General features: G+C 65.0%; 46 protein-coding genes, 1 tRNA gene and 1 riboswitch (2 of these 48 running past the window's edge). Of the genes, 14 read left to right on the top strand and 33 right to left on the bottom strand.

Features of this window, described 5'->3' with window-relative positions:
• On the bottom strand, positions 1-81 hold the 5' end (the start) of the coding sequence (locus ACTOWK_RS03905; RefSeq protein WP_441328872.1) for a TonB-dependent receptor. It extends 2,499 nt beyond the left edge of the window; 81 of the gene's 2,580 nt are visible here — the first part of the coding sequence; it begins with the start codon at positions 79-81; the stop codon falls past the left edge of the window.
• A 453-nt stretch (positions 82-534) separates the two neighbouring features.
• Positions 535-3,033 (bottom strand): hypothetical protein, encoded by a 2,499-nt coding sequence (locus ACTOWK_RS03900; RefSeq protein ID WP_441328871.1) that lies wholly within the window; start codon positions 3,031-3,033, stop codon positions 535-537.
• 45 nt (positions 3,034-3,078) lie between these two features.
• A riboswitch (cyclic di-GMP riboswitch) is annotated at positions 3,079-3,163 on the bottom strand.
• A gap of 333 nt (positions 3,164-3,496) precedes the next feature.
• Between ACTOWK_RS03900 and ACTOWK_RS03895 the strand changes: the two genes are divergently transcribed.
• The 3 genes from ACTOWK_RS03895 (at position 3,497) to ACTOWK_RS03885 (ending at position 7,025) form a co-directional block, all read left to right on the top strand.
• Positions 3,497-4,291, top strand: coding sequence for a thiazole synthase (locus ACTOWK_RS03895; protein ID WP_408952747.1), 795 nt, complete (start codon positions 3,497-3,499; stop codon positions 4,289-4,291).
• 1 nt (position 4,292) lies between these two features.
• Positions 4,293-5,033, top strand: coding sequence for a tRNA (guanosine(46)-N7)-methyltransferase TrmB (trmB, locus tag ACTOWK_RS03890; RefSeq protein WP_441328870.1), 741 nt, complete (start codon positions 4,293-4,295; stop codon positions 5,031-5,033).
• Between the two features lie 144 nt (positions 5,034-5,177).
• Positions 5,178-7,025, top strand: a complete 1,848-nt coding sequence (locus tag ACTOWK_RS03885) for an SLC13 family permease (RefSeq protein ID WP_441328869.1) — start codon at positions 5,178-5,180, stop codon at positions 7,023-7,025.
• Between the two features lie 267 nt (positions 7,026-7,292).
• Here the strand turns inward: ACTOWK_RS03885 and ACTOWK_RS03880 are convergent, their stop codons facing one another.
• Positions 7,293-7,661, bottom strand: a complete 369-nt coding sequence (locus ACTOWK_RS03880; RefSeq protein WP_441328868.1) for a Rieske (2Fe-2S) protein — start codon at positions 7,659-7,661, stop codon at positions 7,293-7,295.
• A gap of 68 nt (positions 7,662-7,729) precedes the next feature.
• Between ACTOWK_RS03880 and ACTOWK_RS03875 the strand changes: the two genes are divergently transcribed.
• The 4 genes from ACTOWK_RS03875 (at position 7,730) to ACTOWK_RS03860 (ending at position 10,862) form a co-directional block, all read left to right on the top strand.
• Positions 7,730-8,068 carry a hypothetical protein gene (locus ACTOWK_RS03875; RefSeq protein WP_441328867.1) on the top strand — a complete coding sequence of 113 codons (339 nt, stop codon included), beginning with the start codon at positions 7,730-7,732 and terminating at the stop codon, positions 8,066-8,068.
• A gap of 4 nt (positions 8,069-8,072) precedes the next feature.
• On the top strand, positions 8,073-8,801 hold the full coding sequence (locus ACTOWK_RS03870; RefSeq protein ID WP_441328866.1) for a fumarylacetoacetate hydrolase family protein: 729 nt from the start codon (positions 8,073-8,075) through the stop codon (positions 8,799-8,801).
• Positions 8,802-8,855: 54 nt separating this feature from the next.
• A complete protein-coding gene (mscL, locus tag ACTOWK_RS03865) occupies positions 8,856-9,263 on the top strand; it encodes a large-conductance mechanosensitive channel protein MscL (RefSeq protein ID WP_441328926.1) in 408 nt (135 codons plus the stop codon).
• Positions 9,264-9,449: 186 nt separating this feature from the next.
• Complete coding sequence (locus tag ACTOWK_RS03860) at positions 9,450-10,862, top strand: M28 family peptidase (RefSeq protein WP_441328865.1); 1,413 nt, start codon at positions 9,450-9,452, stop codon at positions 10,860-10,862.
• 278 nt (positions 10,863-11,140) lie between these two features.
• Here ACTOWK_RS03860 and ACTOWK_RS03855 read toward each other — a convergent pair whose 3' ends face one another.
• The 5 genes from ACTOWK_RS03855 to ACTOWK_RS03835 form a co-directional block, all read right to left on the bottom strand.
• Positions 11,141-11,929, bottom strand: coding sequence for a TrmH family RNA methyltransferase (locus ACTOWK_RS03855; protein WP_441328925.1), 789 nt, complete (start codon positions 11,927-11,929; stop codon positions 11,141-11,143).
• 301 nt (positions 11,930-12,230) lie between these two features.
• Entirely contained in the window at positions 12,231-12,797 is a 567-nt protein-coding gene (locus ACTOWK_RS03850) for a GNAT family N-acetyltransferase (protein ID WP_441328864.1), read from the bottom strand.
• Positions 12,798-12,976: 179 nt separating this feature from the next.
• Positions 12,977-16,102 carry an efflux RND transporter permease subunit gene (locus tag ACTOWK_RS03845; protein WP_441328863.1) on the bottom strand — a complete coding sequence of 1,042 codons (3,126 nt, stop codon included), beginning with the start codon at positions 16,100-16,102 and terminating at the stop codon, positions 12,977-12,979.
• Positions 16,099-16,338 carry a hypothetical protein gene (locus tag ACTOWK_RS03840; RefSeq protein ID WP_441328862.1) on the bottom strand — a complete coding sequence of 80 codons (240 nt, stop codon included), beginning with the start codon at positions 16,336-16,338 and terminating at the stop codon, positions 16,099-16,101. The genes ACTOWK_RS03845 and ACTOWK_RS03840 overlap by 4 nt, the downstream gene beginning before the upstream one ends.
• Entirely contained in the window at positions 16,331-17,437 is a 1,107-nt protein-coding gene (locus ACTOWK_RS03835; RefSeq protein WP_441328861.1) for an efflux RND transporter periplasmic adaptor subunit, read from the bottom strand. Before ACTOWK_RS03835 ends, ACTOWK_RS03840 begins: the two co-directional genes overlap by 8 nt.
• A 330-nt stretch (positions 17,438-17,767) precedes the next feature.
• On the opposite strand from ACTOWK_RS03835, the gene cysK reads away from it, so the two are divergent.
• Positions 17,768-18,724 (top strand): cysteine synthase A, encoded by a 957-nt coding sequence (gene cysK, locus ACTOWK_RS03830; protein ID WP_441328860.1) that lies wholly within the window; start codon positions 17,768-17,770, stop codon positions 18,722-18,724.
• Between the two features lie 30 nt (positions 18,725-18,754).
• Here cysK and ACTOWK_RS03825 read toward each other — a convergent pair whose 3' ends face one another.
• The 3 genes from ACTOWK_RS03825 to ACTOWK_RS03815 form a co-directional block, all read right to left on the bottom strand.
• The gene (locus tag ACTOWK_RS03825) at positions 18,755-19,402 is read right to left on the bottom strand and encodes a hypothetical protein (RefSeq protein WP_441328859.1); all 648 of its coding nucleotides are present in this window, start codon (positions 19,400-19,402) and stop codon (positions 18,755-18,757) included.
• A gap of 480 nt (positions 19,403-19,882) precedes the next feature.
• Positions 19,883-20,893: a class I fructose-bisphosphate aldolase gene (locus ACTOWK_RS03820; RefSeq protein ID WP_441328858.1), complete on the bottom strand. Its 1,011-nt coding sequence runs from the start codon at positions 20,891-20,893 to the stop codon at positions 19,883-19,885.
• Between the two features lie 244 nt (positions 20,894-21,137).
• Positions 21,138-22,988, bottom strand: coding sequence for a hypothetical protein (locus ACTOWK_RS03815; RefSeq protein WP_441328857.1), 1,851 nt, complete (start codon positions 22,986-22,988; stop codon positions 21,138-21,140).
• A gap of 204 nt (positions 22,989-23,192) precedes the next feature.
• On the opposite strand from ACTOWK_RS03815, the gene ACTOWK_RS03810 reads away from it, so the two are divergent.
• Entirely contained in the window at positions 23,193-24,533 is a 1,341-nt protein-coding gene (locus ACTOWK_RS03810) for a hypothetical protein (protein ID WP_441328856.1), read from the top strand.
• A gap of 160 nt (positions 24,534-24,693) precedes the next feature.
• Here the strand turns inward: ACTOWK_RS03810 and pyk are convergent, their stop codons facing one another.
• The 5 genes from pyk to ACTOWK_RS03785 form a co-directional block, all read right to left on the bottom strand.
• Entirely contained in the window at positions 24,694-26,160 is a 1,467-nt protein-coding gene (pyk, locus tag ACTOWK_RS03805) for a pyruvate kinase (protein WP_441328855.1), read from the bottom strand.
• 217 nt (positions 26,161-26,377) lie between these two features.
• Positions 26,378-27,430 (bottom strand): catalase family protein, encoded by a 1,053-nt coding sequence (locus ACTOWK_RS03800; RefSeq protein ID WP_441328854.1) that lies wholly within the window; start codon positions 27,428-27,430, stop codon positions 26,378-26,380.
• Positions 27,431-27,615: 185 nt separating this feature from the next.
• Complete coding sequence (locus tag ACTOWK_RS03795) at positions 27,616-29,406, bottom strand: protein-disulfide reductase DsbD family protein (RefSeq protein WP_441328853.1); 1,791 nt, start codon at positions 29,404-29,406, stop codon at positions 27,616-27,618.
• A 30-nt stretch (positions 29,407-29,436) separates the two neighbouring features.
• Complete coding sequence (locus tag ACTOWK_RS03790; protein WP_441328852.1) at positions 29,437-30,543, bottom strand: TlpA family protein disulfide reductase; 1,107 nt, start codon at positions 30,541-30,543, stop codon at positions 29,437-29,439.
• 448 nt (positions 30,544-30,991) lie between these two features.
• The gene (locus tag ACTOWK_RS03785) at positions 30,992-31,528 is read right to left on the bottom strand and encodes a hypothetical protein (protein ID WP_441328851.1); all 537 of its coding nucleotides are present in this window, start codon (positions 31,526-31,528) and stop codon (positions 30,992-30,994) included.
• A 630-nt stretch (positions 31,529-32,158) separates the two neighbouring features.
• On the opposite strand from ACTOWK_RS03785, the gene ACTOWK_RS03780 reads away from it, so the two are divergent.
• The 3 genes from ACTOWK_RS03780 to ACTOWK_RS03770 all read left to right on the top strand — a co-directional run bounded on the left by ACTOWK_RS03780 (position 32,159) and on the right by ACTOWK_RS03770 (position 38,020).
• A complete protein-coding gene (locus tag ACTOWK_RS03780; RefSeq protein ID WP_441328850.1) occupies positions 32,159-36,874 on the top strand; it encodes an RHS repeat-associated core domain-containing protein in 4,716 nt (1,571 codons plus the stop codon).
• 30 nt (positions 36,875-36,904) lie between these two features.
• Positions 36,905-37,459 carry a hypothetical protein gene (locus tag ACTOWK_RS03775; protein WP_441328849.1) on the top strand — a complete coding sequence of 185 codons (555 nt, stop codon included), beginning with the start codon at positions 36,905-36,907 and terminating at the stop codon, positions 37,457-37,459.
• A 69-nt stretch (positions 37,460-37,528) separates the two neighbouring features.
• Entirely contained in the window at positions 37,529-38,020 is a 492-nt protein-coding gene (locus ACTOWK_RS03770; protein ID WP_441328848.1) for a hypothetical protein, read from the top strand.
• Between the two features lie 156 nt (positions 38,021-38,176).
• On the opposite strand, the gene ACTOWK_RS03765 is transcribed toward ACTOWK_RS03770, so the two are convergent.
• A protein-coding gene (locus tag ACTOWK_RS03765; protein ID WP_441328847.1) for an IS3 family transposase occupies positions 38,177-39,285 on the bottom strand; the annotation gives its coding sequence in 2 pieces (ribosomal slippage) (positions 38,177-39,024 and positions 39,024-39,285; 1,110 coding nt in all).
• 356 nt (positions 39,286-39,641) lie between these two features.
• Positions 39,642-40,991 (bottom strand): Fic family protein, encoded by a 1,350-nt coding sequence (locus ACTOWK_RS03760; RefSeq protein ID WP_441328846.1) that lies wholly within the window; start codon positions 40,989-40,991, stop codon positions 39,642-39,644.
• 1,662 nt (positions 40,992-42,653) lie between these two features.
• Here ACTOWK_RS03760 and ACTOWK_RS03755 point away from each other — a divergent pair.
• The gene (locus ACTOWK_RS03755) at positions 42,654-43,484 is read left to right on the top strand and encodes a hypothetical protein (RefSeq protein ID WP_441328845.1); all 831 of its coding nucleotides are present in this window, start codon (positions 42,654-42,656) and stop codon (positions 43,482-43,484) included.
• 34 nt (positions 43,485-43,518) lie between these two features.
• Positions 43,519-44,499 carry a hypothetical protein gene (locus ACTOWK_RS03750; RefSeq protein WP_441328844.1) on the top strand — a complete coding sequence of 327 codons (981 nt, stop codon included), beginning with the start codon at positions 43,519-43,521 and terminating at the stop codon, positions 44,497-44,499.
• A 353-nt stretch (positions 44,500-44,852) separates the two neighbouring features.
• Here ACTOWK_RS03750 and ACTOWK_RS03745 read toward each other — a convergent pair.
• From ACTOWK_RS03745 to ruvA, 15 genes are all read right to left on the bottom strand, one after another.
• A tRNA-Lys gene (locus tag ACTOWK_RS03745) sits at positions 44,853-44,928 on the bottom strand.
• A 91-nt stretch (positions 44,929-45,019) separates the two neighbouring features.
• Positions 45,020-45,718: a 7-cyano-7-deazaguanine synthase QueC gene (gene queC, locus ACTOWK_RS03740; protein WP_441328843.1), complete on the bottom strand. Its 699-nt coding sequence runs from the start codon at positions 45,716-45,718 to the stop codon at positions 45,020-45,022.
• A gap of 351 nt (positions 45,719-46,069) precedes the next feature.
• Entirely contained in the window at positions 46,070-46,747 is a 678-nt protein-coding gene (gene queE / locus ACTOWK_RS03735) for a 7-carboxy-7-deazaguanine synthase QueE (RefSeq protein WP_441328842.1), read from the bottom strand.
• Between the two features lie 10 nt (positions 46,748-46,757).
• Complete coding sequence (gene ybgF / locus ACTOWK_RS03730) at positions 46,758-47,555, bottom strand: tol-pal system protein YbgF (protein ID WP_441328841.1); 798 nt, start codon at positions 47,553-47,555, stop codon at positions 46,758-46,760.
• Positions 47,556-47,631: 76 nt separating this feature from the next.
• Positions 47,632-48,153 carry a peptidoglycan-associated lipoprotein Pal gene (pal, locus tag ACTOWK_RS03725; protein ID WP_441328840.1) on the bottom strand — a complete coding sequence of 174 codons (522 nt, stop codon included), beginning with the start codon at positions 48,151-48,153 and terminating at the stop codon, positions 47,632-47,634.
• 83 nt (positions 48,154-48,236) lie between these two features.
• A complete protein-coding gene (gene tolB / locus ACTOWK_RS03720) occupies positions 48,237-49,556 on the bottom strand; it encodes a Tol-Pal system beta propeller repeat protein TolB (protein WP_441328839.1) in 1,320 nt (439 codons plus the stop codon).
• Between the two features lie 228 nt (positions 49,557-49,784).
• Positions 49,785-50,219, bottom strand: coding sequence for a hypothetical protein (locus ACTOWK_RS03715; RefSeq protein WP_441328838.1), 435 nt, complete (start codon positions 50,217-50,219; stop codon positions 49,785-49,787).
• On the bottom strand, positions 50,220-51,170 hold the full coding sequence (locus ACTOWK_RS03710) for a cell envelope integrity protein TolA (RefSeq protein ID WP_441328837.1): 951 nt from the start codon (positions 51,168-51,170) through the stop codon (positions 50,220-50,222).
• Complete coding sequence (tolR, locus tag ACTOWK_RS03705) at positions 51,167-51,616, bottom strand: protein TolR (protein WP_031373500.1); 450 nt, start codon at positions 51,614-51,616, stop codon at positions 51,167-51,169. Before tolR ends, ACTOWK_RS03710 begins: the two co-directional genes overlap by 4 nt.
• Positions 51,617-51,729: 113 nt before the next feature.
• Positions 51,730-52,509, bottom strand: a complete 780-nt coding sequence (tolQ, locus tag ACTOWK_RS03700; RefSeq protein ID WP_031373499.1) for a protein TolQ — start codon at positions 52,507-52,509, stop codon at positions 51,730-51,732.
• 116 nt (positions 52,510-52,625) lie between these two features.
• Complete coding sequence (gene ybgC / locus ACTOWK_RS03695; RefSeq protein ID WP_441328836.1) at positions 52,626-53,063, bottom strand: tol-pal system-associated acyl-CoA thioesterase; 438 nt, start codon at positions 53,061-53,063, stop codon at positions 52,626-52,628.
• Positions 53,060-54,097 carry a Holliday junction branch migration DNA helicase RuvB gene (ruvB, locus tag ACTOWK_RS03690; protein ID WP_057916999.1) on the bottom strand — a complete coding sequence of 346 codons (1,038 nt, stop codon included), beginning with the start codon at positions 54,095-54,097 and terminating at the stop codon, positions 53,060-53,062. Before ruvB ends, ybgC begins: the two co-directional genes overlap by 4 nt.
• Positions 54,098-54,743: 646 nt before the next feature.
• Complete coding sequence (locus ACTOWK_RS03685) at positions 54,744-55,193, bottom strand: cupin domain-containing protein (RefSeq protein WP_441328835.1); 450 nt, start codon at positions 55,191-55,193, stop codon at positions 54,744-54,746.
• A gap of 173 nt (positions 55,194-55,366) precedes the next feature.
• On the bottom strand, positions 55,367-57,316 hold the full coding sequence (locus ACTOWK_RS03680; protein ID WP_441328834.1) for a potassium transporter Kup: 1,950 nt from the start codon (positions 57,314-57,316) through the stop codon (positions 55,367-55,369).
• 34 nt (positions 57,317-57,350) lie between these two features.
• Positions 57,351-57,671, bottom strand: the 3' portion of a protein-coding gene (gene ruvA, locus ACTOWK_RS03675; RefSeq protein WP_441328833.1) for a Holliday junction branch migration protein RuvA. 273 nt of this gene lie beyond the right edge of the window; 321 of the gene's 594 nt are visible here — the last part of the coding sequence; its start codon lies off the right edge, out of view — the gene reads right to left on this strand; the stop codon is at positions 57,351-57,353.

The following is a 57,671-nucleotide window of genomic DNA, read 5'->3' as shown; positions in this document are numbered from 1 at the left end:
GGAGACGGCGAAAGCGGCGAAAGCGGTCGATACGAGGGCGCAACGGATCGCCCGGCTCAGCTGGCGGGTGGAAGGCGTCATGGATTCGGCGTTCGGAAGGAAGGGAAGGCTGCCGGCCGGTTCCGTCCGAAGGCCCTGCGTCGAGCCCGGCAATCCTGCGCATGCTGGGCCGCGACGTTTAAAGATTCGTGACAGACATCGATGTAATTGCACGCGCGGGGCTTGGCGCCAGGATCGGTCAAGCGGTTTCGCTGCGAGTTGCGAAGCGGCGCGCTGCTGCAGAGCAGAAGCAAATCCCCCTACCCCCCTTTTCCAAAGGGGGGGCACTTCGTGGGGGATGCGTCAACGTCGGATAGTTCGCCCCCTTTTCCAAAGGGGGGACACTTCGTGGGGGATGCGTCAACGTCGGATAGTTCGCCCCCTTTGCAGAAGGGGGCGGGCGCCTGCGTTCGGCGGAGCGATGCCGCCACGAGCGCATAAAAAAGCCCCGGCCGAAGCCGGGGCTCTGTTACAGGTTGCAAGTACGGATGCGTATCAGATGCCGCCGTCGATTATGGTGGCCGGCGAAACCGAGCAATGACCAGGTCCGGTGGTGCCTTCGTTGTAGGCGCCGAGAATACCGGCGAGCCTGATCGCGGTGTCGCGTGCAGGGCCCTTCGGCGCGGTGGTGCTGCGACCGATGAACCATGCGGTGGCTTCGGCGATCGCGGCCTGCACGTTGGACGGTGCGCCTGCGCCGGCTTCGGCGTTGAGGCGTGCGGCCATGTACTGGTGCGCGAGGATGTAGTACGCGTTGCCACCCTTCGGCGGCGTCCAGAACACCTTGTACCAGGTCTGACCGGAGGCGAAGAACAACGTGTCTTCTCCGATCGCGGCCCAAGTCGAGTCATACGGCGCGGGGCCGTACTTCGAGTGGGTCTTCCAATAGCCCTGGGTGTAGGTGCATCCGGTGTTGGCGCACAGTTCCGGCACCTTCACGCTGATCACGGCTTCGTCGCTGCCGTTGACGCCGAGCAGGGACGGGCCCTGGCCGCTGTTCGTCAAGGTCAGCACGTTCGGAACCATGAACTCGCAGGTGTTACCGGGTCCGGTCTGGCTCGGCAGTATCCACGACGAGAAGATGTCGAGGCTGTTGACGATGCCCGGATCGGGGTTGATGTCGCCAGTGACGTACTGGGCGAAGCTGTCGCAGATCAACGGGTTGACCAGCCAGCCGAAGCTGCCGCCGAGGTTGAGGCCCGGGGTGCCGTTGAACAGGTCGCTGACCTGCACGCAGGCGTCGGTTTCGACGTTCGGCGAGCCGTACACCAGTGCGGCCTGGTTGGAGGTGTAGCTCGTGAAGCCGCAGTCGCTGGCGTTGCCGGCGGCGTCGTAGCACTTCAGCACGCGCTGGATGCTCGCCTCGTTATAGCCTTCGAGCTTGCCGCTCAGTGCTGCGTCGTAGGTGCAGTTGAGCGAGGTCGGGCCCTGCGGGTCGCAAGTCGGCGACACCGACTGGGTGCCTCCACCGGCGAAGTGCAGAGTGTCGCTCGGATCGGCCGGGCTGAACTGCGGTGTGGCGTCGGCAGGCCAGGAGACCATGATGCTGCCGCTGACCGCAAAGCCGCTCTCGGACTCGATGCTGCGGGTCCCCGCGAGACGATAGACCGTCTCGTAGTTGCCGCCGACATTGAGCAGCACGTCGACGTCGTCGCACAGGAAGTTACCGGCATAGATGCCGCTGGCGATCGGATCGGGCAGGCAGCCCTGCATGCCGACGACCTTGGCGTCGGCCGGCGAAACCACCACATGCTTGTCCGGAACCCACGCATAGTCGCGGTCGTAGCGGGTCTGCGCGGTCTTGCTGATCGCGACAGTCCTGCAGGCGACGTTGACCGAGGCCGAGTCGCTGGCCGTGGCGTTGGTGCTGGCGCTGGTGCTCCAGGTACCGGTCGCGGTGTTGTTGTGCTGGCCCTGATCGGCGCCGCACACGAACGGCGACGGACGCGGATACGTCCACACGTACGGCCCGCTGCCCAGGTTGAACACATGGTCCGGGTTATTGGGCAGGATCGAGTCGTTGATCGAGAACGTGTCGCCGTAGCTCTCGGCCGGGTTCGCCGGGATCGAGAACGCGGCCGAGGCCACGAAGGTGTAGGTGCCGCCGTTACGCTCGCTGGTGATGCCGGCGGCATTGACGCCTCCGCTGGCGGTGAGCAAGAACGGATGGGTGTTGCTGCTCAAGTCGAACGCGTAATCGCAGGTCAGGATGATCTTGTCCGGATTCGCGGCCGGCTTGACGCAGGCCAGGGTGTCGGTGTCGCCGCCCTGCGAGGTCCAACTCAGCTGGAACTGGGTCGCGCTGTTGTTGAACTGCATGGTGTCGACGACAGCCGTCGCTTTCCAACCGAAGTCGAACGGGTCCTTGACGGTAATGGCGCCGGCGACGCGGTACATGCCGCGGGTGGTCGCGGTAGCCGACACGGTGTATTCGACCTGGTGGCTGTCGCCGTCGAACATCACGATGTTGGTGGGCGTGACGCTCTTGTCGATCTGCCAGTCGGTATAGCGCTTCCAGCTCGCCGTGGCGGTTTTCTCGCCGGTGGGCTTGGGCAGGAAGCAGTAGGTGACGTGGCTTACGCCGGCGGGCTGACCGCTGCCGTTGTCGGGCGAATAGAGGTTCGTGTCGGAGGTAACGCCGGGGTTGTAGGCGAACACGTTATAAGCGTTGCCGCCCTTGACCACGATGTAGTCCATCGGCACGGTCGAGGTAAAACCGATGTACTGGTTCTGATCCGGAGGGGTGTAGTTGAAGGTGATGGTCTGGCCAGGCGAACCTAGGTTGTAGCTTTGGCCATTGACCGGCGCACTGCCGGTACTGCCGCCGAGCCCCGCCCAGTTGGCGACACCAGGCAGGTCGTCGCAACTGGTGAAATTGCCAGGGTAGGTCGTCGGCTGCACCGAAGCCGCCCAAGCCACGGAGGGCAAGGCGGCGGCGGTAGCGAGCAAGAGCGCCGTTGCAAGCAACGGACGCCAACGTCGAGTGGTGGACATGTCAGAACTCCGTGAGCGGGGTGGCAAAGCACCCTGTTCTTCGCGCTCGGTAGCTCGGCCATGCCTGACCCGGAGGTCGGCACCCGTGGCTTTGCGACGCCGGCTCGCACCGGTTGTGCCTTTTTCGAGTCCCGTTTGACGGCGCAGCGCCCGCTTCCCCAGCGGACGCCGCAGGCGATGATCGATGCGTCGCGAAACTTCAGCGCCGCCCAGTACCGCTTGCCGGCCAATATACGCTTCAAAATGTGATTTCAATCACATTTTAATCATCCGGCGACGAACGGTCGCCGTCCTAGATGAATGGTGCAGGGACGGCCGGGTAACGCCCCGAACCGCGTTTTACGGCGACACCCTCGCCGCCCTGCCGGGCGCGCCGCGGCGGCGGCGGCGAAAACCGCACGCCGGGTGAAACGGCGAACCGCGCGGGGTCCAAGCGCACGGCGTTATCCGACATAATTCACCGATGACGAACAACGCCTTATCCGATCCGCTGGTCATCGCCGGCAAAACCTACCGCTCGCGCCTGTTGACCGGCACCGGCAAGTTCAAGGACCTCGACGAAACCCGCCTGGCGACCGAAGCCGCCGGCGCCGAGATCGTCACCGTCGCCATCCGCCGCACCAATATCGGCCAGAACCCGGGCGAGCCGAACCTGCTCGACGTGCTGCCGCCGGACCGCTACACCCTGCTGCCCAACACCGCCGGCTGCTACACCGCCGACGACGCCGTGCGCACCTGTCGCCTCGCCCGCGAGCTGCTCGACGGCCATAAGCTGGTCAAGCTCGAAGTGCTCGGCGACCAGCGCACGCTGTTCCCCGACGTCGTCCAGACCCTGGCCGCGGCCGAGATCCTGGTCAAGGACGGCTTCGACGTCATGGTCTACACCTCCGACGACCCGATCCTGGCCAAGCGCCTGGAGCAGATCGGCTGTGTGGCAGTGATGCCGTTGGCCGCGCCGATCGGCTCGGGCCTGGGCGTGCAGAACAAGTACAACCTGCTCGAGATCATCGAGAACGCGAAGGTGCCGATCCTGGTCGACGCCGGCGTCGGCACCGCCTCGGACGCGGCCATCGCGATGGAGCTGGGTTGCGACGGCGTGCTCATGAACACCGCCATCGCCGGCGCCCGCGACCCGATCCTGATGGCGCATGCGATGAAGCTGGCGATCGAGGCCGGCCGCGCCGCGTTCAAGGCCGGCCGCATCCCGCGCAAGCGCTACGCCAGCGCGTCGAGCCCGGTGGACGGGTTGATCGGCTGACATGACCGACCCGTTCTCCAGTGATGGCGCGAAAACTCCGCCGAAACCGTTCACCGTCGAAGAAGGCCGGCGCCAGGTGCGCAGCTTCGTCCTACGCCAGGGCCGCTTCACCCCGGCCCAGCAGCGCGCCTTCGACGAGTTGTGGCCGCGCTTCGGCATCGACTACCAGGGCTCGCCGCGCAATTACCACGAAATCTTCGGCCGCAGCGCCAAGCGCGTGCTCGAAATCGGTTTTGGCAACGGCGAGGCCCTGCGCTTCGCCGCCCAGCACGACCGCGAGCGCGACCTGATCGGCATCGAAGTCCACGCCCCCGGCGTCGGCCGCCTGTTGAATGCCCTGGCCGAAGACGGCAGCGATCATGTCCGCCTGTATCACCACGACGCGGTCGAAGTGTTGAACCACGAAGTCGCCGACGCCTCGCTCGACGAGGTCCGCATCTATTTCCCGGACCCGTGGCACAAGAAGCGCCACAACAAGCGCCGCCTGGTCCAACCCGCGTTCGCCGACCTGCTGGTGCGCAAGCTGTCGCCCGACGGTCGCTTGCACCTCGCCACCGATTGGCAGGACTATGCCGAACAGATGTGGGACGTGCTCGATGCGACCGCAGGCCTGGTCAACCGCGCGGGCCCGCGCGGCAGCGTGGCCCGGCCGCCGTGGCGTCCGCAAACGCACTTCGAGACCCGCGGCCAGAAACTCGGCCACGGCGTCTGGGATCTGCTGTACGACAAGAGCCAGGCTTAGGGATTCGGGATCAGGGATGCGAACCGCCGGACATCCGCACCATGCAGCCGACGCCGAATCCGGTCGTGATGCCTTGCTTCGCTCGTGCTTTTCCGACTCACCGCGGTTCACGTCCCTGCTCACGAATCCCGACTCCCGGCCCTGATGGACACCGCCCTCGCGCTCACCACCGACATGAAGCTCGTCCTCGGGCTGGTGGTCTTCACGATGGCGATGTTCCTGTTCGAGCGCATCCGCGCCGACGTCGTCGCCCTGGTCGTGCTGGTGCTGCTGGGCCTGTCGGGCCTGGTCGAACCCGACGAACTGTTCAACGGTTTCTCGGGCAACGCGGTCATCAGCATCATCGCCACGATGATCCTCGGCGCCGGACTCGACCGCACCGGCGCGCTCAACCGCCTCGCCGCCTGGCTGCTGCGGCGCGCGCACGGCGTCGAGCAACGGTTGCTGTTGCTGACCACCGCGGTGGCCGGGCTCAACTCCTCCTTCATGCAGAACCCGTCGGTGATGGCGCTGTACATGCCGGTCGCCTCGCGTCTGTCCTCGCGCACCGGCCTGTCGCTGCCGCGCCTGCTGCTGCCGATCGCCGCGGCCATCGTCATGGGCGGCGCCCTGACCATGGTCGGCAACTCGCCGCTGATCCTGCTCAACGATTTGCTGCTCAACGCCAACAGCAACCTGCCCTCGGGCGCGGCGACCATCGAGCCGTTGAAGATGTTCGCGCCGCTGCCGATCGGCATCGCCCTGCTGGTCGCCTCGCTGGCGTATTTCCACTTCTTCGGCGACAAACTGCTGCGCGACGACAGCGACAAGGGCGCCACGCCGGCGCGCACCCAGAGCTATTTCGCCAAGGCCTACGGCATCGAGGGCGACGTCTACGAAATGACCGTCACCGCCGACAGTCCGCTGGTCGGCATGTCGCTCGGCGAGGCCGAGGCCCTGCGCGGCGCGCCCCTGCTGCTCGCACTCAAGAGCGACGGCGAAGCGCGCCTGGCGCCGCCGGCCGACACCCGCATCTGGGTCGGCAGCGTGCTCGGCGCGATGGGGCCGAAGCAGCAGGTCGCCGATTTCGCCCAGAACCAATTCCTGCGGTTGTCTTCGCGCCTGCGCAACTTCGCCGACCTGTTCAACCCGAGCCGCGCCGGCATTTCCGAAGCGGTGGTACCGGCGACGTCCGGCTATATCGGCAAGACCGCCGGCGATCTGCACCTGCGCAAGCAATCCGGCCTGAGCCTGCTGGCGATCAACCGCGACAAGAGCGTGTTGCGCGACAACGTGCGCACCGTGCCGATGCGCGCCGGCGACATGTTGGTGTTCCACAGCATCTGGACCGACCTGGCGACCGCCGCGGCGAGCAAGGACCTGGTCGTGGTCACCGACTACCCGAAGGGCGAGCAGCGCCCGCACAAGCTCAAGCTCGCGCTGACCATCTTCGCCGTGGCGATGCTGCTGGCGCTGTCCTCGCGCCTGCCGGTGTCGATCGCGCTGATGACCGGCGTGGCCGGCATGCTGATCGCCGGCGTGATCAACATCGACGAAGCCTACGCAGCGATCAACTGGAAGACCGTATTCCTGATGGCCTGCCTGATTCCATTGGGCTGGGCGATGGATTCCAGCGGCGCGGCGGCGTGGATCGCCGGCCACACCATCGAGCGCCTGCCGGCGGGCACGCCGGTGTGGTTGCTGGAGATCTTCATCGGCTTGCTGACGACGATGTTCTCGTTGGTCATCAGCCATGTCGGCGCGACCATCGTGGTGGTGCCGCTCGCGGTCAACCTCGCCCTCGCCGCCGGCGGCAACCCGACCGCCTTCGCCCTGATCGTGGCGTTGTCGGCATCGAACAATTTCATGACCGCCTCGAACCCGGTGATTTCGATGATCACCGGCCCGGCCGGTTACACCGGCAAAGAGCTGTGGCGCATCGGCGGCCCGCTGTCGCTGATCTACACCGTGGTGACGGTGTTGATGGTGAATTTGTTGTTTTGGGGAAAGTGACCTCGCAGACGCCGCAGCTCCGGTGCGGTGGCCGAAGAAGCAAATCCCCCCTGCCCCCCTCAACAAAGGGGGGAATGCACCCGGTTGGATCGCATGAGCTCGGCAGCTCGCCCAAGGTCGCTCACTCGCCTTAAGCATGAGCAGACCGCCAGCGGTCCGACCAGAGCCCGCAACTGCCTGCCCCTTCGAACCTGCTTGGCCCCCCCTTTGTTGAGGGAGGTAGGGGGATTTGCTGTTAGCTATTAGCCACCGACCACCAACCCAGCCTCAGCCCAACCACACCGCTCCGTCGCGCACCGTCACCGCGACCGCGCGCAGCGCTTCGCCGCGGCAGGGGCCGGCGACGCACTGGCCGCCTTGCAATTCGAAACTCGCGCCATGCGCGGCGCAGACCAGCAGGCCGTCCTTGCTCTTGAGGAACTGGCCCGGCGCCCAGTCGAGACGGCGGCCGGCATGCGGGCAAATATTCAACCAGGCGCGTACGGCCTCGCCGTCGCGGTACAGCAGCAACGACTCGGCGTCGCCGTCCAGGGTCGCTTCGACCTCGGCGAACGCGCCGTCGGCCAGGCGCTCCAGCGCGATCAGGGGCAACGCTGCGTTGCCGCCTGCGCCGGGATGATTTAACGAACTTCTCACACCCTCGTCCATGCCTGGAACGATACTCCTGTGTCCGGCGTTTGCCGCATTGTCTCACGACACCCTAAATGTTTGCCCAGACCTTCCGATTCTCCGATCACCGACCGCAATGGAATGCGTTCCAGTCGCGCGTGCGCACCGCTTTCGAGCCGCGCAAACCGCGTCACCGCATCCTGCGTTTCGTGCTCGGCGTGATCGGGCTCGGGCTGTTGGCGCTGCTGGTGATGTTCAGTGTGGTGGTCGGCGCGGCGATGATCGCCGTCGGCCTCGCCTACAAATTCTGGAAGCGCCGCGGCAAGCCGATGGCGCATCGCGACACGCACGGCCACGACATCGTCGAAGGCGAGTTCCGCGTCGTCGACGCGGCCCGGCTCGACCATCGCCCCCCTACTTCTTCCACCCACTGAACGCATGAGCGACGCGATCGCGGCACCGCCGCACACCCGCATTCCGGTCCGCGGCGCCGATATCGCCGACGGCACCACGTTCCCGGTCCGCCGCGTCTACTGCGTCGGGCGCAACTTCGCCGAACACGCACGCGAAATGGGCGCGGCCGTACCGACCTCGGCCGCCGATCGCGGCCGGCCGGTGTTCTTCCTCAAGCCGCACGACGCGATCGAACTCGGCGAAGCCGTGCCCTACCCGCCCGGCACCGACGACCTGCACCATGAGGTCGAGCTGGTGGTCGCGATCGGTCGCGATGCGCCGGCCGGCGAACTCGCCGTCGCCGACGCCCAGGCGCTGATCTACGGCTATGCGGTCGGCCTGGACCTGACCCGCCGCGACCTGCAATCGCAGGCCAAGGCCAAGGGGTTGCCCTGGGACACCGGCAAGTCCTTCGATCATGCCGCACCGATCAGCGCGATCGTGCCGGTCGCCGACGTCGGCGAACTCGGCGCACGCGCCCTGAGCCTGGCCGTGAACGGCGAAGTCCGCCAGCGCGGCACGCTCGCCGACCTGGTCTGGGACGTGCCCGAGATCCTGCACGAGCTGTCGCGGCTGTACGCGCTGCGCGCCGGCGACCTGATCTACATGGGCACGCCCTCCGGCGTCGGCCCCTTGCTGCCCGGCGACCGTTATCACGCCGTGCTCGAAGGCGTGGCCGAACTGCACGGACACATCATCCCGGCACCGCTATAGTCGCCTCGGCGCTGCGGCGCCGCATTCATGTCGTCAACCAGGGAGAACATGCGGATGGGCATGATCAGCGAGTTCAAAGAGTTCATAGCGCGCGGCAACGTGGTCGATCTGGCCGTCGGTGTGGTGATCGGCGCGGCCTTCGGCAAGATCGTCACCGCCTTGGTCGACGGCATCGTCATGCCGGTCATCGGTTACCTGAGCGGCGGGGTCAACCTCGGCGACGCCAAGTACGTACTGACCGCGGCGCAGTTGGATGCCGCCGGCAAGGAAGTCGCGGCCGAAGTCGCGATCAAGTACGGCGCGTTCCTGCAGACCGCGATCGACTTCGTCCTGATCGCGTTCGTGATCTTCCTGTTCCTCAAGGCCTACAACAAGGTCCGCAAGCCCGCCGACGCGGCGCCGGCGGCGACGCCCGAGGACATCGTGCTGCTGCGCGAGATCCGCGATTCGCTGAAGAAGTGAGAACGCTTCGCCCGTTGCGGCAAAGTGCCTCAAACGTGGCGATAGGCAACGACAAAAAACCCTCAAGTCCAACGTGACTTGCGACAGATAGAGACGAAGCCGCGGGTTGCTAAGCTCGCGGCTTCGTCTTTTCCGGCCGCCTGGTTCCAGGCGGCCTCCGTTACTTTCCAGATCAGGGAGTTGGGGATGCGCGCACCGTTGTGGGCAGCGATCGCTGCTGTGTTGTTCGTCGGCTCCGCCGTGGCCGCCCCGCGCGAAACGCGCATCCCCGAGGCCGCCGTCGCCGCGGCCGGCGAATTGCGCGAAAGCGCGCTGGCCAGCGACCTGGGCTATCGCATCACCGAGTCGCTGACCACCGAGGTCGGCCCCCGCCTGGCCGGCAGCGAAGCCGATGCGCGCGCGGTGAAGTGGGCCGAAGCCAAGTTCCGCGAACTCGGCTTCGACAAGGTCTGGCTGGAGCCGGTGACGTTTCCGAAGTGGGAACGCCGCAGCGAGCAGGCCGAAGTGCTCGGCGAGCACCGCCAGCCGCTGAACCTGACCGCGCTGGGCGGCAGCCCCGCCGGCAAGGTCGAAGGCGAGATCGTGCGTTTCGCCGACCTCGCCGCGCTGGAAGCCGCGCCGGCCGGTTCGCTCAAGGGCAAGATCGCCTTCATCGATTACCGCATGGAGCGCGCGAAAGACGGCGCCGGCTACGGCCCGGGCGGACGCGTGCGCAGCCGCGGCCCGTCGGCGGCGATCCGCGCGGGCGCCAGCGCCTATCTGATGCGTTCGGCCGGCACCGACTCGCACCGCAACCCGCACACCGGCATCACCCGCTTCGACGACGGCCTGACCCCGATTCCGTCGGCCGCGCTGGCCGCGCCCGACGCCGACCAACTGGCCCGCCTGAGCGCGCTCGGCCCGGTGCGGGTGCGCGTCGCCCTGGATTGCGGCTGGGACGGCGAAGCGACCTCGCACAACGTCATCGGCGAGATCCGCGGCAAGAGCAAGCCCGAGGAAGTCGTGGTGATCGGCGGTCATCTGGACTCGTGGGACCTCGGCACCGGCGCGATCGACGACGGCGCCGGCGTCGGCCTGACCATGGCCGCGGGCAAGCTGATCGGCCAGAGCAAGCTGCGCCCGGCGCGCAGCATCCGGGTGATCGCCTTCGCCAACGAAGAGCAGGGTCTGTACGGCGGCAAGGCCTACGCGCTCAAGCACGCCGCGCAGGTCAAGCAGCACCAGATCGGCGCCGAGAGCGATTTCGGCGCGGGACGCATCTACGCGTATTCGAGTTCGGCGCCGGCGCACGCGCAGGTCGCCGACAAGCAGATCGCCGAAGCCCTGGCACCGCTCGGCATCGAACACACGCCGGGCAAGGGCGGTCCGGGCCCGGACATCTCGCCGTTCGCCGCGCAAGGCCTGGCCTGGGCGCGCCTGGCCCAGGACGGCAGCGACTACTTCGACTACCACCACACCCCCGACGACACCCTCGACAAGATCGACCCGAAGGCGCTGGCGCAGAACGTCGCGGCGTATGCGGTGTTCGCCTACCTGGCCGCCTCGGCCGACGGCGATTTCGGCAGCGAAGCCAAGCCGGTCACGCCGCCGGAGGAGTGAGGGCGGCACCGCTTCTGCTGTTTGCGACTCAATCTGGCGCCCTCGCCCGAACCCCTCTCCCGCACGCGGGAGAGGGGCTTTGAATCGCGCGGGATCGGCGGTGTCGTTGGCTTGATCCAGATGCCAGGCTCAGGGCTTGGTCTCGCGTGCGGCCGCGGTGTCGCTAGCCCGGCAACGATGCGGGCTCAGTCCCCTCTCCCTCTTGCAAGAGAGGGTTAGGGTGAGGGGCTTCTGCCCCTGCTTGAAAGTAAGGGATAAGAGCGCTCGCCCCCTACGGGCTATGCGCTACGCGCAGTCCAGGCCGCCAGCAGCACCGCGGTCGCCGCGGCGACGTTGAGACTTTCGACCTTGCCGCTGCCGGGAATCGACAAACGCAGATCGCAGGCGGCGACGAGGTCGCGGTCCATGCCTTCGCTTTCCGCGCCCAACACGTAGACCAAACGCTGCGGCAACTGGGTCGCGAAAGCGTTGTCGCCACCGGACACCACCGTCGCCGCCAAGGCGAAACCGGCGCCGCGCAGCTGCGTCAATGCGTTGTCGCTGCGGCCCATGCGCACCATCGGCACCGCTTCCGCGCCGCCTTCGGCGACGCGCGCGGCGGCGCCCGACAGAGCGAGGGTGGAATCCTTCGGCATCAGCACCGCGGCGACGCCGAAGTGCGCGGCCGAACGCAGGATCGCGCCGAGGTTGTGCGGGTTGCCGACGCCGTCGAGCCAGATCGCCAGCTGCGGGCCTTCCGGCAATTCGCGCAGCCATTCCGACAACGAAGCCGGCTCCTCGCGCAACACGTCGGCGACCACGCCTTCGTGGTGGCCGCTTGCCGCGAGCTTGTCGAGGTCGGTTTCCTCGACCACGCGATAGCCGACGCGATTGGCCACGCACCACGCCAGCAGAGGCTGCAGGGCGGGAATGCGGTTGCCGCTCAGATACAGTTTGCGGATCGCCTGCGGCCGGCGCGCGAACACCGCGCGGATCGCATTGAGGCCGTACAGGCGCAGCTCGACGTCGCGGCGCGCGCGTTGCGGATGCGGCGCCTCGAACATCTCGTCGCCGAGCGGCTGACGCAGGTCGGCCTCGTCGCGCTGGCGATAGACCCGCTCGTCGCGCTCGTGGCGTTCCGGCCGTGCCCGCTCGCGCGGCGGGCGCGTCTCGCCGGCATGTTGGGTGCGTTGCTCGCGCCGTTCCGAACGCGAATGCGGATGCGCGTGCGCATGTCCGCCGCGATAAGGCGACGGCGGCGATTCGACCGGGCCCGTGCCGCTGTGCGCATTGGGCTCGCGCCGCGGGCGCGGTTCGTCGTCGCGACGCGGACCGGTGCGCCAGGGGCTCTGTCCCGGAGCGATGGGGGGGCGCGGACCGCGCGGGGGATCACGTCGCATCGTCGAGACTCCTTCTTGCCTTGGCGAACACCCGCAGGTCGTGCAGTTGCCCGCGCTTGAACACGGCGCAGCGTTGCGCGCCTTCTTCTTCGAAACCGTTCTTCAGCAACACCCGCGCCGAGGCCGGGTTGTGGTCAAGCACCGTCGCGCACAAGCGGTACAGGGACAGCTCGCGCATGACCCAGGGCGCGAATACGCCGACCGCGCGCGTCATCAGGCCGGTGTTCCACAGCGCGCGCCCGAGCCAGTAGCCGAGCTCGGCGCTGTGGCCGCGCTCGCCCTGGCCGGCACGCACGCCGATGCCGCCGCAGGCGCGGCCGTCGACTTCGATCGCGAACACCGGGGCGGTGAGGTCGACCACCTTGCCGGACAGGAAGCGTTCGCCGTCTTCACGGGTATAGGGATAGGGAAAACGATCGCTGGTGGAACGCGAGACGTGTTCGTCGTTGGCGTGTTCGACCAGGCTGTCGAGGTCGTCGGGCCGCCAGTGGCGCAGGACGAAGCCTTCGCCAAGCAGGCGGATATCGCCCGGGTCGGATAAGGGAGCGGCGTTCATGGCGATAGCGTACTGCATCACCCTTGGCGGGCGGAAACCGGGGTGCTGGGGGAGCCGCTCTCAGGGTAGGAGCGGCGCGAGCCGCGACCTGCGTCGTAGCCGAAGCCCCGCGGTCGCGGCTCGCGCCGCTCCTACCCTGAAGCGGTGCGTCCAACCCGGAGGCGGACGGGCTCACCCGATCAAGCGTGACCGCCGGCCTGCGGGGTTTCCTTTTCCAGCTTCTCCAGCTCGTGCGCGACCGCTTCGGGCGACTTGGTGTAGCGCGCGAGCAGGACGTAGAACGCCGGCACGATGAACAGCGACAACAGAGTCGAGAACGACACGCCGAAGATCACCACGATGCCGATCGTCGCCCGGCTCGCCGAGCCCGGGCCGCCGGCCAGGACCAGGGGCACTGCACCGACTACGGTCGCGATCGAGGTCATCAGGATCGGACGCAGGCGCACCGCCGAGGACTCGACGATGGCGGCGTGGATGCTGCGGCCCTCGTCGCGCAACTGGTTGGCGAACTCGACGATCAGGATGCCGTTCTTCGCCGCCAGGCCGACCAGCATGACGATGCCGATCTGACTGAACAGATTCAGCGTGCCGCCGGTCATCCACAGGCCGAGCAAGGCGCCGAGCACGCCCAGCGGCACGGTCAGCATGATCACGAACGGATGGATGAAGCTCTCGAACTGCGCCGCCAGCACCAGGTACACGACCAGCAGCGCCAGGGTGAAGGTCATCAGCACCGCGCCGCCGGCCTTCTGGTATTCGCGCGACTCGCCCTTCCAGTCGATCTGCGCCTGCTCCGGCAGTTCTTCCTCGACCACCTGGTTGAGCCAGGTGATCGCCTCGCCCATGGTGTAGCCCGGCGCGAGGCCCGCGCTGACAGTGATCGCACGCAGGCGGTTGAAGCGGTTGAGGCTGCCCGGCTCGGCCAGCTCTTTCAGCGTGACCAGGTTCGACAGCGGCACCAGGCCGCCGTCGCGGGCGCGCACCTGGATCGCGGCCAGGTCGGCCGGCGAGGCGCGCACTTCGCGTCCGGCCTGCACGATCACGTCGTATTCCTCGCCGTTCTGCACGAAGGTGGTGGCGCGCCGCGAACCCATCATGGTTTCCAGCGAATGGCCGATGTCGGTGACGCTGACGCCGAGGTCGGCGGCGCGCTGGCGGTCGATCTCCACGCGCATCTGCGGTCGGGTTTCCTTGTAGTCCGAATCGACCGAGAACAAGCCCTTGTTCTGCTCGATGCGCGCCAGCAGGCGGTCGCGCCACTTCGCCAGTTCGACGTATTCGGGGCCGCCGAGCACGATCTGGATCGGCTGCCCGCGCGTGCGCACCAGGCCGCCGCCGACCTGCGGCAGCGCACGCACGCCGGTCAGTTGACCGAGTTCGCTGCGCAGGCCGTCGGCCACGTCGGAGGTGCTGACGTCGCGCTTGTCCCAGTCCTGCAGGAACACCGCGATGCGGCCGGTGTGCATTTCCTCGCTGGCGCCGAAACCGCCGGGCACGCGCGGGTTGTAGCGCTGGATGGTCTGGTCCGGCCCGGTGTGCGAGGCGATGATCTTCTCGACCTGCTGCACCTGCTTGACCGTGTAGTCGTAGCCGGCGCCTTCCGGGCCGATGATCGACACCTGGAACGAGCCGCGGTCTTCCTGCGGCGCCAGTTCCGACGGCACCAGCTTGAACAGACCGAAGCTCAGCGCCAGCGCGATCAGCATCAGCACGCCGAACAACCATGGCCGCTCGACGGTGTGATCGAGCAGGCCCTTGTAGCGCCGGCTCACGCCGTCCAGGCGCGCATTGACCCAGCGGTTGACCGGGTTGGATTTCTCTTCGCTGTGCGGCCGCACGAATTTCGACGACATCATCGGCGTCAGGGTCAGCGCGACGAAGGCCGACAAGGCCACCGCGCCAGCCAATGCCACCGACAATTCGCGGAACAAGCGCCCGGTGTTGCCTTCCATGAAGCCGATCGGCAGGAACACCGCGACCAGCACCGCAGTGGTCGCGATCACCGCGAACGCGACCTGCTTGGTGCCGCGCGCGGCGGCGACCAGCTTAGGTTCGCCGAGGTCGGCGCGGCGCTGGATGTTCTCCAGCACCACGATCGCATCGTCGACCACCAGGCCGATGCACAACACCAGCGCCAGCAAGGTCAGCAGGTTGATCGAGAAGTCGAAGGCGTACAGCGGGATGAAGGCGGCGATCAGGCACACCGGCACGGTCACCGCCGGGATCAGCGCGGCGCGGAAACTGCCGAGGAACAGCCAGATCACGATCAATACCAGGATCACCGCTTCGGCCAGCGTGTGGTACACGCGCTCGACCGCCGACTCGATGAAGATGGTGGTGTCGAAGGCGACGAAGATATTGGTGCCGTCCGGCAGGCCGGGGCGGATCTTGTCGGCCTCGGCGCGGATCGCGCGGGCCACGTCGAGGCTGTTCGCGGTCGAGGTCTTGACGATGCCCAGGCCGATGTTCGGCTCGCCGTTGCTGCGGTAGTAGGCGCGGCGTTCGGCCGAATCGAGCTGGATCTTGGCGACGTCGCCGAGCCGCACGACATAGCCGTCGGCGCCCTTCTTCAGCGGAATCTGGGCGAAGTCCTCGGGCTTTTGATAGCTGCGCGCGACCCGCAGGGTGAAGTCGCGCGTCTGCGATTCGATGCGCCCGGCCGGCAGTTCGACGTTCTCGGCACCGAGCGCGGCTTCGACTTCGTTGACGGTGATGTCGCGCGCCGCCAGCGCGTCCTGGTCGAGCCAGATGCGCATCGCATAGCGCTGCTGGCCGCCGATGCGGACCTGGGCCACGCCGTCGACCGAGGACAGGCGGTCGACCACGTAACGCTCCGCGTAGTCGGACAGCTGCAGCGTGTCCATCTGCTTGGAGCTCATGTTGAGCCACATGATCGGGTCGGCGTCGCTCTCGACCTTTTCGATCTGCGGCGGGTCGGCCTCTTCCGGCATGCGGTTGGACACGCGGCTGACCGCATCGCGCACGTCGTTGGCCGCGGCCTCGATCTCGCGCTGCAGGGTGAACTCGATGCTGATCGAGGCGCGTCCGTTGACGCTGCGCGATTCGATGCTCTCGATACCCTCGATGCCGGCCAGCGCGTCTTCCAGCACCTGGGTGATGCGGGTCTCGACCACCGCCGCCGAGGCGCCGGGATAGGTCACGTCGACCGAGACCACCGGCGGGTCGATCGCCGGCAATTCGCGCAAGGTCAGGCGCGAGAACGCCATCACGCCCAGGGTGATCAGCAGCAGGCTCATCACGGTGGCGAACACCGGACGGCGGATCGACAGATCGGAAATATTCATCGCGGCTCGCCGCCGTCGCGGCGTTTGGGCGCACTGCGCTTCGGCGCTATGTAGATCGGCACGACCTTGGGCCGTCCGCCCGGAGCCTGCTCGGGGTCGTAGGCGAGGTCTTCAGGCGGAGCCACCGGCTCGCTGCGCAGGCGGAAGTCCAGGGCGCGCTTGACCGCGGCGCGCAGGTCGCCGGCATCGGGCTTGCGCGGAAACGAAGACAGCAAGGACCGCATCCAGTCAGCCATTCGCGCCGCCCTTCGCCGCGGCCGGCTCGCCCTGGCGCTTCGCGGGCGCGTTCGCATCGGCGGCCTGGATCTTGCTGCCGACGCGCAGCTTGCCGGTGCCGTCGATCACGATGCGGTCGCCGACTTGCAGGCCCTTGACGATCTCGGCCAAGCCGTCGCGGCGTGTGCCGACTTCGATGTCGGCACGCTCGACCGTGCTGTCGGGCTTGACCCGGAACACGTAGGAGTCGGTGCCGACCTGCACCACCGCGATCTCCGGCACCAACAAAGCCTGGCGTTCGGGCTGCAACAAGGTCACCTGCATCAGCATGCCCGGACGCAGGCGATGCTCGGGATTGGGGAAATCGGCGCGCACGGTGATTGCGCGCGTGGCCGGGTCGACGCGCGCGTCGATGGTGCTGACCTCGCCCTCGAACGGCTGGGCCGGATAGGCGGCGCTGCTGCCTTCGACGGTCTGGCCCTTGGCCACGCGCGCCAGCTGGGTTTCCGGCACCGGGAAATCGACATAAACCCGGCCGGTGTCGTCGAGGGTCGCGATCGGCGTGCCCGGGGTGACCAGCGAGCCGGGGCTGACCTGGCGGATGCCCAGCACGCCCGAGAACGGCGCACGGATCACCCGGTCGCCGATGTCGGCCTTCATCTGCTCGACCCGGGCGCGGGTGGCGTCGCGGGTCGCGCGCTGGGTGTCGAGCGCGGAACGCGCGATCAACTGCTGCGCCGCCAGCTCGCTCTGGCGCTGGTACAAGGCAGCGGCTTCCTTGGCGGTGGCCTCGGCCTGGGCCAGGGCCGCCTGCTGGGCCTTGCCGCTGAGGGTGACCAGGGACTCGCCGGCGGCGACCTGATCGCCACTGTCGAAATGTACGCCCTGGACGATCTCGCTGACCTTGGCGGTGACCGTGATCGACTCGCGCGCCTTGACGTTGCCGAGTGCCTGCACGGTGTCGTTCCACGGCCGCAGCCGCACCGGCTCGGTCGTGACCGGAATCGGACGGTCGCCGCCCTGGCCTGCCTGGGGCGCCCCGCCCTTGCTGCCGCAGGCGGTCAGGACGAGGACGAAGGCAAGGGTGCAGCAGGTGCGAAGGCCGGAAACTGGTCGCATGCGGTTCTCTGAACGGTTACCCGTGAGGGCGGCGGCGCGGGTCTGGCGGGCGCTGGTGCGGCCCGCGCAGGCGATCCGCGCGGTAGCAAGAACCGGCGCGGCAATGAAGCCGCGCGATTCTAGCGGTGCAGCATTAACGCTCGCGTGGGCCATTGGTTGACCACCGTATAGGCAAAGTCGTCCCGACGACGTGTTCGGGCCGAGCGCCGTCGTCCCCGGCCTGGGCCGCGGCCATTGCCGCGCCGATGTTGCATCGCCGTAATCAACGCGGTGGCGCGGGCGGCACGGACGGAGTTCATACTCCGCGGGTCCCCCCGTTGGAGCCTGGTCATGATCCACGACAGCATTCTCGACACCATCGGCCGCACCCCGGTGATCCGCCTGCACCGCGTCGCCCCGGCCCACGTCAGCCTGTACGCCAAGGTCGAAGCCTTCAACCCGGGCGGCTCGGTCAAGGACCGCCTGGCCCTGGCGATCATCCTCGACGCCGAAGCCAAGGGGCTGATCAAGCCCGGCGACACCGTGGTCGAGGCGACCTCGGGCAACACCGGCGTGGCCCTGGCGATGGTCTGCGCCGCGCTCGGCTACAAGTTCGTCGCCACCATGAGCGAAACCTTCTCGATGGAGCGCCGCAAGCTCATGCGCGCCTACGGCGCCAAGGTCATCCTGACCCCGGCCGCCGAACGCGGCAGCGGCATGGTCCGGCGCGCCGAGGAGCTGGCGAAGAAACACGGCTGGTTCCTCGCCCGCCAGTTCGAAAACCCGGCCAACCCGGCCTATCACCGCAACACCACCGCGGCCGAGATCCTGCAGGACTTCGCCGGCCGCCGGCTCGATCATTTCGTCACCGGCTGGGGCACCGGCGGCACCCTCACCGGTGTCGGCGAGGTGCTGCGGGTGGCGCGCCCGGAAGTGCGCATCACCGCCTGCGAGCCGGCCGGCGCGGCCCTGCTCAGCGGCAACGCCTGGCAGCCGCACAAGATCCAGGGCTGGACCCCGGACTTCGTGCCGGCCGTGCTTAATCGCGACGCCGCCCACGACGTGCTGACCGTCGACGAGGTGCTCGCGCGCGATACCGCGCGCCGCCTGGCGCTGGAGGAAGGCATCTTCGTCGGCATCTCGGCCGGCGCCACCGCGGCTGCGGCGCTCGAAGTCGCACGCACCGCCGAGCACGGCGCGGTGATCCTGGCGATGCTGCCCGACACCGGCGAGCGTTATCTGAGCACCTTCCTGTTCGAAGGCATCAACGAAGGCAGCGACGACGACTGGTTGGCCTCGCTGGGCTGACGGTCACGCGGGTCGCGGGCGCTCGCGCGCTCAGTGGCGGAACACGAGATACCAAAGCGTCACCACCGCCACGGCGATCAGCAACGCCCACCACAGCATCCCGGCGTTGCTTTCGTCGCGCCGGACCGTGCCGTCGGCACGGCCGGCCAGGCCGCGCTTGCTGCGCTGGCGTTCGTGCTCGATCACGCGTTTCATCGCCTCCGCGTTGGCGAGCCCGTGGGTCTTTTCCAGCAGTACGAGCGCGCCGGCACGGTCGCCGCGCAGCAGCGCCATCGTCACGTCGGCGGGGAGGTCGCTGCGGCCGGCGCCCGCGCCGGTAATGGAGGCGTCCGCGTGTTGACCGAGCAAATGCGCATCGACGCGCGCGAGCGCTTCGCGCAGACCGAGCCGGTAGACCGCACGCACGATCTTGACCGCCTCGATCTTGTTGCCGCTGCGCAGGGCAAGTTCGGCTTGCGCTGGAAATCCACCGGGCGGAGCCGCTGGCGCGGCCTCGGCCATCTGTGCGCCCGCCCCCCTGGGGTGCTGTCGCTCGTAACGCTCGACCGCATCCTTGGCCTCGCGCAGACGCAGCCCAGGATTCGCATCGAGCACGAGCTTGATCGCCTCGATCTTGCGATTGGCGCGCAACAGACTGCTCACCTGCGCCGGCATGATCGGCGCCTTGGCATCGGACATGGTTCGGCCTCCTTGCGAGAACGGTCGATGGTGCCGCCACGCGACGGCATGACCGAGCCTACAAGAAACCCCAAGACCGCGCCGGCCCTCGCGTCCCTACATGCCCTCTCGAATCCAAGGGTAGAAACGGCGCAAGCCGCGATAAACCGAATCGTTGTACGCCAGCACCGTACCCGAAGCCGAGACGGACAGCGCAAACCTCGCAAAGCCGGGCCGGATGCCCGGGCCTCGGTGGATGCGCTTTCGATCATATCTTCGGTTGGTCGCGGCTCGCGCCGCTCCTACCCCTGTCCCATCGGCCCTCGCGTCGCTGCATGCCCTGGCGAATTCAAGAGTAGGAGCGGCGCGAGCCGCGACCGCGACACCGCGCCTACGACGCACGGATCCAAGCCCACGCCACACCGGCCGACAACGGCCAAAAAGAAAACGCCGGCACAAGGCCGGCGTTCTCGGGTGACGCGGTACTGCGAAGAACGACGCTTACGCGGCGGCCTTCCACTGACCCAGCGCCGCCAGGCCGTTGGCCTTGGCGCGCTCGTACACGGTCTGCTGGGCCTTGGCGATGTTGCCGACCAAGTCCTGCGACCACAGCTTCAGCGCCGCCGACTGCATGGCGCGGCCGTAGGAGAACGACAGCGGCCACGGGTTCGGGCCCATCTGGTTCATGGCGTTGAGGTGCGCGGTGGCGTCCTCGTCCGACTGGCCGCCCGACAGGAACACGATGCCCGGCAGAGTCGCCGGCACGGTCGACTTCAGGCACTGCAGGGTGGCCGCGGCGACGTCGTCGACGCTGGCGCGGTCGCTGGCCAGGGTGCCCGGCAGAACCATCGAGGCCTTCAGGATGGTGCCTTCGAGCAGCACGCTCTGCTCATACAGCGCGCCGAACAGCGAACGCAGGGTCACTTCGGTGACTTCGAAGCAGGTGTCGATGTCGTGGCTGCCGTCCATGATGACTTCAGGCTCGACCATCGGCACCAGGCCCTGCTCCTGGCACAGCGCGGCGTAGCGCGCCAGCGCGTGGCTGTTGGCCTCGATGCAGGTACCCGACGGGATGTCGTCGCCGATGTTGATGACCGCGCGCCACTTGGCGAAGCGGGCGCCGAGCTTGTAGTACTCCTCCAGGCGCGCGCGCAGGCCGTCGAGGCCTTCGGTCACGACTTCGCCGGGGAAGCCGGCCAGCGCCTGCGGGCCCTTGTCGACCTTGATGCCCGGGATCACGCCGTTGTCCATCATGACCTTGGTGAACGGCACGCCGGCCTTGGTCGACTGACGGATGGTTTCGTCGTACAGGATCGCGCCGGAGATGTAGTCGCCGATCTTCGGCGTGGTGAGCAGCAGCTCGCGGTAGGCGCGGCGATTTTCTTCGGTGTTGTCGATACCGACGCCGGCGAAACGCTTGGCGATGGTGGCGTTCGACTCGTCGATCGCGATGATGCCCTTGCCCGCGGCGACCATGGCCTGGGCGGTTTCGGCAAGCTGTTCGATGCTCATGGAGATCCTGCGGCAGCGGTGGGAAGCCCGCGATTATAGCCGCTGACGGTGAACCTTGCCCCCTCCTTGGGCCTGTCGAATCAGGCACTTGCGCTCAGTTTCGACGGAAACCGTTTTCAGCGAGCGGGCCGATATCGGTGTCAGCCGCCGCCGGAGGAATCCGGCGACGGCGTTTTGACCGGCCTCATACCCGCGGGCACGAGGCCGGTCTAAAGCCCTGTTTCATATCGCGCTGATGTCTTAATCAGAACGGGATCGCTTCGAGGGCATGGCACCCGGTGTACTGACAGAACAGGTCCGAAGACGGGGACGGCTGATTGTTGTCGCCCTTCAGAATGCCGTAATAGAACTCGGGGTTGGGCAGGCTGGGCGGGCTGGCCGCTGTGGACAGCGAACTGTGGACATCGCTCATCCGGAACCAGATCAGATACGTCAGCCAGGGCATGGCCGCAGGATCGGGAGACTGACTGAGCGACAAGGTGTGTTGCATCCAGTCGCGCAACTCGGTGGGCGAACGGTCCACGCATGAGCTGGCGTTACAGGAAATCGCCGAAGAGTTGCCTACCTCGGACAAGATCACCGGCACATTGCCGTCCCCATACTGTTCCAGCACATCGTGAATCGCATTGTTGCGGTCCACCCAAGTTTGCTGGTTCGCGTCCTGAAAGATATACGGGTGCCAGGAAACACCGTCGAAGTAATCGCGCGCATTGGTACTGGGGCGATTGCCGGCAGCGATATTCGCGTACAGCGATCCGATGAAATTGGCGATCGGTGCCAACGTCTTGTCTCCCATCGGCGAAGGCGGCGGCATGAACGTCGAAGCATCCGGATTGCCGGCCTTGATGCCGCGCCGAGCATGGAACATCAGGTCCATGGTGATGTCGACGCGGTCCTGGTCGGTAAACCTGAGCCGCCCGTTCTGACAGGCGCCGCGCTCCCCCTGCAACGGTGGCGCGAACACGTCGAAACCCTGTGCATCCTGCGCCTTACCGTTAGTCTCGTTTGCCACCTGCCACAGCTTGATTTGCGGATAGGTACTCGCGATCGTGGTCCAACTTTTCTCGTAGCGCGCGAGGAACTCGGCATAAGGCGTGTTCGCCGAACGCTGGTCCGGACACGGCAGGATCCAGGACTGCCCCGAGCGCTCCGGCACACCGGTCAACCAGGCCGGAAACGAATTGTCCATGCCGACCAGGGTGATGTTGGCGTCCGACAACGCCTGTACTGCACGTTGATGCAGAGCGGCATACGGGCCGAGCGTGTTTTCGTCGGTCAGGATATGCGTGTTGAGCATCCACATACGGAACACACGCGGGCGCAAGCCCTTTGCCAGCAACACTTCGCGGTCTACTTCGGCCTGCTGCTGCGCCGGATTGCCGGGGAAACGAGCCACCGCATTGGGCACGATCGGCTCGCCCAGTCCCAGGCTGCCCTTGCCCGCCGGCTGCAGGCCCGCGTTCCGCAGTTTCCCGCAGTAATAGAAGGTGTAGTCGACGCTCGGCGTACCGAACGCGGTGTACCGGCTGTAGCCGCCGGGGCAGGTATGGGCAACGCCGGTCGCAGGGTTGGGATAAGGCGTCGCGCCATCGCCGGTCATGCCGGCGAAGTCCATGCGCAAACCGCCTTCGGCATGCGGGCGGTAGCAGTAATAGAGGTTGTGATCGACGCTCGGCGTGCCCAGCACCTGCTGGCTTTGATAGCCGACCGGGCATTCGTCGGTATGCGTGAACGGGTTGACGAAATAGTAGTAACCCCGCCATGGCAAGGCGCCGTTGCCCGTGCCATTGGCCAAGCCGACCATGCCGCCGAAGTCGTACAACGGCGCGCGGCCGACGACATGCGGTCTCGTGCACAGGAACATCGACCAATCCACGTTGCCGGTGCCGAACACCTGCCTGGCGTCGTAACCCGTGGGACAGCTGGCCGCTCCCGTCGCGGGATTGTTGTAGTACTTGACCACCCCGCCCTCCGGGTACAGGCCGTACATGCCGCCGAAGTCGTAGGCGTCCTCGTCGGCCGCCCAGGCCGGCACCGAAGCCAGCATCGACGCCGCCAGCGCCGCCCGCCACATCCATTTGAATCGCTTGTTCATTCCAACCTCTGCCTTGATGATCCAGTCGCCACGGCCGCACTCGGCCGCACTCGGCCGCCGCGACCGCCGTTGTAACCCGAGTCCATCGCAACAAGCGAGATGTGCTATCCCTGGAAATCGCAGGCGGTCCGCATGGGGCTGTACACCGTCGCGACGGCCGGCCTAAGCTCTGCGCCAAATCCCAGCCGCACAAGGATCGCGCGCATGACCCGTAACCACCCGCCTCGCCCTTCGCTCTGGCCGCTCCAGGCCGCTTTCGCACTGGGCGCTCTTTCGGCCCTCCCCGCCCTCGCCCAATCCAACGACGCCGACCGCGATTACCGCGAAGCCGTCGCCCATTGCGAATCGCATCCGCAGCCATCGACCCGCTACGTCGTCGTCGATGCGGCGCGGATGCGTTCCGTGCCGCGCGCCGAGGGCGGCGCGGTGACCTCGGTGCCGATCGGCGCCGAGGTCAAGGTGCAGTGCGCGTTCGGCGAATGGGTGCGGGCGACTTCGGAACGCCCCAATCCATCGGTCGGCTGGATCCGCGCCGACCTGCTCGGCCCGCGCGCGCCGACCGCGGCCTCGCTGGAACAGGACTATCGCCGCGCCTCCGGCGCCGAGCGGCGCACCATCGCCGAACGCGCGATCGCCCTGCGCCCGTTCGCGCGCGAAAGCCATCAGTTGTTGATCGATGCCCTGCAAGCCGATGGCGACACGGCGGCCGTGCAAGCCGCGACCACCCGCCGCGAGCGCATGACCGCGCCCAAGGTCGAACGCCCGGCCGGTGAGCCGCGCCTGCTGTTCGGCGTCGATGGCGGCTACCTGACCGCGATCGCCCGCATCGACGGGCGCGGCCGCTACGCCGATGCCGCGGCCCCGGACAGCACCTTCGCGGTCTGGCGCGGCTTCAATCTGTACCGCAACGGCGTCGCCGACGGACTGATCCAGATCATCGACCGCGGCGAAAGCGCGGGCCTGGGCATGGAAGCGCACGTGCGCCGCCCGCCGGCGACCGAGCGCGACGAACGCCTGAGCGGCCTGGCCAGCAACGAAACGCTCGGTGCCGGCGCGGCGCGGATCGAGCCGAAAGTGTCCGCCGACGAACACCGCGCGGTCGAGCGCGAACTGCGCGCTGTCCTGACGCGGCAGCGCATGGACCGCGCCGCTATCGACAAGGCGCTGCGTCCTTACGATGAAAAGGAGCGCAACGGCCTGCGCGTCCACGCGATCGCATTGGCCGGCGAGCAACGGCTGCTGGTCGCCACCGCCGATGCCGCGGTGCGCCCGAAGCGCGCCGATCAGGCCGATACCAGCCTGGATGCGGTGCTGCTGCTGGAGGTCTCGGGCAAGCAATACCGCAACGTCGGCGAGATCGCACGCGAGACCGGCGGCGACGTGGTCGAAACGCATTCCTTCCACGATGCCCTGGACCTGGACGGCGACGGCCAGGCGGAACTGATCTTCCGTCTGCACCAGTACGAAGGCAGCGAGTACCAGATCTGGAGCCAGCAATCCGGTCAATGGAAGCCGGTGTATGCGGGCGGTTACGTCGGCGTCTGACGACTGCCGACGCCGCTCATGGTGCCGCTCCCGGGTAGGAGCGGCGCGAGCCGCGACCGCGAAACCATACTGACGTCGCCGCTTCAATGTCCGGGTCGCGGCTCGCGCCGCTCCTACCCCAGAGGGTTCGGCGGCTCCTTATCCGAGCCGCCGTTCCGCCTCAGAGCTCGCCCAGCCCCTCGGCGCAACCGCCCTCGCCCACTTGCAGCAGGCGCAGGGTGTTGGTCGCGCCGTGCTGTTCCATGGTGTCGCCGCTGGTGAAGATCACCCGCTCGCCCTGGCCCAGCTTGCCGGCATCGAACAACTGCTTGACGACGTTGCGCGCGGCGTCGCGCGAGGCCAGGCCGCGGCTGTCGAAATCGATCGGATAAACGTCGCGCATCATCGACATGCGCCGGCGCGCGCCGCCGTGGCGCGAGAACGCGTAAATCGGCGCATTCGAACGGAAACGCGAGAGGAAACGCACGGTGCCGCCGGACTCGGTCATGGCGACGATGGCGCGCACACCGATGTGCTCGGACAGGAACATCGCCGCCATCGCGATGGCCTGGTCGGCGCGTTCCAGGTTGCGCGGCGCAGCCTCGAAATCGGTGTCGTGATCGAACTGGCGCTCGGCGCCGAGGCAGATGCGCGACATCGCCTCGACCGCCTTGACCGGATAACGGCCGGCCGCGGATTCCTGCGACAGCATCACCGCATCGGTGCCGTCGATCACCGCGTTGGCCACGTCGAGCACTTCGGCGCGGGTCGGGATCGGGTTGTCGACCATCGACTGCATCATCTGGGTGGCGGTGATGACCACGCGATTGCGCGCCAGCGACTCGCGGATGATCTTCTTCTGCAGGCCGGGCAGTTCGGCGTCGCCGATCTCCACGCCGAGGTCGCCGCGCGCGACCATGACCACGTCGCTGGCGTCGACGATCTCGGTCAGGTTCTCGATCGCCTCGGCGCGCTCGATCTTCGACACCAGCGCGGCGTCGCTGCCGGCGGCGCGGGCGATGCGGCGGGCCTCGTGCATGTCCTCGGCGTTGCGGCAGAACGACACCGCGATGAAGTCGGCGCCGAGTTCGGCGGCGACCAGGATCAATTCCTTGTCGCGCTCGGTCAGCGCGCCCAGCGACAGACCGCCGCCGAGCTTGTTCAGGCCCTTGCGGTCCGACAGCGCGCCGTCGTTGAGCACGGTGGTGATGATGCGTTCGCCGTCGACCGCGCCGACACGCAGCTGCAGCAGGCCATCGTCGAGCAGCAGCACGTCGCCGGGCGTGACGTCGTTGGGCAGGCCCAGATAGCTCACCCCGACCTCGCGCAGATTGCCCGGAGGGGCGCTCGCGCTGGCGATCAGGTCGAAGCGGTCGCCGGCCTTGAGCAGGACCCGGCCTTCGGCGAAACGCTCGATGCGGATCTTCGGCCCGGGCAGATCGGCGAGAATGCCGACCTCGACGCCGACCCGCAGTGCGGCTTCGCGCACGGCCTGGGCGCGTGCGACCTGCGAGGACGGATCGCCGTGCGAAAAATTCAGGCGGACGACGTCGACACCGGCGTTGAGCAAGGCATCGAGCACGCCCGGCGGATCGGTGGCCGGGCCGAGGGTGGCAAGAATCTTGGTGCGTCGCGGGCTTGAGGACATGGCAGGCTCTCTTGGCTGTCGGCCAAACTAGCACAGCTTCGGCGACGGTCGAACCCGCCGCACGCGAGCACATTCGCTCTACGCCCGCGATTGGAAAAAATCGCCCGGATTTGCCAATGCCCGGATTTACCAAAGCCCGATCGCCAACGCGAAAGCATCGCCCATGCAATGCGGTGCCGTATGCCGATCGGGCCGGCGATCGCATGCTGCCGCGGCATCACGCGCCCCGGCGTTCGACCGAATTCATCTCATGCCGCACCCGGCTGATGCGGTCGTAGATCAGCTTGCGCAAGCGGTTGGTCGAGCCCAGCGGGCGGTGCTCGGGCAGCGAATGCCAGGGGCTGTAGGCGATGTCCTCGCCGAGGCGGTTGCGCTCGGGCGTGTCGAAATCCTGCCGCGGGATGTGCACCGTCGCGACCTCGAAGAACGGCGCCTGCGCCTCGTCCCATGCGGTCATCGAATCTTCGACGCTCATGCTGCCGGAGGTCCTGGGCTGGACCAGGAACTTCAATACGACATCGCGCTCGGCGAGGGTGCGTTTCATCGCCTCGCGCAGATAGTCGGGGCCGGGCTGCGCCGGCATCGGGTCGACCTCGGCCGAAGCCGGCATCACCGAAAACTTGATCGCCTGGCGGTCGGGACCCACGCCGAGCTGATACGGCACTGCGGAGAAATAACGGATCTGCAAGGGGTTGGAAATCTTGCCGCTGCTGATTTCCTTGGCGCGCAACGTCCCCTTCAGGCCAAGCGCGAACGGAATGGCGAGTTTGTCGAGCAGGCGGCCACTGCTGGCTTTCTCGACCAGGGACAGATAACGGTGCGGGTCGTTGGCCAGGAACACCGGATGATTGATCATCACGAAGTCCTGGGAGGTGGCTTCGCGATCGTTCTCGAGCAATTTCGGGCCCGGCACGCCGAGCAACTTGATCGCCATGCCGCGGCCGTCGTCGTTGTCGTCCGAACGGTTCGGGTCGCCGGCGCCATTGGAGAAGCGCACCCAGGCCTGGTAGACCTTGCCGGGCACGAACACGCCCTGGGCCAGGGCCGGCGGCAAAACCTCGTTGACGCGGAACTCGGCCTCGACGAAGCCGGTCGCCTTGGGATGCGCGTCGCGGCGGACCTGGCCCGGCTGGTACTGCTCGCGGATCGATTTCTCTATGGCATCGGCGATCTGCAAGGCCAGATCGGACTCCTGCGGATACAGCGCCTCACCGAGCGCTTCGTCGATGCCCGGATACGGAAGCTCGGAGGGGTGGTGAGTCGTGGACATGGCGCTCTCCTGATGGTCGTGCCACCGTAAAGTCTGTTGACCGTCTGTCGACGACGGCCAACGGCGATGCGAGCGGACCACGACCTGAGGCGAAACGGCTGAGGTGGCGAATGGCTGGCGTCGAAGCCGGACTCTAGTCCGGCGACCGTGAAGGAGCTTCACACCTGTGTGACTGGCCGGCCGCGCTAGCCGCCCGCAGTCGGCGACACCGGCGAGCCCGCCTGCGCCAGCGCATCGGCGATGCCTTGCAGGGACAGCACCGCAGCCAGTTTCGTCCGCCGCCCCTCGCGGTCGTAGCCGACATACAAGGGTACGCCGACCGCGCCCTGCTCCTCGAGCAAGGCGGCGATGGCCGCATCGGGCTGGGTGTAGTCGGCGACCAGGTACACGGCATCGGTGTCCTTGAGCAAGACGCGGAAGCCGTCGCGCTCCAATACCGCGGCCTGGTTGACCTTGCAGGTCAGGCACCAATCGGCAGTGACGTTGACGAACACCGGCCGGCCCTGCGCGCGCAGTTCGGCGAACCGTGCGGAGGTGAAGCGCTCCGCACCGACCGGCAGTTCGGTCTTCGACGCAACCGCCGGCACCGCATCGCCTTGCCACGCGCCCAGCATCGCCAGCGGCGCCAACGACAAGGCGACGATCAGCGCCGCGAGCCGGCGCTGGCGGGCACCGGCGAACCGGTTCTTCTCGAACCACCACAGCCCGAGGGCCAGCACGACGGCGGCCAGCAACACCAAGGCCATCGCATCCACGCCGCGTTGCTTGCCGAGCACCCACAACAGCCACACCGCGGTGGCGTACATCGGGAAGGCCAGCCATTGCTTCAGAGTGTCCATCCAGGCCCCGGGCCTGGGCAACCGGCGCGCGGCGCGCGGCACGAACGCGATCAGCAGGAACGGCGCCGCCAAGCCGAGCCCCAACAGGACGAACACCGCCAAGGCCAGCCACGGCCGCGGCGTAGCGAGCGCATAGGCCACCGACGCGCCCATGAACGGCGCCGTGCACGGGCTGGCGACGACGCAGGCCAGTACGCCGGTGACGAAGTCGCCGATCAGCCCCCGGCCCTGCGCATGGCGCTGGCCGACACCGGCCAAGCCGGCGCCGACGGTGACTACGCCCGACAAACCCAGGCCGACCGCCAACATCACCAACACCAACAGACCGATCACCCACGACTGCTGCATATGGAAGCCCCAGCCCGCCGCGCCGCCGCTGGCCCGCAAGGTCAGCACGATTCCGCCCAAGATCGCGAACGACGACACCACCCCGGCGGTATAGGCGAGTGCACGCCACTTGGCGCCGATCGGGTCGTCGGCCGCATGCAGGATCGAGAACGCTTTCAACGACAATACCGGCAGCACGCAGGGCATCAGGTTCAACAACAGGCCGCCGGCGAATGCCATCAGCAATATGCCGAGCCAAGGCGGCGCAGTCTCATCCTGTGTGCGCAACGATGGCGGCAGCTCCAGCGACAAGCGCCGCGAGGTGGGCGGATAACAGACGCTGTTTTCGAGACAGCCCTGGAAGCTCAGCTTGAGCTCCAGCCGCTGCGGCAGCGGCATGTCGCGTTGCAAGGGAACCCGCAACCGCGCATGGTCGTAGAACACGGTGACGTTGCCGAATTGCGGGTCCTGATGCTGCCGGCCCTCGGACCACTGCAAGGCGCCGAGCGCCTGCGGGGTATCCACGGCTTGCAGGGAAAACCGGTCGCGATACAGGTAATACCCCGGCGGCATCCGCCATTCCAACGTCACGCTGCCGTCGCCCGATAGTTTCGAAGTCAGTGCAAAGGCTTGTTCGACCGGCAGCGGCTCGACATCGGCTTCCGACCGGCTCCGGTCGGAAGCGCTGCGCTCATCAGCGCCGCTCTCGTAAGCGTTCGTCGTCGCCTCATCGGCTAACGCGATCGAAGGCGACAGCAACGCCGCCACCGCCAACATCAGACCGCGTGCGATCGGACCGGCCCATCGCATGGCTAGCGCATCGCTTAGCGAGCTCGCCATTCAACGCACCCCTGCCGCATCGCCGCGCGTCATGGCGCCCGCCCCACCCAGCAGGGACTGCAGACGCGACGGCATCGCATCGTCGACCTCGATTCGCCGCAGCAAGCGCCCATCGGCACCGACGACCAACAAGGACGGAACGCGCTGGATGCCGAAGCGGCGAAACAGCACGCCGTCGCGATCCAGGCTCAGCGGCACCGGCACCCGATGCGCGTTGCGGTAATCGCGAAGGTCTTGCTCCGACGCCCACAAACCCGAGGCGATGCCGACCCAACGCACGCGATGGTCGCGCCCCAACGACACCAATTGCTCGCGCAGCACACGGCATTGTTTCGACGACTGCGGCCGGGTCTTCTCCAAATAGCTTTCGCACCAGGGCGACAGGAACGCCAGCACGCTCGGCCGCTGGCCGACAGGATCGGTCAAGGCGAGCTTGCGTGCTTCCAGGGTGCGGATCTTCGAGGTCGGCACCGGCTCGCCGATTTGAAGCACGTTCTGCGCCGTTGACGCGGACGGGGCTGCGGCGACGAGCACGCCGGGGTCGAACCCCGGCATACGCCGTGCCTCGGCCAAAGCCGCATCGAGCCGGGCATCGGCCAGATGCCCGACATAACGGATCGTCCCGTCCTTGCCGATCACCACGTGCTGCGGCGTGACCCGCAGGCCGAAGCGCTCGCCGAGCGCACCGTCGTCGTCGCGCACGATCGGCATGCTCAAGCCGAGCTCGCGCCGATAGGCCTTGATCTGCTCGACCGTGTCGTCGAAACCGATATTGATCGCGACCACCTGCAGGTCGTCGCCGGCACTGCGCTGTGCCTTCTCGAAATGCGGCATCTGCTCGCGGCAGGGCACGCACCAGGTGGCCCAGAACTTCAGATACACCGCCTTGCGGCCGCGCAATGCGCCCAGGTCCAAACGTTGACCATCGATGGTGGTCAGAACAAACGCCGGCACGGCCTGCCCGACCAGACGCGCACCAATCTGCTGCGCGTAGTCCTTGCCGGTCTCGGCCTGCACCGGCCGAACGCCGCCCGACCAGCACATCGCGAGCAACACACAGGCAGCTATCGACGTTCGCGCCCACTGGCGCGAGGAGTACAGAGTCATGCGGATTCCTCGGTAAGAGACAGCAAAGCGTTGCGCGCGGTCGGCCCGAGACCTGCTCTCGCATGCATCGCCACTTCGAGGCATCACGCTACGGCCCGGCTGGTTCCTTGAGTGAGCCAGTCACCGCGAATCCGACCGGACCAGTTGCCGGGTTCGGACTCGTCCAAGCCCCTGCCCATAACGCGCCTCGACGACGGCGCAACATCGCGTCCATCCGTCGCGCTGCCTGGTGTCGAGCAGTGATCCTTTCCGGCTTACGGCAACGAGGCACTCGGCTACCCGAGTGCCTGTCGCTTATGGCTCGCTTCGATGGAGCTCGTTCGATGCACCGGGCCACGAGCGGCCAAGACCTCGGCGGCATCGCTCGACCTTACCGCCTACTGCGCCGCTCGAACCGAGAGACGTCGAGCCGCTGGCCCGACGCCAACTCCGGCGCTTACTGGGACGCTTACTGGATCGCGTCGCCGTAACCGCAACCCACCGTCACCCACCCCGGCGCATACGAGACATCGACCAACACGCGGACCGTCTTCTCGCCCGGCAACACCTTGCGATAGTCCAGCCCCTTCCAGTCGTAAGTCTCGATCATCGCCGCCAGGTCGGGGCGCGGGCTCATCCCGCCGATGCGCTTGGCCAGTGCCTCGCCGAGCTTCAACTCCTGCCCGGCCGGCACCTTGTAAGCCAAATGCATTTCCTGACGGCTGGGGAAGTTGACGTAGCTCGACTTCTCGCCCCAGGCCGACAATGGCTGCGCGCTCTTCCACAGCATCAGGGCAGCGTCGCCGCCATCGTCGCTCTGCGCCAGCCCCTTGACCTGCTCGGCGTTAATCTCGTCGCCGAATGCGTTGACCTGCTCCAGACTGAGCTTGCACTCGATGAAATCGGCCACCCGCTTGGCGGTGGCGTCCTGCGCCGCAGCCAAGACGGGCGCCAACGCGACCGCCGCCATAGCGAAAGACAGAATCGTGTTGCGGTAATTGGACATAGTTCCTCTGAGCTCCAGTTTCGGATCGTGTATCCGCTAGTCGTGACGAAGCAGGGGCGCTAATCCAGTACGGCCAGCTGCAACCGCCCCCTGATTGCCCGGGCATCGTAAGGTGCGACCGAGAAGCCGCTTGCTGGGATCTAGGGGCCGACGCTTTGATCGCCATCGACATAACTCGGGCTGAGCTCGCATACCAACCCACGGCCATCGACCGGAATCTTTGCACCCAACCGAATCGGCCGATTGCAAAGGAGCGGGCTACTAATACTTTCGTTTGCTTCGGCGCGATAACGCACTGGCATAAAGCACACATAAACTTGATGGGTCAGCGCCAATGAGCCGTTCTCGCAGATTACGAGACGCTTGCGCTTTAGGCTTTCCCTAACGAGAATCTAGTACGGCCACGGAACGCGGCCCTATCGATCTACTGCGTCGCCATGGAGGGAAGGCGCCACCCATTCGTATCACCCCACCTTTATTCGTATCTCCGTCGTGCCCCGTCTGGGCCTGACGGGCTCTGCTAGTCGTGCCATCGACTTTTACCAAGGACCAGGTATGTCTTCGAGACTTCACGAACCGCCTTCCCACATAAGCTCAGCAAGAGGGCTGCTCCAGATTGCCTACTCGACCATGAGCCGTAATTTGTTAGCCGCTGTAATGTGCTACTCGCTCAGCGCTGGAGTGTCTGCGCAGGAAAGCGGAAATAAATGGAAGATCTCCGATCCGGCAGGGCAATCGACCGAGTACAACACTCAACAGGAAGCCGTGGAGGCGATTTGGGAGCTTCCTGCGCCTTCGCCGGAAACAGAAGGCGCCTACCAGTTCGTCGAGCAAATAAAGAGCACGAAGATAGATGAAGAGGGCAGCGTCCTCATAACGTACTGGATGGGCAAGGACCAGCCGACCGATCCGGACTGGAAGTACGGCACCGTGTACGGCGGGGGCTTCGTTACGGAAGCCGATGCCGCCACGAAAATCAAACAAACCCTGGACGGGATGAATGCTGCCTGTGCGCCTTCTGCCGTCGCCGAACCGCTCGGCGACTGGCAAGTGTCGCAGCCCGGCTACGAAGGACGAATGGAGAAGAGAAGCTACTCTCAGCTCGCCAAAGTCGGAAAAAACACGCCAGACTCCCCGTGTACCCTGCACGACTTCGGCCCCACCAACATCGGCCGATCCAGGCGAATCGAGTGTCCGAATGGGCATACGCAATGGAGCGACGAGTACAACGCCTGCGTAAATACCGAAATCACCGCGACCCTCGCCGGCAAAGTCAATTCATGCGAAGGGACGGCGGGCCAAGCCAGCGGCTTGGTCGGGAACCCGTGCGATGTAAAGACGGGCGAGAAGTTCGAAACACAGCAAGACTTCGATCTGGGGTGGATTGCGTTCCGCCGCTTCTATCATTCGGGCTCTGCGACCAGCAACGGTGGCTTCGGGCCAGGATGGACACACTCGCTATCTACTCGCCTGGCGATTGACGGCACCAACATTGGCCTGATCGACAGCAGCGGCTACCAACGCCGGTTTCGTCAGGAAGGGGCAGCCTATCTGGCAACAGACGATAGTGGCGATCGTCTCGTCGCCAATGGCTCCGGCTGGTCGCTTTATACCAATGGCAGCACACCGATTTTCGACAATGAAGGGCGCGCTCTACAGCTCTTGCTCGATAGCGGAATTTCGCTGTCTTACACTTACGATAATTACGGTCGTATCGAACGCGTCACGCATACGAGTGGACGGTCCCTCGAACTGCACTACGATGGCTCCGCGATCGACTCTCCGATCAGCTCGATCTCGTCCGAAGGCGCGACGCTCGTCAGCTACACCTACCTCTACGAGTTCCCCAACTTTCCAACGGTCGGGCTGATAGAGACGGCAACCTATGCGGATGGGAAATCACGTAAGTATCACTACGAAGATACACGCTTCACCAAGCATCTGACGGGTGTCAGCACCGAGGACGATGCGCGGTTCAGTACATTCTCGTATGACGAGCAGGGTCGAGTTATATCGAGCGTTCATGCCGGAGGAGCGGATGGCGTCAACCTCGCTTACACCTCGGCCGGCGGAGCAGTAGTTACCGGAGCGCTCGGCCAGCAAGAGGATTATGGCCTAACCTCAGGTTCTGGTGCCCTGCCCCGCAAGGTCTCTGGATTCACCGACAGCCGCGGCTCGGTGACGCAAACATACGCCGATACCGCTACCGACTTCCGCCGCCGCCTCGACACCGTCGCCGACCGCAACGGCACCCAGACCAAACACACGTACGCCGAAGCCAACGACCCGGTGACCGGGCAGCCGGCGCGTACGCATACGGTCAAGGAAGCCGTCGGGTTGGCGCAGGAACGCACCAGTGCGGAACGCCGCGACCTCGCCAGCAACCGCACCGTGCTGACCCAAGTTGGCAACCGCGAGACCCGCATCGTCCGCAACGCGCGCCTGCAGCCGCTCACGGTCACCGTGCGCGACACGGTCAGCAACCAGACCCGCACGACGACCTATGCCTATTGCGAAGCCGCCGATGTGGCCGCGAGCAACAGCACCTGCCCGATCCTGGGCCTGGTCAAGTCGGTCGACGGCCCGCGTACCGACGTCAACGACGTCACGACGTTCCAGTACTACGGCAGCGACGACAGCACCTGCGCGACCCAGCCGGCGCTGTGCACCTACCGCAAGGGCGACCTGCGGAAGGTCGTCGACGCGCTGGGACGCAGCACCGAGACCTTCGGCTACGACCCGCAGGGGCGTCCGCTGTCGGTCATCGACGCCAACGGCATCGTCACCGACTACGAGTACCACCCGCGCGGCTGGCTCACCGCGACCAAGGTGCGCGGCGCCGACAACAGCGTCGAGACCGACGACCGCATCACCCGGGTCGAGTACTGGCCGACCGGCTTGGTCAAGCGCATCACCCCGCCGGGCGGCGCCTACATCACCTATACCTACGATACCGCCCAGCGCCTGACCAGCGTGGCCGACAAGGCCGGCAACAAGATCCAGTACACCCTCGACCTGGCCGGCAACCGCAAGCAGGAAGACACCCAGACCGCGACCGGCACCCTGAGGCGCACCCTGTCGCGCGTGTTCAATACCCTGGGCCAGTTGCAGACCGTCAAGGACTCGCTGGCGCATGCGACCACCTTTAGCTACGACAACGACGGCAACCCGGACCTGACCACCGACGCCTTGAACCGCGTCACCAATCAGGACCACGACCCGCTCAATCGCCTGAGCCGCACCCTGCAGGATGTCGGCGGTCTCGCGGTCGAGACCAAGCTGGAATACAACGCGCTCGACCAGGTCACCAAAGTCACCGACCCGAAGGGCCTGGACACGACCTACGGCTACAACGGCTTCGGCGATCAGGTGCAACTGTCGAGCCCGGACACCGGCGTCACTACGTACGGTTACAACAGCGCCGGCCTGCTCGCGAGCAAGCAGGACGCCAACGACGCCAGCCCGCACACCTACACCTACGACGCCCTGAACCGGCCGAAGACGATCTCGTACAGCGGCGGCGCCGCCGATGTCGAGTACGACTACGACACGGTCAACTCGGTCTGCGCCGCCGGCGAGAACTTCGCTGTCGGACGCGTGACTGCGATGCGCGCCGACGGCACCGAGCTGAAGTACTGCTACGACCGCTGGGGCCAACTCGTGCGCAAAGTGCAGACGGTCGGCACCCGCAGCTTCACCCTGCGCTACGCCTACACCAGCTCGGGCCAGGTGCGCACCATCACCTACCCGGACAACGCCATCGTCGACTACGTCCGCAACACCCTGGACCAGGTCACCGAAGTCGGCATCAAGCCGGCCGGCGGCGTGCGCACGGTGCTGCTCAACAATGCGGCTTATGAACCGTTCGGCCCGGCCACCGGCTGGACCTACGGCAACGGCCGCAGCCTGGCGCGCACTTACGACCAGGACTACCGCGCCAAGACGATCCTCGACAGCGCCGCCGGTGGCTTGTCGTTGGCCTACGGCTACAACGAAGTCGGCGAGCTGACCCAGCTCAAGGACGGCCTGCAAAGCGCGTTCCTGGCGAAGTACGACTACGACACCCTGGGTCGCCTCAAGATCACCCGCGACGGCCCGACCGGCACGCCGCTGGAGACCTACGGCTACGACGCCACCGGCAACCGCAACAGCCTGCTGCACGGCGGCATCACCACCAACTACACCTACCCGGGCACCAGCCATAGCCTGAGCAATGTAGGCGGCGTCAGCCGCGGCTACGACGCGGTCGGCAACACCACCAGCATCGGCGGTACGGCCAAGGAGTTCGTCTACAACGCCAACGACCGCATGAGTCAGGTCAAGCAGGCCAGCGTGGTGAAGGCCAGCTACCGCTACAACGCCAAGGGCGAACGAGTCTCGCGGGCCGACAACGCGACCGGTGCGATCACCGGCTACACCCTGTACGACGAGGCCGGCCATTGGCTGGGCGACTACGATGCCAACGGCGCAACGAAGCAACAAGCGATCTGGCTGGGCGACGCCCCGGTCGGCTTGCTTGTTGGTGCCGGCGTCGCGCAGACCCTGCGTTACGTGCAACCCGACCACCTGGGCACCCCGCGTGCGGTGATCGACCCGAGCCGCAACCTCGCGGTCTGGACCTGGGACGCCAAGGGCGAAGCCTTCGGCAACAACCCGCCGAACCAGGACCCGGATCAGGACGGCACCGCGTTCGTGTTCGATATGCGGTTTCCGGGGCAGCGCTTTGATGCGGCTACGGGGCTGAACTACAACTACTTCCGGGATTACGATGCAGTAACTGGTCGGTATGCGCAAAGCGATCCAATCGGGTTGCTTGCAGGAACCTCAACGTACTTGTACGCCGATGCCAATCCCCTTAGATACTTCGATGCTTTAGGGCTACAAGTAAACATCCCAGATCCAAATGGAGTAGTTCCTGGTGGGCCGTGGGAGCCCCATGACAAAAATCGTCCTGGGCAGTTTCTGGGGCCAAAATCATCTACGGGCAGTGGCCGGATGCAATGTCAGTATGTTCCTCCTGCTGGCCAAGGTGGGCCGCCCGGGAGTACGGGATACTGGAAAACCAATCAACATGGACAGAAGGGGTGGCAACGATACGACCTGAAGGGAAATGCCATTACCGCGAGTCAAGCGCACAAAGTGCCTGCTCCTAAGCAACCAAACCCTCCCCAGCCTCAATTACCGTCGCCTCCTCAAACTCCTCCTCAACCGTCCAATCCGGGCCCTCGCATCCCACCGATCCCTTTAGGGAAACTAAGTGCCCCTGTATTTTTCGCAACCTATGTCGGCACTCTCAACGAAAGTGAAGACGAAGAAATCGAGAAAAGAAGAAGCGAGGGAAAATAATACAAATTCCCCTTTAACTTGGAAGACAGCATGAGCACTGCCAGACTTCTGACTCAACTTGAATCCGCCAACCTTCTTGAAAAGACTGATCTAAAAATCGGAAATTGGGGCGAGTTATCGACTGCCACCTCTCACCAAAAATTCCTGCAACACTCCCCATCAACGAGCGCGATCGAGCTGTACGCAACCGCTCACTGCATTATTGAATGGCTTGCGCCCGGTAATACAACCTTGCTACTGCTGGATAATTCGACCATGCCATCCGATGATGAATTAGAAACTTTCGGAGGCCTCTTTCTATCTCCCGGGGAAAAATGGGATATCGACGCCACCAGGGGAATAGCATGGACAATTCCAGCAGGGGGAGCGACTGCGGTAAACAGTGCTATTGCTATTGCAGCAATGCTCTCAACCATGTTCGGCTGGCATGCACATTTAGCCTCCGAAAACTCCACTAGCGGAAAACGGCTAGGCCTTCAGGACGGCATTATCTATTTCTACGGAGATTCGATAGAGCTTGATAAAGCGACTCGATTGATCAACCAAATAACAACAAATACGCTCAGCATGGATTTCAAACCATAAGAACGTAAGGAAGCATAAAGCCGGGCCCGCCTAGGCCCGGCCAATGAATCGGTCTCACTGAAAGCGAAGATGCCAGATGTCGAAACCGATTGCCTTTTAAATACGCGACGTATTGCCCGGATTAGCAACGCCCTCACGCGCCCTTTACGCATCGCGGCTCGGACTGCGCCATGGTTGCGGTCCGGGGGCGATCTAGCCGAGTGCATGGTCATGGTTACTAAGCCGATTCCGAAGTACGTCCGCCGCGTTGCGGACGCGAACCTGAGCTATTGGGTCCTGAACTATCCGTCCGCGCCGTTCCACCGGCCCGGCCTGACTTTTCGCGATTATGGCCCGGCGCTGTACCTGGGCATGATGACCTTCGAAGAGCATCCCGAGCGCTTCTTCGACGATCCGCGTTCGGACTTGCGCGGTCGCTATGAAGCGCTGAAAGGAAACTCGCCGCTCGCCTGGCCCGAAGCTCGCAAGGTCGCATGGGCGGCGTGGGAACGTGCGCATGCACAGGCGTTGGCCTGTCAGACGGGTCCGATCGAGTCGCTGCGTCTGTGCGCTCACGCTTGACGCATACGCTCGCGCGTCGCACCTGAAAGCTCAGCAAAAAACTAGCTACCTGCCTGCACGACGCTGCCGTCGAGGCAAGATCGCGAGCATCGTTTCTGTACGAACCATCCGATGTAGCTTAAGCAATCGGAGACTCGCCTGTCGACCCACCATAAATCAGTGCCACACAAAACTAGAGGTCGCCGGGTCGTTTTGGATCCGAAACTCGTTGGGCGTTAAACCGCCCAGGCTGTCGTGGGGTATCTCGGCGTTGTAGTCACAAAGCCATTGCTCGGTGTGCTCGCGGACCTCGCTCAGGGTTCGGAAGACATGCAGGTCCAACACGCCACGTCGGTAACTGCCGTTGAAGCGTTCGATAAAACCGTTCTGCATCGGCCGACCCGGCTCGATGAAATCCAGCGTGATGCCTTTGCGCTCAGCCCATTCGGCCAACGCCAAGGCGATGAACTCCGGACCGTTGTCCAATCGCAGCTTGCGGGGATAACCGCGCCAGGCGGCAATGCGCTCCAGCGTGCGGATGACTCGGGTGGCGGGCAGATTCAGATCGACTTCGATGGCTAACGCTTCACGACTGAAATCATCGATGACGTTGAAGGTGCGGAATCGGCGACCGTCCCAGAGTGCATCGGACATGAAATCGATCGACCAACTGCCGTTGATCTGCTCGCCGGCCACCAGCGGCAAAGGATGCCGGTTCGGCAGTCGTTTCTTACCGCGACGTCGCTGATTGAGCTGCATCAAGCAATACACCCGCCAGACCCGCTTGTGGTTCCAAGGCCGCCCCCGGCGACGGATCAACTGGAACAGCTTGTCGAATCCGCGCTCCGGAAACCGCTCGGCCAACTCCGCCAATAGCGCAATGACCTCCTCGTCGCGATCCGGACGCTTTCGATAGCGCACCGTCGATCGCGACAAACCGATCGCTGAACAAGCCCGACGCTCGCTCCAACCGTAGCGCTCCATCAACCACGCCGCCAGCGGGCGCTTGTGCGCCGGGTCTAGAGCTTTTTTGCGATGACATCCTTCAAGGCATGGTTTTCCATCGCCAGCTCGGCGTACATCCGTTTGAGCTTGTTGTGCTCGGTTTCCAGGTCACGAAGCCGTTGCACGTCCGCGGCCTCCATGCCGCCGTACTTGGATTTCCACACGTAGTACGTCGCCTCGGAAATGCCTAACTCGCGGCAGACGTCTTTGACTTGCCGACCGCCTTCGACTTGCTTCAGCGTCGTGACGATTTGGCTCTCGGTGAATTTGCTCTTGCGCATCTGGGTCTCCTTGGGGCTAGTTTGCCTGGAGACCTCTGGTTAGGGTTGGAGTGAGTTTACGGGGAGGCGACACGCCGATCGGTGAACTTCAGCAAACAAAAAAGCACCTGGACTCGCGTCCAGGTGCTTTATTTGTTTGGTGGGCCGTGAAGGATTCGAACCTTCGACCAAAAGATTAAAAATCTTTCAACGTTTGCCTATTAATCAATAGCTTGAGATTCTCAATTTCCCCCAAGCTGGTGTGTGGAACGCCCAGAGTGACTAGACCCGGCTGCCAATTTTCCACACCCGCCGGGTACTGGGACAGCCACTCCTTTGACATCGCTCAGCCAATCCTTCTTCACTAGCGAAAAGGGCTACGAACCGTCGCGGAGAGACGCTTCGGCGGCTATAGCTTCGGCAATCTGACGAGAAAGGTCATTTAGCTGCGGATGAACAATGTCGCCGTTGGCTTTCATGACAGTCCAAGCATCGCCTTTGCCGATGTTCTGGGTCATCTCGACAGCAAACGGCGAATTGTTCTTATCGGCCAGCCATTTCGGGTAGCCCACTGGATTCCGATGCGACCAATAGACGGACGGCCCCCCTTCGTTGTTGAGTCGGGCTTTCATCTGCGGCCCACGAAACCCTATCCAGGCTAAGTGCTCCACCCTCGGGAGCCCGGGAACCTCTAGCCGAACCGTGAAGGCCCAACTATGAGACGCGGGTCGCCCTTCACATACATCGATGAAATCCTCAATGTCGAGAGGCGTATCGTAGATTCGCACAGAGCACCGGCCTCCAACTGAATCAACCATCTGAGACAAATGCAGTTCGATGCTGGATGCGAGGAGACGAACGCTCGTATCCCATACCTTCAGCAGGGCCTCTTGCCTCTCGCGAATCTTCTGCGCGAGTTGGTCATACCCTTGTTTAGCCTTAGCTGCCAATTCTAGCCCGCGGAGACTACCTTCGATCCGGGCGAAAACAAGCTCCATAAAAGACCGTATATCGCCGCCGACATCAGATTCAGCTAGGGCGTCTATGTAGCGATCACGCTCCTTCTTCTTGATGATGATCGGCGGGTATCCTGCGCGGATCAGCTCTAGGTTGCTAATCGCGCGAGCGGCACGACCATTGCCGTCTAGATAAGGATGAATGTGTGTTAGCCAAGCATGGAGTATCGCCGCGCGAATGGGCGCTGGCAGATCTTTATTCGCCTTCGACCAGCGCTCCCACTCTTCCATTCCCCGCATCACTCCGTCCCAAGTCGCGGGGGGGCGATGACTCGACCCGCTTATGATCACAGCCTCCTTGCGCAGGAGCCCAGCGCCAGGCCGGTCACCGAGAATCAATTCGTTGACCTGGCGGACTTGGTCGATGTCTGTAGGAACGTCTCGATTCTTCGCGAGCTCCGTGATTCGGTCGAGCGCCTTGTTTAGCGCAATAGCATCTTTCACATATGCCGGGTCGTGGCCAGTGATTGTTATGCCTTTCATTACAGCAAGCTGGGTTTCGCCGGCTGATAAAGTACTTCCTTCTAAGGCATTGGATTCCGCGACTTCCTCGAACCGCTTCTGGCCGTAGAAGTCTCGCAACGTTATGTCAGTCAGAGTTCCTGCGCGCCTCAGCAAACGGACACGCTCTTCTATGTCACTTACGCGCTGACGGACTTGTGCTTCGGCAGCCGCATCCAAGCTGTAAGGTGTGGCAGTTAGATTGAACACAAGGACTCCAAGCCATGCAACGGAAGTCGCGAGCCTGCCGGGGGCAATGGGGTATTGGCAAGTAGGGGGGCATCGTCAATCTGCCGTGCACTCGGTGTCGGCCCACCAAACGGGTCTGTCAATCTTTGTCCCCGTAATGCGCCGAAAGCCAGAGCGGTCCCGAACGCGGTCGAGGTAGCACCCGCCATCGTCCCCGCGCAGCTCGACCAGGGCGCGGCGCCGCAGACAGCGGCCGGGATCGCCCCATTCGTCGGGCTCCCATTCCTCATCGACCAGGGCGGTGCCAGGACACCGTGCGCAGGATCGGCGCCACGGGGGCCACGTGGCGCGATCACGACTCGGTATCGGACAAGACAGGAAGGCATGGCGCCATCGTAGCCGGCGGAGTCTTACAGCTTGAGAATGTGCCGACTTCGGCCGTAGCAATTGGCCCCCAAAACATTTGGGGCACCATCGGAAACGGGTAACTTCGGTAACCGCTGCAACGAAGGCCGACTTTTCCCAACATTAGCAATGACTTACGGCGACAGACAGGGGTAACCACTACGGTAACTAGGAGGTAATTAGTTTCCTCATATATAGGTAATCTTTTGAACTCACCCTCCCCTTACGGATCAAGCACTTACGTGTCGGTTACCGACCAAGTTACTGAAAATTATCCCTCGTGGTAACCCATCAATTCCTTTTAAATCATTATCTTATGACTGGATAACGGGCCTCGATACCGAGGTTACCGTTTTCCGACGCCCCTCTCTTGGCCTGGGAAAACGCCCCGCAGTCGGCGCCGTTCTCTCGGCTCGGCGATGCGGCCGAAACCCCGCATCGCCGCACTCTTAAAGCCCCCTACGTGCATCTATTCGCGTCGAAAGTGTCCCCTTATCCAGCGAGCCCATTGCCATAGAGCGCCGGGCTCGCGGGCCGTCCTGCGATCTGAATCGAAAGGCGCACAAGTAGTGGGAAGGCGTGGCGGGGTCACAACCGCGCGCCAACGCGTCCAGCCCCACTTACGCGAAAGGCGAAAATTATGCGACTTTAGGCACACAAATAGTCTCGTGCGGGCGGTCTCTTACTTGCGCATAGGGAAAAATCCTATGCCGGTGGTGCAGCATTTGGGTGATACTCATGCAATTAAGGACGGCGGCGCGCAGCGGCATGCCAAGACGTAGCGTTTCGCGGAGTAGGAAAAGTTTCATCCGGCAACAGGCGCGGGCTGACATGCAGAGATATACAGTGCCGATACCGGACACAGCCGAACTGCGCAACTCCGCACTGTCGCCGCAGAAGCGTGGGCACGGGGGCAGGCCTTGCGCGAAGCAAATTGCGTAGGCCTCGCCTAATGCTGGATAGCTTGCTGTACGCGGACAGCCGGTGCGACTGCAACAGATTGCTGAACGAACGCAAGGTAGGCCCTGCAGAAGCAATAACCGCAGGAATACGAACAGGAGCTCGAAATCAAAAAACGCGATTCGGCAATCGGTATGATTTCGAACTCAAGCAATGCCCGCCCAACGAGCGCGCAATGTCACAACTCCATGGAGAAAGGACAAAAACGTAAATATGGAGCGTTGATAATCAGTCGGAACACGAGAAAAAGGGCCAGCAGGAACTATACATAAATATACCGCGACGGAATTTCGTCATTACATGCATGGAGCAAGTCATATGAAAAAAAGTGCCCTATATTTGCTAGCCGCCTTAGCGTTTGGCGGAGATGCTAGCGCGAAAGTCTTGAGCTGTGACGGCTGTACGCCGCAAGAAATGTTTGCGACCGCTGACCGCTATTTGCAAGGCGACGGGCCGGTTGAGCCGGCCTATGTAAATAACTTGGAAAATATGACCGTGCGAAAGTACGGGTATTATAATAATTGGACCCCTGATTTTGATCCGGAAATCGACGGCCTAGTTGAGTGGTCAGAGGAAATGCCGGTCGAGCCTGAAATTACAGCATTTGTTCAGGGTATACCGATCGCCGGCATGGTTCGGGCAACTGCGTACAACGGTGGGCAAGATATTAGATCGGCCTGGGAAGTAATCAACAACCCCTCCAAAGAAACCCTGGTTATTGATTACGTTTCACAGTCGTGGGTTGTCACTTCAAGCAATCTCGTCAACTACATGAGAAGTGTTAATCCATTCCCATGGTATACGCCTGTCGAAGTGGTCACTGCTGTTGAGGTTACTTTCAAAGATGGCTCTAAAATGTTTATAGACATAAACAAAAAAACCGGAAAGTGGGAGCGCATAAAGAGCACGACGGTCGATAGCAACAACAATATCATTCCGGAGAATAAACTTGATTTCACCGGCGGCCAAGACTCTGTCCGCGAGTACGAATTCGTAAATACCAATAGCATTCCCGATCTGGAGCGTTTTCTCCGACAGGCTGAGCTATACCAAATCCCGGTGACTGGCTCGAGAGGTAGTGGGGAATACTACGGTGTCGCTTGCAGCTGGGTAAACGGCATTGCTACTTGCATTATTGTCGCTAGATAGACATGGCTGGCTTGAACTCATAGGATTGGAGTAAATGAAGACTAAGTCTGCGAGAATAATCGCAATGATCATATTAAGCGTTGCGTTGATAGGCGGGCTCCTGTACATGAGTTCGCGCAAGCAAGATGCGAAGTCGCCCTCTCGCGCTTCGGCTTCTGATTCCAATATGAGTATCAGTAAGCGCAATGATGTGGCGCAAGGAAGCAATCGGGTTGGCGGCGTGTTGCCGCCAATCCACCAGCCACTCAAGGAATCATTGCCTATACTTCGCCGAATGGCGGATAGTGGACACCCGATGGCTGCTTGTCGGTTAGCCGCTGAGTATCAATTCTGTGCTGTCGCTATTTCGCGGGCAAACCGCCTGGATGACATAGCAAGCGCAGATAAAACGGGCCTCCAAGAAAATAAACATACTAAGTTCAAACTGCTTGATCCTGCATTGCCCGATGACGCGATCCACTGCGATGGGATTGATTCCCCGTCCTCTCTGACGATTGTTCAGGCATGGAGGCGAGCGGCAGAACTCGGAAATGTCAAAGCAATGACAAACTACGCTGTCGGCAATGGCTTGTTCGCCAAAGACACTCTTAGCAACATCGATGAACTAAAAACATACAAGGTCAATGCTGAAAAATATGCGCGTCGCGCCGCTGAATTGGGTGATGGCGGCGCTCTATTGTCCCTTGCGGCGGCCTACGCCCCTCAAACACACGAGCTGATGCCTTCGTTACTCACTCAAGCGGTCGAAATCGACGTCCAGGAGTCACTGTCGCTGTATCTACTTGCTAAGGACAGAATTCCAGGTGATGCGGATAATGACGCCCTGAGAAAATTCGTCGAAGGTAAGATCGCGGCCACAGCGGAATACGCAAGCCCTGAACAAGTAAGCAACGCGAAGGCAGCGGCGATAAGTCGAGGAGCGACCTGGAAAACTTCTAGATTTCCAAACGAAAGAGAGATACCAGCACTTGCCAGGGGAAGAGTGCTCGATCTGGAATTGAACGAATGCGAGTAATTTTTTAAAGCGTGCGAGTAGTGTTTCGGGCTGGAGTTGCTTATGCCTGCGAGCTGGTGGTGCGCAGAGGAGGTAAAGCAATTGATTGATGCGGCCGATGGGAATGGAACATTACGTGTAAGACACAAGGGGTAGACTCGCACTCCACAATCAAGGGCACCGCAAGGCGCCTTTGTCTTTTCATGCACTGCAAAATCTCCGAAGATCACGTTAGGTCGTATGAAAGGAAGCGAACCACCTCCTCTCCCATCCAATCATTGATGCGCCGGAATCGTGGAACCTGTCGCCGAGCGCGAATTTTCCCGGAGCAAGAAAAAAGGCACTTAGGGTTCGCCCTAAGTGCCTTATTTGTTTGGTGGGCCGTGAAGGATTCGAACCTTCGACCAAAAGATTAAAAGTCTTCTGCTCTACCGACTGAGCTAACGGCCCGAAGCGGTTGCTGCGGTCCCGGCGCTGCGCCGGGCCGGTGATTCTAACAAAACCTGCGGGGCCGAGTCAGGCCCCCTTTGACCTAGGCCGTTCAGACGTAACGGGTCGGGTCGGTCACGCCGGCGGCGCTGAAGCCCTCGGCGCGCAGGCGGCAGGCGTCGCAATGGCCGCAGGCGCGGCCGTCGGCATCGGCCTGGTAGCAGGAGACGGTCTCGGCGAAGTCCACGCCCAGGCGCAGGCCTTCGCGGACGATGTCGGCCTTGCTCATGAACTGCAACGGCGCCTGCACGCGCAGGCCGGCGCCCTCGACGCCGGCCTTGGTCGCCAGGTTGGCCAGGCGCTCGAAGGCCTCGACGAACTCGGGGCGGCAGTCCGGGTAGCCGGAGTAGTCGACGGCGTTGACGCCGCAGAAGATGTCGTTGGCGCCGAGCACTTCGGCCCAGCCCAGGGCGATCGACAGCATGATGGTGTTGCGCGCCGGCACGTAGGTGACCGGGATGTCGTCCTTGACCGCGGCCGCGCCGATGGCGTGGCCGTCGTTGTCGAGCGGCACCGAGATGCTCTCGTCGGTCAGGGCCGAGCCGCCGATGCTGCGCAGGTCGACGTTGACGGTCTTATGGGCGACCGCGCCGAGCGAGTGGGCGACGCGGGCAGCGGCGTCGAGCTCGGAGGTGTGGCGCTGGCCGTAGCGCACGCTGAGCGCGTGCACGGCGAAGCCCTGCTCGCGCGCGATGGCGATGACGACGGCGGAGTCCATGCCACCGGAAACGAGGACGACGGCTTTTTTCATGATGTGGGGTCAGGTGGGATCGGAAACTGGGACTTTGGACTTTGGACTTTGGACTTTGGACTTGGGACTTGGGACTTGGGACTTGGGACTCGGGACTCGGGACTCGGGACTCGGGACTCGGGACTCGGGAAAGGCTAAACGATGGGGCCGATGATGGGGCCGTCATCCCCGCGCAGGCGGGGAGCCAGGGCTTCACCGCGGCATGGTTCTGAAGTCTCTGGATTCCCGCCTTCGCGGGAATGACGAGCAAGAGCAGAGCCAGCAACGAGAGCCGAAGTCTTTATCGCGGCATTCCAGCCCGGGGCGAGCCGCGATCACGCACTCGAGTTCCGAGTCCCGAACTCCGGCCACTCACCGCCCCGGTTCGTCGTTCCAGAGAATCTTGTGCAACTGCAACTGGAATCGTACCTGCAAGTGGTCGGCAACGATCCAGTCGGCCAGGTCGCTCGGCTTGAGCTGAGTGAAGCTCGGCGAGAACAGGACGTCGCAGATTTCGCTCAGGCGGTGCTCGGCGACGATCCCCTTCGACCACTCGTAGTCCTCGCGGCTGCAGATCACGAACTTGATCTGGTCGCGGGCGGTCAGCAGCGGCAGGTTGCTCCACAGGTTGCGGTGGGCTTCCTTGGAATCGGGGGTCTTGATGTCGAGCACGCGCGAGACGCGCGCATCGACCGGGCCGATGTCGATCGCGCCGGAGGTTTCCAGCGAGACCTCATAGCCGGCGTCGCACAGCTTCTGCAGCAGGGCGATGCAGCGCTTTTGGGCGAGCGGCTCGCCGCCGGTGACGCAGACGTGGCGGGCGCCGTGCTTGGCGACCTCGGCCAGGATCGCGTCGAACTCCCACCATTCGCCGCCGTGGAAGGCATAGGCGGTATCGCAGTACTGACAGCGCAGGGGGCAGCCGGTCAGGCGCACGAATACGGTCGGCCAGCCGATGCTGTTCGACTCGCCTTGCAGCGACAGGAAGATCTCGGTCAGCCGCAGGCGTTCGGACGACGCTGCGGCCGTCTCGGTGGCAACGGCGTTCATCGGGTATCGGTCAGTTGCGCAACCGGCTCAGCTGGATCGCATTGAGGCGATCGGAAGCCGTGCGGGCGGCGTCGGTGCCGGGATAGCGAGTGGCGACGTCGGCGAGCGTGCGCTCGGCGGCATCGACCTGTTTGAGGCCGAACTGGGCCAGGCCAACCTTGAGCAGCGCGCCGGCCGCCTTGTCGTGGGTCGGATAGCGATCGAGCAGGGTCTGGAACTCTTCCTGCGCGAGCTGGTAGTTCTGGGTGACGTAATAGCTTTCGCCGAGCCAGTACAAGGCGTTCGGCGCGTAGGCACCGCTCGGGAAATTGGCCAGGAAGGCCTGGAACAGACGCGCCGACTCGACGTACTGGCCGGCCTTGAGCGCACTGAAGGCGGTGTCGTAGGCGCCGCGCTCGTCGCCGCTCTGGGCGAGCAGGCCGGCATCGCCATGCACCACCGGTGCGCTGTCCTTCACCGCCGCCGAGGGCGACGGTGTCGGAGGAGTCTGCGGTGCAACGGCCGGAGCCGACGGCGCCACTCCGCCTTCGAGGCGGTTGAGGCGGTTGTCGGTGTCCAGGTACTGCGCCTTGTTCGTGTCCTGAAGCTGACGGGTGGTCTGCTGCAGTTCCTCGACCTGGGCGCGCAGGGCCTGCAGCTCGGTCTTGAGCTGAGTCACCTGGTTGAGCAAATCGAGGTTGGCCTGGTTGTCCGAGGCGCGCTGTTCGAGAACCGCGACGCGGTCGGCGAGGCTGGCGCGCTGGGCGAACGCAGGCGTAGCGGCCAGGCAGGCCGCCGCGATCGCCAAGGCTAGTGCGAACTTACGCATCGCTTAGATCAACCTTCGTTCTTCAATCGGTCGGTGGACGACGCCGATGCCCCGGCGCCGCCCTGCGACACCGCGATTACTTGGCGGTGTAGACGATTTCGACGCGACGGTTCTTGGCCCAGCAGTCTTCGTTCGACTCGGTGCAGACCGGGCGCTCTTCGCCGTAGGAGGTCACGGTGATCTGGCTGCCCGAACCGCCGTTGGCCTGGATCGCCGAGGACACCGCGTTGCCGCGACGCTCGCCGAGGCCGAGGTTGTACTCGCGGCTGCCGCGCTCGTCGGCGTTGCCTTCGAGGGTCATGCGCGAGGACGGACGGTCGCGCAGGTACTTGGCGTGGCAACCGACGATGGCCTGGAATTCCGGCTTCAGCGAATCCTGGTCGAGATCGAAGTAGACCACGCGCTGGCGCAGGCAGGCATCGGTGTCGAGATCGTTCGGGCCGTAAGCGCCCGAGGCGACCGGACCGGTGTCGGTCGGGGTGCTGGTGGACGGGCCGGTACCGGAATCGGTCGGCGGGACTTCCTTGACCTTCTTCGAGCAGGCGACGGCCGCGGTACACAGCACGGCGGCGAGCAAGATGCGGGCGGTGTTGTTCATGGGTATTCCTCGTCAGTTGTAACGTGGGGCAGGAGTCGTTCGGGGGGTGTGGCGCGTCCGCGCGCAGGGAAACGCCCGGCCGCTTATCGCGGCAGGCGGTAGGGTCCCCAGGCCGGTTCGCGCACGTCGCCGTCGGCGAGCACCAGGCGCTGGCGCACCCGGGCATCGGCTGAAACGGCATAGAGCACGCCACGGCGTCCTTCGCGCGCAGCATAAATGATCATGGAGGCATTCGGGGCAAAGCTCGGCGACTCGTCCAGCGAACCCGGCGACAGCGTGCTCCAGCGCGGCGAGCCCAGGCTGCTGTCCATCATCGCGATCCGGTAGGTATTGCCGGCGCCCTGCGCGGTGGCGATCTTCTTGCCGTCGAAGGAAACGCTGGCGCTGGCGTTGTAGCTGCCCTGGAAGGTGACGCGGGTAGCGCCGCCGCCGCTGGCCGAGACCTGATAGATCTGCGGCTTGCCGCCGCGGTCGGAGGTGAAATAGATCTTGCTGGCGTCGGCGGCCCAGGTCGGCTCGGTGTCGATGCCGAAGTGGTTGGTCAGCTGGGTCAGCGCCTTGCTGCCGAGGTCCATCACGTAGATCTCGGGGTTGCCGCTGCGCGACAGGGTCAGGGCGAGGCGGCGGCCGTCCGGCGAGAACGCCGGGGCGCCGTTGATGCCGCGGAACTTGGCGATCAGCTCGCGGCTGCCGGTGCCGATGTTCTGGATGTAGATCGAGGAATTACCGCCCTCGAAGCTGACGTAGGCCAGGCGCGCGCCGTCCGGGCTCCACGACGGCGACAGCAGCGGTTCGGGCGAGCGCACCACGGTCTGCGGGTTGTAGCCGTCGGAGTCGGCGACCATCAGCGCGTAGTTGCTGCCGCGGCCGACGCCGGTGGCGGTGACATAGGCGATGCGGGTGAAGAACGCGCCGCGCACGCCGGTGATCTTTTCGTAGACCGCATCGGCGATCTGGTGGGCCACATCGCGCATCGCGTTGGCGCGTGCGGTCAGGGCGAAGCCGAGCAGGCGCTGCTGCTTGGCGACGTCGAACAGCTCGTACTCGACCCGGTAGCTGCCGGCGCCGGCATCGACCACGCGGCCGACCACGATGTAGTCCTGATTGAGCGCGCGCCAATCCGGGTAGCTGATCTCGCTGCCCTTGCTCGGCTTGGCGGCCATCTGCTCGACCGGCAGGCCGCGGAACTGGCCGGAACGGTTGAGGTCGTTGCGCACGACCTCGGCGACGTCGGTCTGCGGCGCCGCACCGCTGCCCTGGTAGGGCATCGGCACCACCGCGATCGGCAGGGCCGAGGCGTTGCCGCCGACGATGTCGATCTCCAACCCTTGCTGTTGGGCTGCGGCGGCGAAGGGAAGCAGGAGAGCCAGCAGCGAGGCCAGCCAGCGCAGGGGTCGTTTCATCGGCACTCCGTGATCGGTCGACGCGGGTTGTTCAGGTTCGGCATTGTTAACGTTGGAGGGTGAACGTGGGCTCAAAAGCGGGGGTCAATTTACATTTCAGCCTTGCCGAATCGGCCCAACGGTCGCGGTCGGCGCCCATTCCGGCTCATTCGGGACATGAATGGGCCTCGGCAGGCCCGGATCGGAGTCCGCCAGGCCGGTGGGCCAGCCCCTGCCTTCACCGATGGATCAGCGCTCGCGCAGCCGTTTCCACCAGCGCCGGGGCTTGGTCACCACCGGGTCTTCGTCCTGGACCCGGAAGCTGAGCCGGATCTGCGGCCGGAACACTTGCTGGTAGCCCTGGTAGGGCAGCGGCGAGGCCTGGCGCGCGGCGGCGAGCAGAGACAGCCGCCCGGCCTCATCCAGGCCGCAGGGCTCGATCACCTGCACCGACAGCACCCGACCGCCCGGCGCTTGGCGCAAGTCGACGCTGCAACTGGCGTCGGCCGGCGTGGTGGCCGGCGGCGCCCATTGCTCGTCGATGGCGACGCGCAGGACTTCGGCGTAGCGCTGCTGGTTCTGAGCGACCCGGTCCGACTGAGCCAGACTGGCCGCGGACAGCGCCGACAGCGCCAGGCCGGCCAGCAGCTTCAGGCGTATCGACGCTCTCCTCGCCGCGGCCACTCAGCGGTCCTGGGCTTTGAAGTTGAGATTGAGGTTGCGCTGGAACACCGATTCGAAGCCCGCGTACGGCAAGGGCTGGGCCTTGAGCACCGCCGCTTCGATCGAACGCCGGCCCTGCTCGTCGTAGGCGCACGGCTCGACCACTTCGACCGCGAGCACGGCGCCGCCGGGCGACTGGCGGATGTTCAAGCGGCAGCCCGCGCCGAGCGGCACGCTGTCGGGGCGCGTCCACTTCTCGACGATCGCGGCCTGCAGGGCGGCGGCGTACTTGGCGGCCAGGCCGCTGTCGACGCCCTGGTTGCCGGTGGTCGCCGGCGCCGTGGCGGCGGCGTTCTGGCTGGCCTTGGCGGCGCGCGCGTCGGCGATCTGCTGCAGCTTCTGTTCGCTCAGGCTCTGCTCGCGCTGCAGCTTGGCGCGCTCGGCGCGGATCTTTTCCAACTGCTTGTCGCGTTCGAGCTGCTCGGCGGCGAGGCGCTTTTGCTGCTGCGCTTCTTCCTGGCGCTTCTGCTCGGTCAGGTCGACCTGTTCCTGGCGTGCCTTGGCTTCCTGGACCTTCTGTTCCTCGGCGCGGTTCGGCGTCGGCGTGTCGACGACCTGCTCCTGGGTGGTCGTGTCCGGCACCGGGATGAAGTCCTGCGGCGATTGCTGCTGCGGCGCGGTCGCGTCCTGCGGCTTGGGCTCGGGAATGGGTTGCGGCAAGGGCGCGGCGTCCTCCGGCTCGGGCAGCGGCAACGGATCGACCGGCTCGGGGCGGTTGCGCAGAGTGCGCTGCATCGCCGCCGAGAGATCGCTGACGTCGGTCAGCTCCGAAGACAGCGGCGACCCCGCCGCGGACACCTGCGCGCTATCCCAGTTCCAGAGCATGCTCAGGAAAATGGCGGCCACCAGCAGACCGTGCAGCAGCACGGCCAGCGTGATGGCTTGCGCGGTGTCGGCGCGGGTTTCCCTCATTTCTTCGCGCCCTTCTCGGGCTGGCTCATCAGGCCGACCTTCTCGACGCCGACGTCCTTGAGGATGTTCATCACGTCCATCACCGGCTGATAGTTCGAACGGCCGTCGGCGGCGATGTAGACCTGCAGTTTTTCCTTGCCGTTCTGCTTGACCAGCGCGCCGACCTTGGTCGCCAGCGTTTCGCGGTTGACCGCTTCATTGCTGCCGGCCTTGACCGCGAGGAAGTAATTGCCCTGGGCGTCGACCTGGACCACCACCGGGTCCTGCTTGGTCTCGATCGACTTGAGGTTGGAATTGGGCAGGTCGACGTCGATGCCGAGGGTCAGCAGCGGCGCGGTGACCATGAAGATGATCAGCAGCACGAGCATCACGTCGATGTAGGGAACGACGTTGATCTCGGCCTTGAGTTTGCGTTTGCGCGGGCGGCGGATGGCGGTGCCGGACATGGCGGAATTCCTCGTCGGTTACGCGTTGCGGTCGCGCTGGCCGTGGCGCAGCGGACGCGGGCGGTGCAGGCAGCGGTGCGGGCGGCCGTACAAGCGATGGGGCGCGAGCCGCATCACTCGTCCAGGTGGGCCTGGCGCTGCAGGATCGAGGAGAACTCTTCGGAGAACGCGTCGTAACGCACGGCCAGGCGTTCCACGCCGGTGGCGAAACGGTTGTAGGCCCACACCGCCGGGATCGCCACGAACAAGCCCATCGCGGTGGCCAACAGCGCCTCGGAGATGCCCGGCGCGACGTCCGCGATGCCGACCTGCTTGGAGGCCGAGACCAGCGAATGCATGGTCACCATGATGCCGAACACGGTCCCGACCAGACCGATGTAGGGCGAGGTCGAGCCGATGTTGGCGAGCAGTTCGAGGTTGTGTTCCAGGCCGTCGAGTTCGCGCGAGCCGGTCGCGCGCATCGCGCGCTGGGCGCCTTCGAGCTGGGCGCGGGCGTCGACGCCGCGGCGCTGGCGGATGCGGTTGAACTCGCGGAAACCGGCTTCGAAGATCGCTTCCAGGCCGCCCATCGCGCGGTTGCGCTCGGTGGTGCCGGCGTAGAGCTTGGACAGCTCGGCGCCCGACCAGAAGCGTTCTTCGAAATGATCGGCTTCGCTGCGTGCGCGGCGGATCACCTTCCATTTGCGGAAGATGATGATCCATGAAGTGACCGAGGCGATCACCAGCAGGGCCATGATGAACTGGACCGGGAGGCTGGCCTTGATCACCAGGTCCCAGAGATTGAAGCTGGCGGCTTCGCCGGCCGCGGCGGCGCCTTGGGTCACGGCCTGGACGGCTTCTTCCGGCAGGGCTTCCACGGTCGTGGCCAGAAGCGCGATCAGCGATGACGTCATGCTTGGTTCTCCGTAGCCCGGTACGCGGGCCTGTGGTGGGGCTGGGTGGTCCGTGGGGAGTAACGAACCGCCGGATGATTAGGGTTCAACGGTGACCTGGGCGCGAGGGCCCGGGCTCAGCCGTCGCGGCCGGCCTGGACTTCCTGCGCCTGCAGCTGCGCGAACAAGGCCGGCGGAATCGCGCAGGGACGCAGATGCCCGGCATCCACCGCGGCGACCCGGACCTCGGCGCTGATCAGCGTTTCCTCACCGCGCCGCACGGTCTGCGCGAAGATCAGGCTGGCGCGGCGGCAGCGCCGCAGTTCCACCGTGACCTCCAGCGCATCGTCGAGCCGCGCCGGTTTGAGGAAACCGATCTGCATGCCCGCGACCACGAACAACAGCCCGTGATCGCGGCGCAAACCGTCCTGCCCGTAGCCCAGGGCGCGCACCCATTCGGTCCGCGCGCGCTCCAGGAACGCCAGGTACTGAGCGTGATAGACCAGACCGCCAGCGTCGGTATCTTCCCAATAGACGCGTGTCGGCCAACTGAACACCGATTCAATCGCGGTCATGGCTCGGAGGCCTCTTCGAACAGCCCGGCCGTGTCGGCGCGGGGTTTCAGGCCCATGTGGCGGTAGGCGCGCTGGGTCGCCATGCGGCCGCGGGCGGTGCGGATCAGATAGCCCTGCTGGATCAGGAAGGGCTCGATCACGTCCTCGAGCGTGCCGCGTTCCTCGCTGAGCGCGGCCGCCAGCGACTCGACTCCGACCGGGCCGCCGTCGAAGGATTCGATGATGGTCCGCAGCAGGCGCCGGTCGAGGTCGTCGAAACCTTCCGGATCGACCTTGAGCATGGCCATGGCGGCATCGGCGGTCTGCAAATCGATGTTGCCGCCGGCGCGGACCTGGGCGAAGTCGCGTACCCGCCGCAGCAGGCGATTGGCGATACGCGGAGTGCCGCGCGAACGCCGGGCGATTTCCGCCGCGCCCTCGGGAGCGCAGGAAATGCCGAGAATTTGCGCCGAGCGGCGCACGATCCGGGTCAGGTCCTCGGTGTTGTAGAACTCCAGGCGCTGGACGATGCCGAAGCGGTCGCGCAGCGGCGCGGTCAGCAGGCCGGCGCGCGTGGTCGCGCCGATCAGGGTGAACGGCGGCAGGTCGAGCTTGATCGAACGCGCGGCCGGGCCTTCGCCGATCATGATGTCGATCTGGTAGTCCTCCATCGCCGGATACAGCACCTCCTCGACCACGGGCGAGAGGCGGTGGATCTCGTCGACGAACAGCACATCGTGCGGCTGCAGATTGGTCAGCAAGGCGGCCAGGTCGCCGGCCTTCTCGATCACCGGGCCCGAGGTCTGGCGCAGATTGACCCCGAGCTCGTTGGCGATGACGTGGCTGAGGGTGGTCTTGCCGAGGCCAGGCGGGCCGAAGATCAGCACGTGATCGAGGGCCTCGCCGCGGTGCTTGGCGGCCTCGATATAGATCTTGAGCTGCTCGCGCACCGGTTGCTGACCGAGGTACTCGTCCAGCCGCTTGGGCCGGATCGAAGCCTCGATGGCGTCGTCTTCACGGGTCGAGGAGGCAGCGATGATGCGGTCTTCGGTCATGCCGCTATGTTCGCATGGGAGGTAGGGCGTGCGCAGGACGGAAAGAACCGGGGCGGCCGATCGCGGGGTTCAGCGCGTGGGCGGCCGGTCAGCTTGTCGCGGGGAGCCGGTTGCCGCGCAAATGCGGACAGTCGTGAACCGGCAGATAGATCGCCCCCTTTGAAAAGGGGGCTCGCGGCCGGCGTCGCATGGCGAAGCGCGGATGTCGGCGCGCCGGGGGATTTGCCGTGGGTGCGGCTAAAGGCAAATCCCCCCTGCCCCCCTTTTTCAAAGGGGGGAACAGCACGGCATCGCCAATCGTGTACTCGCGGATAAATCGCCCCCTTTGAAAAAGAGGGCTGGCGGCCGGCGTCGCATGGCGAAGCGCGGATGTCGGCCGCCGGGGGATTTGCTTTGGCTGATGCTAAGGGCAAAGCCCCTCCCCCCTTTTCCAGAAAGGGGAACAGCACGGGCATCGCCAATCGTGAACTCGCAGATAAATCGCCCCCTTTGAAAAAGGGGGCTGGCGGCCGGCGTCGCATGGCGAAGCGCGGATGTCGGGCGCCGGGGGATTTGCTTTGGCTGATGCTAAGGGCAAATCCCCTGTCCCCTTTTCCAAAGAGGGGAACAACAAGCGAGGGAAGCGGTGAAATCCAGGCACATCCCCTCAAGCGAAATGCACGTCGTAGCGGTCGTGCACTTCGGCCAGACGCTCGGCATCGACTTCGCCGCGCATGATGCTCGGCAGCATGCGGAAGTAGTCGAAACGGTCGATGCCGGGGGTCAGGGTGATGAATACGTCGGCGACCTGGCCCGCGCCGGCGCCGAAGGAATGCACGACACCGGGCGGGATCACCGCATAGCCGCCCTTCTCGACGGTCACGGTCTCGCCGTCGATGATCATTTCAAGCGCACCATCGAGCACGTAGAACGCTTCGCTCGAACGTTGGTGGTGATGCGGCTTGGCGCCGGCCGCGCCGGCTTGCAGGCGCAGGCGGTTGGCACCGAGTGCGCCGCAGCAGTCGCTGGCGTCGGCCAGCAACCACAACTGGGTGCCGTTGCCGGCGATGGTTTCAGCGGCATGTGGCTGGATCACGAACGCGCGTTGTTTCGACATCGCAAAGCCTCGCAGTCGGTAGGGTCGACAGGAGGCTAGTCGGGCGCGCTGCGCTCTGCATCGGCAGGCGTGGAACGATTATTCCCGGCCCGCCACGGACATTGCTGTGTTCTCGTGGCGGGGATTGCCAAGCCGGTGCCGCGCCGGTCCGCGACCGGCGCAGGTGCGCTCGATCAGATTTCGACCTGGGCGCCGAGTTCGACCAGGCGATTGCCCGGAATGCGGAAGAAGCCGGTCGCAGGCGCCGCGTTGCGGTGCATGAAGGCGAACAGGCGGTCGCGCCAGATCGGCATGCCGCGGTGACGGCTGGCGACCACGGTTTCGCGGCTGGCGAAATAGGTGGTGTCCATCGGGTCGAAATAGATGCCGCCGGCGTCGCACGAGCGCATCAGCGCCAGCGGCACGTCGGGCATTTCCATGAAACCGAAGCGGATCAGCACGCGATAGAAGTCGTTGCCGATCGCCTCGATCTTCAGGCGCTTCTCGCGCGGCGCGTACGGAATGCCCAGCGTTTCCACGGTCAAAAACACGTTGCGCTCGTGCAGCACTTTGTTGTGCTTGAGGTTGTGCAGCAAGGCATGCGGCACCACGCCCTTGTCGGCGGTCATGAAGATCGCGGTGCCGGGCACGCGCACCGGCGGCGCCAGCATCAGGCCGGGCAGGAAGCTGCCGAGCTGGATGCCTTCCTTGCGCACTTCCTCGTGCAGCAGTTCGCGGCCGCGGCGCCAGGTGCGCAGCAGGGTGAACACCACCAGGCCCAACACGACCGGGAACCAGGCGCCCTGGAAGAACTTGGCGCCGTTGGCGATGACGAAGCCGACATCGACCACGAAGAACACCACGCACAGCGGCAGCACCCACGTGCGCCAGCGCGGCCACAGCGCGCGCGCGACCAGGGCCAGCAACAAGGTGTCGATCAGCATCGTCGCCGAGACCGAAATGCCGTAAGCGGTCGCCAGCGCGGTCGAGCTGCGGAACGCCAGCACCACGGTGATGACGGTGATCGCCAGAATCCAGTTGATGTACGGCACGTAGATCTGGCCGATGGTGTCGCTGGAGGTGTGCTTGATCTGCATGCGCGGGATGTAGCCCAGTTGCATGGCCTGGCGCGCGACCGAATAGGCGCCGGTGATGACGGCCTGCGAGGCGATCACCGCCGCCATCGTCGCCAGCACGATCATCGGATACAGGCCCCAGGCCGGCACCGCCTCGAAGAACGGATTCTTGACCGCTTCCGGGTGGTGCAGCACGAACGCGCCCTGGCCGAGGTAATTCAGCATCAGGCAGGGCAGCACCATGGTGTACCAGGCGTAGCGGATCGGGCGCGCACCGAAGTGGCCCATGTCGGCGTACAGCGCTTCGCCGCCGGTGACGGCCAGCACCACCGCGCCGAGGATCAGCACCGAATGCGAGCCGTGCTCGATGAAGAAGCGCATGCCCCAGCGCGGGTCCAGCGCCTTGAACACTTCCGGCGCCTGGACGATGTTGTAGATGCCGATGGCGGCCAGCGAGACGAACCACAGCATGGTGATCGGCCCGAACACCTTGCCGACCTTCTCGGTGCCGAAGCGCTGGGCCAGGAACACCATCACCAGGATCACCACGGTGATCGGCACGATGAAGCGATGCAGGCCGGGGGCGGCGACCTCCAGGCCTTCGACCGCGCCGAGCACCGAGATCGCCGGGGTAATGACGCTGTCGCCGAAGAACAGCGAGGCGCCGAAGATGCCGAGGATGCCGACCACATAGGCCGAACGCCCGCCTTTGGCCAGGGTGCGCTGGGCCAGGGTCATCAGCGCCATGATCCCGCCTTCGCCCTCGTTATCGGCGCGCATGATGATGGTCACGTATTTCAGGGTGACCACGATCATCAACGCCCAGAACACCAGCGACAGGATGCCGAGCACCGTGTCGTGGTTGCCGGTCAGGCCGAAATGCGGCGAAAACGCCTCTTTCAGCGTGTACAGCGGGCTGGTGCCGATGTCGCCGAAGACCACCCCAATCGCGCCTACGACCAGGCCGGGCAGCCCCTTCTTGGAGCCGTGATGGCCTGAGTCGTGCCCGTTCGCGGCCGACTGGCCGTGAGCGTGCTTGCCTTGGGAGGAGGGAACAGTGGAGGACATGTCGCGTAGTTCCGTGGCGGTAACCCGCCTTGGCTCAACGAAGCGCGGACTTTAGCGCTTTGCGGATGATGGCGGCTGCATCGTCGCCGGCGGCGGTGGCCTCGCGCGCCATGCGCGCGGCCTCAGCCGGTTTGTAGCCCAGTTGCTGCAGGGCGATGGTGGCTTCGCTCTGCGGATCGGCGGGAATCCCACTGGAGCCGAGGGTAGGCGCGCCGAGGCCGGCCAGGTCGGCGGCGCGGTCGCGCAGCTCGACGACCATGCGCTCGGCGGTCTTCTTGCCGATGCCGGGGATGCGGGTCAGCGCAGTGACGTCGCCGACCTGGACCAGGCGCGCGAATTCCTCGACCGGCACGCC

It is taken from the genome of Lysobacter sp. CA196 (genome assembly GCF_052078695.1).
GTDB lineage: Bacteria > Pseudomonadota > Gammaproteobacteria > Xanthomonadales > Xanthomonadaceae > Lysobacter.
The sequence above is the reverse complement of the archived record's forward strand: the minus strand, read 5'-3'. Positions and strand labels throughout refer to the sequence as shown.

Bases quoted from the DNA above. Each gene is read 5' to 3' on its own strand.
- ACTOWK_RS03800 (WP_441328854.1), bottom strand. From the start codon at position 27,430: ATGTCCACGACTCACCACCCCTCCGAGCTTCCGTATCCGGGCATCGAC.
- tolR (WP_031373500.1), bottom strand. From the start codon at position 51,616: ATGTCCGGCACCGCCATCCGCCGCCCGCGCAAACGCAAACTCAAGGCC.
- ruvB (WP_057916999.1), bottom strand. From the start codon at position 54,097: ATGACCGAAGACCGCATCATCGCTGCCTCCTCGACCCGTGAAGACGAC.
- ACTOWK_RS03860 (WP_441328865.1), top strand. From the start codon at position 9,450: ATGCGCGCACCGTTGTGGGCAGCGATCGCTGCTGTGTTGTTCGTCGGC.
- ACTOWK_RS03775 (WP_441328849.1), top strand. From the start codon at position 36,905: ATGAGCACTGCCAGACTTCTGACTCAACTTGAATCCGCCAACCTTCTT.
- ACTOWK_RS03710 (WP_441328837.1), bottom strand. From the start codon at position 51,170: ATGAGGGAAACCCGCGCCGACACCGCGCAAGCCATCACGCTGGCCGTG.
- ACTOWK_RS03850 (WP_441328864.1), bottom strand. From the start codon at position 12,797: ATGAACGCCGCTCCCTTATCCGACCCGGGCGATATCCGCCTGCTTGGC.
- ACTOWK_RS03820 (WP_441328858.1), bottom strand. From the start codon at position 20,893: ATGAGCATCGAACAGCTTGCCGAAACCGCCCAGGCCATGGTCGCCGCG.
- ACTOWK_RS03785 (WP_441328851.1), bottom strand. From the start codon at position 31,528: ATGTCCAATTACCGCAACACGATTCTGTCTTTCGCTATGGCGGCGGTC.
- ACTOWK_RS03795 (WP_441328853.1), bottom strand. From the start codon at position 29,406: ATGCGATGGGCCGGTCCGATCGCACGCGGTCTGATGTTGGCGGTGGCG.
- ACTOWK_RS03845 (WP_441328863.1), bottom strand. From the start codon at position 16,102: ATGAATATTTCCGATCTGTCGATCCGCCGTCCGGTGTTCGCCACCGTG.
- ACTOWK_RS03815 (WP_441328857.1), bottom strand. From the start codon at position 22,988: ATGAACAAGCGATTCAAATGGATGTGGCGGGCGGCGCTGGCGGCGTCG.
- tolB (WP_441328839.1), bottom strand. From the start codon at position 49,556: ATGAAACGACCCCTGCGCTGGCTGGCCTCGCTGCTGGCTCTCCTGCTT.
- ACTOWK_RS03770 (WP_441328848.1), top strand. From the start codon at position 37,529: ATGCCAGATGTCGAAACCGATTGCCTTTTAAATACGCGACGTATTGCC.
- ACTOWK_RS03750 (WP_441328844.1), top strand. From the start codon at position 43,519: ATGAAGACTAAGTCTGCGAGAATAATCGCAATGATCATATTAAGCGTT.
- ACTOWK_RS03810 (WP_441328856.1), top strand. From the start codon at position 23,193: ATGACCCGTAACCACCCGCCTCGCCCTTCGCTCTGGCCGCTCCAGGCC.
- ACTOWK_RS03870 (WP_441328866.1), top strand. From the start codon at position 8,073: ATGAGCGACGCGATCGCGGCACCGCCGCACACCCGCATTCCGGTCCGC.
- ACTOWK_RS03685 (WP_441328835.1), bottom strand. From the start codon at position 55,193: ATGTCGAAACAACGCGCGTTCGTGATCCAGCCACATGCCGCTGAAACC.
- ACTOWK_RS03875 (WP_441328867.1), top strand. From the start codon at position 7,730: ATGTTTGCCCAGACCTTCCGATTCTCCGATCACCGACCGCAATGGAAT.
- ybgF (WP_441328841.1), bottom strand. From the start codon at position 47,555: ATGCGTAAGTTCGCACTAGCCTTGGCGATCGCGGCGGCCTGCCTGGCC.
- ACTOWK_RS03900 (WP_441328871.1), bottom strand. From the start codon at position 3,033: ATGTCCACCACTCGACGTTGGCGTCCGTTGCTTGCAACGGCGCTCTTG.
- ACTOWK_RS03780 (WP_441328850.1), top strand. From the start codon at position 32,159: ATGAGCCGTAATTTGTTAGCCGCTGTAATGTGCTACTCGCTCAGCGCT.
- ACTOWK_RS03680 (WP_441328834.1), bottom strand. From the start codon at position 57,316: ATGTCCTCCACTGTTCCCTCCTCCCAAGGCAAGCACGCTCACGGCCAG.
- tolQ (WP_031373499.1), bottom strand. From the start codon at position 52,509: ATGACGTCATCGCTGATCGCGCTTCTGGCCACGACCGTGGAAGCCCTG.
- queC (WP_441328843.1), bottom strand. From the start codon at position 45,718: ATGAAAAAAGCCGTCGTCCTCGTTTCCGGTGGCATGGACTCCGCCGTC.
- pal (WP_441328840.1), bottom strand. From the start codon at position 48,153: ATGAACAACACCGCCCGCATCTTGCTCGCCGCCGTGCTGTGTACCGCG.
- ACTOWK_RS03755 (WP_441328845.1), top strand. From the start codon at position 42,654: ATGAAAAAAAGTGCCCTATATTTGCTAGCCGCCTTAGCGTTTGGCGGA.
- queE (WP_441328842.1), bottom strand. From the start codon at position 46,747: ATGAACGCCGTTGCCACCGAGACGGCCGCAGCGTCGTCCGAACGCCTG.
- cysK (WP_441328860.1), top strand. From the start codon at position 17,768: ATGATCCACGACAGCATTCTCGACACCATCGGCCGCACCCCGGTGATC.
- ACTOWK_RS03895 (WP_408952747.1), top strand. From the start codon at position 3,497: ATGACGAACAACGCCTTATCCGATCCGCTGGTCATCGCCGGCAAAACC.
- ACTOWK_RS03840 (WP_441328862.1), bottom strand. From the start codon at position 16,338: ATGGCTGACTGGATGCGGTCCTTGCTGTCTTCGTTTCCGCGCAAGCCC.
- ACTOWK_RS03790 (WP_441328852.1), bottom strand. From the start codon at position 30,543: ATGACTCTGTACTCCTCGCGCCAGTGGGCGCGAACGTCGATAGCTGCC.
- pyk (WP_441328855.1), bottom strand. From the start codon at position 26,160: ATGTCCTCAAGCCCGCGACGCACCAAGATTCTTGCCACCCTCGGCCCG.
- ACTOWK_RS03835 (WP_441328861.1), bottom strand. From the start codon at position 17,437: ATGCGACCAGTTTCCGGCCTTCGCACCTGCTGCACCCTTGCCTTCGTC.
- ACTOWK_RS03825 (WP_441328859.1), bottom strand. From the start codon at position 19,402: ATGTCCGATGCCAAGGCGCCGATCATGCCGGCGCAGGTGAGCAGTCTG.
- ybgC (WP_441328836.1), bottom strand. From the start codon at position 53,063: ATGACCGCGATTGAATCGGTGTTCAGTTGGCCGACACGCGTCTATTGG.
- ACTOWK_RS03885 (WP_441328869.1), top strand. From the start codon at position 5,178: ATGGACACCGCCCTCGCGCTCACCACCGACATGAAGCTCGTCCTCGGG.
- trmB (WP_441328870.1), top strand. From the start codon at position 4,293: ATGACCGACCCGTTCTCCAGTGATGGCGCGAAAACTCCGCCGAAACCG.
- mscL (WP_441328926.1), top strand. From the start codon at position 8,856: ATGGGCATGATCAGCGAGTTCAAAGAGTTCATAGCGCGCGGCAACGTG.